Raw genomic sequence first — 54811 nt, forward strand, 5'->3', positions numbered from 1 at the left:
GGGCCGAAGCCCTCGGCGCGGGTCTTCTCGTACATCTCGACGATGCCGTCGCCGGCACCGAGCTTGGCGCGATAGCCATAGCGCACACCGTCATAGCGCGCGAGGTTCGACGAGGCCTCGGCCGGGGCGATCACGTAATAGGCAGGGAGCGCATATTTCGTGTGCGGCAGCGAGATGTCGACGATCTCGGCGCCCGCATCGCGCAGCATCGCGGTGCCCTCGTCCCAGAGCTTGCCGATTTCCTCGGGCATGCCCTCGATCCGGTATTCGCGCGGAATGCCGATCTTCTTGCCGCGGATGTCGCCGGTCAGCGCCGCCTCGAAATCGGGCACCGGGATCTCGGCCGAGGTCGAATCCTTCGGGTCGACCGAAGCCATCGCCTGCAGCATGATCGCCGCATCGCGCACGGTCTTGGTCATCGGCCCGGCCTGATCGAGGCTCGAGGCGAAGGCGACGACGCCCCAGCGGCTCACGCGGCCATAGGTCGGCTTGATCCCGACGATGCCGGTGAAGGCGGCCGGCTGGCGGATCGAGCCGCCGGTGTCGGTGCCGGTCGCGGCCAGGCACAGATCGGCGGCAACGGCCGCGGCCGACCCGCCCGAGGAGCCGCCCGGCGTCAGCTGCCGGTCGTCGATCTTCCAGGGGTTCACCGCGGGGCCGTAGCAGGCGGTCTCGGTCGAGGAGCCCATAGCGAACTCGTCCATCGACACCTTGCCCAGCATCACCGCGCCGGCATCCCACAGGTTCTGGGTGACGGTCGATTCATACTCGGGCTTGAAGCCCGCGAGAATGCGCGAGGCGGCCTGGGTGGCGACGCCCTTGGTGCAGAAGAGATCCTTGATGCCCAGCGGAATGCCGCACATGCCGGGCGCATCGCCCGCCTTGATCCGCGCATCCGCGGCCTTCGCCTGCGCCAGCGCGATCTCGGGGGTCTTGGCGCACCAGGCGTTCAGAGCATCGGCGTCGTCGATCGCGGCAAGGCAGCTTTCGGTGATCTCGACCGAGGTGACCTCGCCCTTGCGCAGCGCGTCGCGGGCGGCGGAAATCGTCAGCTGGTTCAGGCTCATTCGACCACCTTCGGCACGGCAAAGAAGCCCTCGCGGGCATCGGGGGCGTTTTTCAGGATCTTCTCGGCATAGCCACCGTCGGTGACCACGTCCTCGCGGCGCTTGAGCCGCATCGGTGTGACCGAGGTCATCGGCTCGATGCCCTCGACGTCGACCTCGTTCAGCTGTTCCATGAAGGTCAGGATGCCGCTCAGATCCTGCGCGAGCTTGGGCAGGTTTTCCTCGGCCACGGCAATGCGCGCCAGATGCGCCACCTTGCGGGCGGTATCGATGTCGATGGACATGAAACTCTCCGATTGTCTTGGCCCGGGTTTAGCGCCCATGCGCCCGGGCTGCAAGCGTGGCTTCCCTTCGCCGCCGGGCGCGCTAGACTCGCGTCAAACCGATGGAGGTGTCCCGATGAAACTGACCTGGCTTGGCCATTCCGGCTTCCGCATGGAGATCGAGAAGGCGGTGATCCTGATCGACCCCTGGATCACCGGCAACCCGATGTTCCCCGCCGCCCGCCGCGCCGAGGCGATCGCCGGGGCGACACATATCCTGCTCACCCACGGCCACGGCGATCATTCGGCCGACACGCTGGCGATTGCGAAGGAGCTGAACATCCCCGTCGTCGGGATCTACGACACCGTCGCCTGGTGGCAGGAAAGCGAGGGGATCGAGGGCATCGGCTTCAACAAGGGCGGCACGGTGGACCTCGGCGGCGCGCATGTGACGATGGTGCCCGCCTCGCATTCCTCCTCGCTGTCCGGGCCGCAGGGGCCGGTCTATGCCGGCACCGAGTCGGGCTACATGATCGCGGGCGAAGGCCATGTGATCTATGTCTCGGGCGACACCACGATCATGGCCGACATGCAATGGATGGCGGAATACCACCGCCCCGACATCGGCATCCTCTGCGCCGGCGGCCATTTTACCATGGACATGAAGGCCGCCGCCTGGGCCGCGCGGAAATACTTCGACTTCCGCACCGTCATCCCCTGCCATTACCGCACCTTCCCGCTGCTCGAGCAGAATGCCGCGGCGCTGAAGGCCGGGTTGCCGAAGGCCGAGGTGATCGAACCCGAGGTGCTGGAGCCGATCCTTTTGTGAGCAGACAAGGGGGCGCTGCCCCCTCTTTTGCCTGACGGCAAAATTCACCCCCGGGATATTTGAAGGCAATTGGAAGCAGGAAGCTCCTCGTCTTCCAATTGCCTCAAATATCCCGGGGGTGAGGGCGAAGCCCGAGGGGGCGGTGCCCCGCCCCGGCCGCCGCCCACGCCCCGCTCAGCAGTTCGGCACGTTCACCGCCAGCCCGCCGAGACTTGTCTCCTTGTAATGCTCGTGCATGTCGCGGCCGGTCTGGCGCATCGTCTCGATCGCGGCATCGAGCGGCACCAGATGCGTGCCGTCGCCACGCAGCGCCAGGCTTGCGGCCGAGATCGCCTTGATCGCGCCAAGGCCGTTCCGTTCGATGCAGGGCACCTGCACCAGCCCCTTCACCGGATCGCAGGTCATGCCCAGATGATGCTCGAGCGCGATCTCGGCGGCGTTCTCGATCTGCTCGGGGGTCCCGCCCAGAACCGCGGCGAGCCCCGCCGCGGCCATCGCGGCGGCCGAACCGACCTCGGCCTGGCAGCCGCATTCGGCGCCCGAGATCGAGGCATTGGTCTTGATCAGCCCCCCCACGGCCGCGGCGGTGAGGAGGAACTCGCCCACCCGCGCCGCGGTGGCGCCCGGCACATGGTCGAGCCAGTAGCGGATCACCGCCGGCACCACGCCCGCCGCGCCGTTCGTCGGCGCCGTGACCACCTGACCGCCCGCGGCGTTCTCCTCGTTCACCGCCATCGCGTAGCACGAGATCCAGTCGTTCACCGTATGCGGCGGGGCAAGGTTCAGGCCGCGCTCGGCGAGCAGCGCCTCGTGGATCGCCTTCGCGCGCCGTTTCACCTTCAGCCCGCCCGGCAGGATCCCCTCGCTCGCCAGCCCGCGCGCGAGGCACTCGGCCATCACCGACCAGATCCGCCCGAGCCCCGCCTCGATCGCCGCCTCGTCGCGAAAGCGCCGCTCGTTGCGCCGCTTCATCTGCGCGATCGTCAGCCCCGAGGCGCGCGCCATCGCCAGCATCTCCTCGGCGGTGCGGAAGGGAAAGGGCACGGGCGACGGCTCGGCGAGGGTCTTCGCGTCGACGGCGGCAAGTTCGGCCGCGGTGCGCACGAAGCCGCCCCCGATCGAATAGTAGGTCTCCTGCAGCAGCACATCCCCCTCGGCGTCGAGCGCCTCGATCACCATGCCGTTCGCGTGGCCGGCAAGCGCCGGGCCGAAGTCGAAGACCAGATCGCGCTCGGGATCGAAGACCAGCGGCGCAAGGCCCGGCGGGGTCAGCAGATGCGTCGCGCGGTTCGCGGCCAGGGCCGCCTCGGCGGCGTCGGCCGCGTAGCTTTCGGGCTCGAACCCGGCAAGGCCGAGGATCGTGGCGCGGTCGGTGGCGTGCCCCTTGCCGGTGAAGGCAAGCGAGCCATAGAGCCGCGCGCGCAGCCCCCGCGCCTCGAAGGGCGAGGCGCGCAGTCGGGCCAGAAACCGCGCCCCCGCGACCATCGGCCCCATCGTGTGCGAGGAGGACGGCCCGACCCCGACCTTGAAGATATCGAAAACGCTCAGAAACATCGCCCGGTCTCCCTGTTCGGCGCATCCTGCCACGGGTGGGCGCGGCAGACAGCGGGAAAGCGACACTTTGCGTCGCAAAGGCGCTGTGCCCGCGCCGGCGGGACGATTCGCCCTCGCGCAGGCGGGGGCGCTTGTCTATAAGCGGGCCGAGACGCTTTCAGGAGACCCGCCCCATGCCCGCCGAACTCTCCCCGATCGACAAGGCCAAATTCGCCGCCGCCCGCCGTGCCGTCGACTATGTCGAGGACGGGATGAAGGTCGGCCTCGGCACCGGCTCGACCGCGGCCTGGATGGTGCGCTGTCTGGGCGAGATGGTGCGCGAGGACGGGCTCAGGATCACCGGCGTGCCGACCTCGTCGCGCACCGCCGATCTGGCGCGCCAGGTAGGGATCGAGGTGATCGGCCTCGACGAGGCGAAATGGCTCGACCTGACGATCGACGGCGCGGACGAGTTCGACGCCCAGCTCAACCTGATCAAGGGCGGCGGCGGTGCCCTGCTTCAGGAGAAGATCGTCGCCACCGCCTCGGACCAGATGATCGTCATCGCCGATGCGGCGAAGGAAGTGGCAGCCCTTGGCGCCTTCCCGCTGCCGGTCGAGGTGGTGCCCTTCGGCTGGCAGACCACCCGCGCGCTGATCGAGGAGATGCTGATCTCGATGGAGGTGCTGGGCCGGCAGACCACGCTGCGGCTGAACGGCACGCAGCCCTTCGTCACCGACGAGGGCAATTACATCGTCGACCTGCACCTGAACCGCATCGCCAACGCCCGCCAGCTGAGCCTGGTGCTGAACCAGATCCCGGGCGTGGTCGAGAACGGCCTGTTCATCGACATCTGCGACCGCGTCATCATCGGCGGCGCCGATGGCAAGGTCGAGATCCGCGACATCAACGAGGGCACGGTGGCGCATGAGCGCATCGACTTCGCCGACGAGGCCAACATCTTCTCCGACCTCGACTGAGGCACCGCGCCTGACAGACCCCGAAGAGCCATCCCGGCCCGGCGCATGACGCCGGGCCGTTTTCGTTCCGGCAGACAGCTCCCGACGCCAATCCGCACCCCGCGGCTTGCCCCGCGGGGCCCGCGCCGCTAAGTCCTGTGCAACGGTGCCGCGATGCGGCAGGAAACGGAAGGGCGACAGATGAGCTTCGACTACGACCTCTTCGTGATCGGCGGTGGTTCGGGCGGGGTGCGCGCCGCGCGGATCGCAGCGGCCGAGCATGGCGCGAAGGTGGCGCTTGCCGAGGAATACCGGATGGGCGGCACCTGCGTGATCCGCGGTTGCGTGCCGAAGAAGCTGATGGTCTTTGCCTCGTCGATGCCGACGGCGGTGGAAGAGGCGCGCGCCTATGGCTGGCAGGCCGAGCTCGGCGCCTTCGACTGGACCGGCTTCCGCGCCAGGCTCGATGCCGAGCTCGACCGGCTCGAGGCGATCTATCGCCGCGGCCAGTCAGGCGCCGGCGTCACCGTCTTCGATCAGCGCGCCACTGTCGCCTCGGCCCATGAGGTGCGCCTTGCAGATGGCCAGGTGGTCAGCGCCAAGCACATCCTGATCGCCACCGGCGGCACCCCCTTCGTGCCCGACTTCGACGGCCGCGAGCACGTGATGACCTCGAACGAGATCTTCAAGATGGAGGCGCTGCCGAAGCGCATCCTGATCGTCGGCGGCGGCTATATCGCCTGCGAATTCGCCTGCATCCTCGAGGGGCTGGGCACCGGCGTGACGCTGTGGAACCGCTCGCCGCTGCTGCGCGGCTTCGACGCCGAATGCCGCGACCTGATCGTCGAGAAGATGGCGGCGCGCGGCATCGCGATCCACACCGGCCTTGTGGTGCAGCACATCAAGAAGACCGAGGCGGGGCTTGTCGTCACCGCCGGCGACGGCCGCAGCGAGACCTTCGACGCCGTACTTTACGCCACCGGCCGGGTGCCGAACACCGCGGGGCTGGGTCTGGCCGAGGCAGGCGTGACGCTCGCCCCGAACGGTGCCGTGACGGTCGATGCCTGGTCGCAGACCAACGTGCCCTCGATCTATGCCGTGGGCGACGTCACCGACCGCATCGCCCTGACCCCGGTCGCGATCCGCGAAGGTCATGCCTTTGCCGACACCGTCTTCGGCGCCACGCCGCGCCAGGCCGACCACGAGCTTGTCGCCTCGGCCGTCTTCACCCGGCCCGAGTTCGGCACCTGCGGCCTGAGCGAGGAAGCGGCGCGCGAGATCGAGCCGGTCGAGGTCTATGTCTCGGCCTTCCGCCCGATGCGCTCGGCCTTTGCCGGCGGCGACGAGAAGGTGCTGATGAAGCTTGTCGTGTCGAAGGCGACGCGGCGGGTTCTGGGCTGTCATATCGTCGCACCGGAGGCGGGCGAGATGATCCAGCTGGCGGCGATCGCGATGAAGATGGGCGCCACCAAGGAGCAGTTCGACGCGACCTGCGCGGTGCACCCGACGATGGCGGAAGAGCTGGTGACGATGCGCAAGCCCGTCCGGCACGCTTGACATCGACCAATCAGTCCCCACCTCGGACGGGACAACAATGAAAGGCGAGGGAAAATGAGCAACGGAGGTCCCTGGGGGACGGGCGGCGGCAACGGCGACGACCGCGACGACAATCGACGGCCCGGACAGCGGCGGCCAGGCGAGCCGCCCGCGATCCCCGAGATCGAAGATCTCATGAAGAAAGGCTCGGAACACCTGAAGGTGCTGATGGGTGGACGTGGCGGCTCGGGCGGCGGACGGCCGGGCGGCGGGCTGCCCAAGGGGCCGGCGATGACCGGCGGCACGATCGGCCTCGTGGCGCTGGCCGCGGCGGCACTCTGGGCCTGGGGGTCGTTCTACACGGTGCAGCAGAACGAGCGCTCGATCGAGCTGATGTTCGGCAAGTATTACGCGACCGGCAACCCGGGGCTCAATTTCGCGCCCTGGCCGGTGGTGACGGCCGAGGTGATCCCGGTCACTGACGAACGCACCACGGAACTGGGCACCGGGCGCGGCGGTTCGATGGATTCCGGTCTGATGCTGACCCGCGACCAGAACATCGTCGACATCGAGTTCCAGGTGGTCTGGAACATCTCGGACCCGACGAAATACCTGTTCAACCTCGCCGATCCGGAAGACACGATCCGCGCCGTCTCGGAATCCGCGATGCGCGACATCATCGCGCGTTCGGAACTCGCACCGATCCTGAACCGCGACCGCGGCGCGATCGGCGCCGATCTGCGCGCGGCGGTGCAGGCGACGCTCGACAGCTATGACGTGGGCATCAACATCGTGCGGGTGAACTTCAACCGCGCCGACCCGCCGAAGGAGGTCATCGACAGCTTCCGCGACGTGCAGGCCGCGCAACAGGAGCGCGACAAGCTCGAGAAGGAAGCCGACGCCTATGCGAACAAGGTGACCGCCGGTGCCCGCGGTCAGGCCGCGCAGCTGCAGGAGCAGGCCGAGGCCTATCGCGCCCAGGTGGTGAACGACTCCCAGGGCGAGGCGGCGCGCTTCACCTCGGTCTACGAGGAATACCGCAAGGCGCCCGAGGTGACGAAGCGACGGATGTTCTACGAAACCATGGGCCGCATCCTGGGCGATGTCGACAAGGTGGTGGTCGACGGGCAGTCGGGCGTCCAGCCGTATCTGCCGCTTGACCAGCTTCGCAAGACCACGCCTGCGACGAACGGGGGGGCCAACTGATGCGCGCACAATTCCTGATCCCGGTGGCGGTGATCGCCGTCGCCGTCGGCCTGTCCTCGGTCTACACGGTGGACGAGCGCGAAAAGGCGCTGGTGCTGCAGTTCGGCGAGGTCAAGCAGGTCCGCACCGAGCCCGGTCTCGGCTTCAAGATCCCGCTGATCCAGCAGGTTGTGAAGTATGACGACCGCATCCTCAGCCTGATGACCCAGCCGCTCGAGGTGACGCCGCTCGACGATCGTCGTCTGGTGGTCGATGCCTTCGCGCGTTGGCGCATCACCAGCCCGGTGAAGTTCCGCGAGGCGGTGTCGACCGGCGGCGAGACCTTCGCCAAGAGCCGGCTTGACGGCATCCTGAACAACGCCATCCGCGAGGTCATGGGCTCGGTTCCCTCCACCGCGGTGCTGTCGGACGACCGCACCCCGCTGATGAACCAGATCCGCGACATCGCCCGGCGCGAGGCGGCGGCGCTTGGCGTCGACGTGATCGACGTGCGGCTGACCCGCACCGACCTGCCCGACCAGAACCTGGCCGCGACCTATGCCCGGATGCGGGCCGAGCGCGAGCGCGAGGCGGCGGACGAGCGGGCGCGCGGCGGCGAGGCCGCACAGCGCGTGCGGGCGGCGGCCGACCGCACCGTGATCGAGCTGACCTCGGAAGCGCGCAAGCAATCCGAGATCATCCGCGGCGAGGCCGATGCGGCGCGCAACGCGATCTATGCCGAGGCCTATGGCAAGGACCCGTCCTTCTTCGCCTTCACCCGCTCGCTGCAGTTCTATGCGGAAAGCCTGAAGCCGGGCTCGTCCTCGCTGGTGACCGAACCCTCGAGCCTCTACTTCGACTATGACCGCTTCGTCAAAAGCCTCGGTCCGGTCGAGGCGGTGCCGACGGGCGAGAGCCCTGCGCCCACCGCAGGTCAGTGATGGCGATGCTTCTGACGGGCCTTGCGCTCGTCCTGGTGATCGAGGGGCTGGCGCTTGCGCTGGCCCCTTCCCGTATCGAGGAGGCGCTCGCCCTGCTTGCGGCGATGGGACGCGAGCGCCGGCGGCAGCTCGGCCTTGCCGCGATCGCCGCCGGCGTCGCGCTTTTGTGGCTCTTGCGACATTTCAGCCATTGACCCCGGCGCCCGGAGCGGGCGAGATCCTCTCGCCCCTCTCACACCGAATTGAGACGGCGCGACGGTCTTTCATTTGAACGTCCCGTCCCCTGGGGTTTTAACAAGGGAGACGCCGGCAGGCCCGGCTCGAGGATTTTCGGGAGCGACGCATGACGAAACACGACCTTACCCCGTTCACCCCCAAAGCGCTGATCCGCGCGCCCCGGCTCGTGAAGGGGGTTCTGGGGGCCGCGATGATCTCGACGGCGCTGGCTTTCGCGCCGATCGCGCCGGCCTATGCCCGCGCCGCCCCGGACAGCTTCGCCGATCTGGCCGAGAAGGTGAGCCCGGCGGTGGTGATGATCACCACCACCACCACCGTCGCCGTGCCGAACGATCAGGGCCCGGTCTTCCCCGACGGCTCGCCGTTCTCGGACCTGTTCAAGGACTTCCCGTTCCAGCAGATGCCGAACGGTCCGAACGGCCCGACCCATCCGCAGCGCTCGAACGCGCTCGGCTCGGGCTTCGTGATCTCGGAAGACGGCTACATCGTCACCAACAACCACGTCATCGAGGGTGCCGACGAGATCCAGATCGAGTTCTATGGCGGCAAGACGATGGACGCGAAGCTGGTCGGCACCGACCCGAAGACCGATATCGCGCTGCTCAAGGTCGAAAGCGACAAGCCGTTGCCTTTCGTCACCTTCGCCGACAGCGACCAGACCCGGGTGGGCGATTGGGTGATGGCCATGGGCAACCCGCTCGGCCAGGGCTTCTCGGTCTCGGCCGGCATCGTCTCGGCGCGCAACCGCGAGCTTTCGGGCACCTATGACGACTACCTGCAGACCGACGCGGCGATCAACCGCGGCAACTCGGGCGGGCCGCTGTTCAACATGGACGGCCAGGTCGTCGGCGTGAACACCGCGATCCTGTCGCCGAACGGCGGCTCGATCGGCATCGGCTTCTCGATGGCCTCGAACGTGGTGAAGAAGGTCGTCGACCAGCTCAAGCAGTTCGGCGAGACCCGCCGCGGCTGGCTTGGCGTGAAGATCCAGGAGATCACCCCGGACATGGCCGACGCCATGGGCCTGGCGAAACCCGAGGGCGCGCTTGTCTCCGAGGTGCCCGAGGGCCCGGCGAAGGCCGCGGGCATGCAGGCGGGCGATGTCATCGTCAACTTCGACGGCGGCGAGGTGAAGAACAGCCGTGACCTCGTGCGCCGCGTCGCCGATGCGCCGGTGGGCCAGGCGGTGCGGGTCACCGTGGTGCGCGGCGGCAAGGAACAGACCCTGCTCGTCACGCTCGGCCGGCGCGAGACCGCCGAGGGCGATGCCGTCCCCGCCGCGGCGCAGGACCAGACCGGCACCGCGAGCGAGGCGCAGGTTCTCGGCATGACGGTGATGCCGCTCACCGACGCGCTGATCCAGGAGATGGGCCTGCAGCCCGGCACCCAGGGCCTTGTCATCAAGTCGATCGACGAGAACTCGGCCGCCTATGACCAGGGCCTGCGCGAGGGCGACCTGATCACCGAGGCCGGCCAGCAGCCGGTGGCGCAGCTGAGCGACCTCGAGGACCGGGTGAAGGAAGCCAAGGACGCCGGGCGCAAGTCGGTGCTGCTGCTGATCCGCCGCGGCGGCGAACCGCGCTTCGTGGCGCTGCCGGTGAACGGCTAAGCCGCACCCCGCTGCCGCGCGAGCGGCGCGGACAGGAACGACGAGGGGCCCGGAGCGCGATCACCGCTCCGGGCCCTTTGCGTCGGCCCGGCATCCGGGCTATCCCGACGGCACAGGTTCAGGGAGTGCCGTGCGTGAGAGCCCTCGTCATCATCGACATGCAGATGGAAATGCAGCATCGCATCGCGGCTGGCCGCGACTGCGTGAACGCCGGGGCGCCCGAGCGGATCGCGGCGCTTGCGGCGGGCTTCCGCCAAAACGGGTGGCCCGTGCTGCATGTCCGCCACCGGGACGACGCCGCGCACTCGCCCCTGCATCCGGCGGCCGCGGGCTATCCGCCGATGGCTTGCGCCGAAGCGCTGGAGGGCGAGGCGATTTTCGTGAAACGGACCTCATCGGCCTTCGCCTCGACCGATCTGGCGGCGCATCTGCAGGCGCGCGGCATCACCGAACTGGTGGTGACGGGTGCCGTGGCCGGGTTCTGTGTCAACAGCACGGTCCGGCATGGCGCGGATCTGGGCTTTGACATGACCGTCGTCCGCGATGCGGTGATCGGCTTCGACCTGCCGGCGGCAGGCCTCTGCGCGCAGGTGATCTTCGATGTCACCCTCGCACATCTCGAGGCCGATTTCGCGCGGGTCATCGACAGCGCGTCGGTGCTGGCCGCCGCGGACTGACCGGCGCCGCCGTTCGGCCACGGCCTCACTTCACGTCTTCGAGCCAGGGCAACAGCCCCATCTCCTGCGCCGCGCGGATCGAGAGCGTCGCCGAGACAAGCCCGCGCGGCGCCTGATAGGCGCGGATCGCGGCATGGGTCGGGATGTCGAGCACGCCGTTGACCGGCCCGGCATAAAGCCCGCGCACCTGCAGCGCGCGCTGCAGCGAGGCGACGAACTCCGCGCTCATCGCCTCGGGACAGGGCGCGGGGAACCACATCTCGGCCCGGCCCTCGACGATGCGCTGATGCGTGGCACTGCGATAGGTCGCGGGCCGCGTCACCTGCCCGGTCGCTCGGTCGCGGACCTCGGGCGAGACCAGCTCCTGCTCGGTCACTGTCTCGATCACCGCAGGCCGGGTCTGACGGGCGAAGCAGCCCGCCTCGCCCGGCTGCGGCGGCGTGTCGCGCCATTCGCCGGCCAGGCTCTGCTCGACCGGTTCGGCCCCGGCCGCGTCGGCGGCACGGGCCACGGCCGGGCCGAGGCCGAGGGCACAGCACAGCAGGATCAGTCGCGCAGAAATGGTCATCGCCGGGGCTCTTTGCCGAATTCCTGCGCGACCCTAGCCGATTGCGGCAGGCGCGAAAAGGGATGCGGCACCGCGGCTCTGGTCAAGGCCTGCGGCATGTCCTACATCGGTTCGGACGGCCGCGCGGGCGGCCAGCGGATGGGATACAGACGATGGCGAAGATCACCTATATCGAATTCAACGGCACCGAGCATGTGGTGGATGTGAAGCCGGGCATGACGGTCATGGAAGGCGCGCGCGACAACGGCATCCCGGGCATCGACGCCGATTGCGGCGGCGCCTGCGCCTGCTCGACCTGCCATGTCTACATCGACGAGGCCTGGGTCGACCGGCTGCCGGCGAAGGAGTCGATGGAAGAGGACATGCTCGATTTCGCCTGGCATCCCGATCCGGTGAAATCGCGCCTGACCTGCCAGATCAAGGTCACCCCCGAGATCGACGGGCTGGTGGTTCATATCCCCGAAAAGCAGATCTGAGCGCGTCTCCGCGTTCCCAGAAGGGCCGCCCGTCGGGGCGGCCCTTCGGCATTTCAGGGCATCAGCGCCGGCGCACAGACGAGCGCCCCGGCGGGGGCCGGGCCGGCGAGCGGCTTCACCAGCACATAGCGCGCCGGCACCCCCGCCAGCACCACCGCCGGATCGGCGACAAAGCCGAAGCGGCCGTAATAGGCGGGCTCGCCCACCAGCACCGCACCCGCCGCACCGAGCGCCGCAAGCCGGTCCAGCGTCGCGCGCATCAAGGCGCTGCCGATGCCGCGCCCCTGCGCCTCGGGCGCGACGGCAAGCGGGCCGAGACAGACCCAGCCCCCCGCCCCGCCGATCGTCGCGGGCGAGGCGGCGATCTGGCCGATCAGCTGCCCCGTCTCCTCGGCGACCAGCGACAGGCTCAACGCGCCGCTTGCGCGCAGCCGCGCCAGCACCTCGGCCTCGGTGCCCGAGGCGACGGGGGCGGTGGCGAAGGCCCGGGTGACGAGCGTGGCAAGGGCGGCGCTCTCGGCCGCGGTTCCGGTTTCGGATCGGATGATCATGGCAGACCTCACTGGTTGTCGAGCTGGCCGCGCACGGCGGCAAGGCCGCGGCGCGAGATCCGGTAGGGCGCACCGCCGCCCGAGGCGATCAGCCGCCGCGCCCTGAGGCGCCGGAACAGCGTCAGATCGCAATCGGACAGCACCAGCCCGTCGCGGGTGTAGCAGGTGACGGCGGAAATCTTGCGGCCCTCGCCGCGTTCATGGCGGATCAGCCCGCCCTGAGCCAGCACGTGCAGCACGCGCTGTTCGAGTTTCGAGATCTTCATGGGAATCCTGAGACTGGATGTGAGACTTCAGGGCCGTGCCTTCAGGCCGCCCTGCTTCGTGTCACGGCCCCCCGACAGGGAGCCTCTCACACAATCTCCGACATCCACACTCCATCGCGGTCCATACACCGCGTCTCGAGGAAGGTAGGCAGCACGGCCCCCGGGCGCAAGGGGGCGCCGCCGCGACAGGCCGCCGCGCTCCACTATCGGAAACCCGCGTCTCGTTTGCGACACCGCCCGCGCCGCTTTTCGCGCCCTTCGCGTCGTATCCCGGCTGGCCCTCGGTCGCGCGGCAGGAGAGATTGCCCCCAACACGCCCGCAAGGGCCCAGCGAAGGACCCGAGAATGACTTCCTACGTGCTTACGGTGACCTGCAAGACGACCCGCGGCATCGTCGCCGCGATCGCCAGCTATCTGGCCGAGAACGGCTGCAACATCTCCGACTCGCACCAGTATGACGACGCGCAGAACCACCGCTTCTTCATGCGCGTCAGCATCGAATCGCAGACCGGCGCCAGCCGTGAGGCACTCGAGGCGGGCTTCGCCCCGATCGCCGAGGCCTTCGGCATGGACTGGGCGCTGCACGATCAGGCGTGCAAGATGAAGGTGCTGCTGATGGTGTCGAACTTCGGCCATTGCCTGAACGACCTGCTCTACCGGACCCGCATCGGCGCGCTGCCGATCGAGATCGTCGGCGTGATCTCGAACCACCTGACCTATCAGAAGGTGGTGGTGAACCACGATATCCCCTTCTACCACATCCGCGTCACGAAGGAGAACAAGCCCCAGGCCGAGGCCGAGCTGCTGCGCGTGGTCGACGAGACCGGGGCCGAACTCGTGGTGCTGGCGCGCTACATGCAAATCCTGTCGGATGCGCTGTGCGAGAAGATGTCGGGGCGGATCATCAACATCCATCACTCGTTCCTGCCGAGCTTCAAGGGCGCAAACCCCTACAAGCAGGCCTATGAGCGCGGTGTGAAGCTCATTGGCGCGACGGCGCATTACGTCACCGCCGATCTCGACGAGGGCCCGATCATCGAGCAGGACACGGTGCGCGTGACGCATGCGCAGTCGCCCGAGGATTACGTGAGCCTTGGCCGCGATGTCGAGGCGCAGGTGCTCGCCCGCGCGATCCACGCCCATATCCACCACCGCGCCTTCATCAACGGCAGCAAGACCGTGGTCTTCCCGGCCAGCCCCGGCTCCTACGCCTCCGAACGGATGGGGTGAGCCGCGGTCCCGGCGCATCGCGCCGGGATTGAACGCTCCAGTGGAGCGTTCAAAGCGGCGAACGCCCGAAGCGCAAGCGCAGGGCCGGGTGCCTTTGGCGAACGCCCGAAGCGCAAGCGCAGGGCCGGGTGCCTTTGGCGAACGCCCGAAGCGCAAGCGCAGGGCCGGGTGCCTTTGGCGAACGCCCGAAGCGCAAGCGAGGGCCGGGTGCCCTTGGCGCACGCCGGGCAAGCAACCAGCCTTCTCCGCTTCCAATTGCCTCAAATATCCCGGGGGTGAATGGCCGCAGGCCAGAGGGGGCAGCGCCCCCCTGCCCCGGCCGGGCACCGATCCCTCGGGCCAAAAGGGGGCGCTGCCCCCTCGGCCCTGACGGGCCTCACCCCCGAGGTATTTCGGGCAAGGAGAAAGACGGGCGGCCATCTTCGGCACCGGGCAGCGTGGCGCGGCTCAGATGCGGCGGATGCCCGGTCTCGCGGGTGAACATCGCGGTGAAGGCCGAGGGGCTGGCATAGCCGAGATCATAGGCAATCTGCGTCACCGGGCGGCCGGCGGCCAGCGCCTCGACCGCGCGGGCGATCTGCAGCCGGGTGCGCCAGCGCGCGAAGGAGAGCCCGGTCTCGCGCAGGAACAGCCGCGCCAGCGTGCGCTCGGCCACCGAAGCGGTCGCCGCCCAGTCCGGCAGGCTGCGCCGGTCAGAGGGATCGGCGACGAGCGCCTCGGTCACCCGCCGCAGCCGCGCGTCGCGACCAAGCGCGAGGCCGGGCGCCCGATCGCGCGCACGGCAGATCTCGTCGGCCAGAACCTGCATCGCGCGCATCTCGGCCGGGCTCCAGCACGCCATGGGGTCGAGCGCGATCGCGCGCAGGACCAGTTCGCGCAGCAGCCCGCCAAGCGGCAGCACCGCGGTCTCGCGCGGCAGATCGGGAAAGGCCGCGGGGTCGAGATAGGCCATGCGCACCGCGCTGCGCTCGGTGTAATCGGCGGCATGCGGCACGCCGTGCGGCAGGAAGGCCGCCTGCCCCGGCGGCACCGAGAACACCCGGTCATCAAGCACGATCCGCATCGCCCCGGTCAGCAGGAAGATCAGCTGCGCGCGGGTATGCGCATGGCGCCCGACACGGGCGCCTCGGGCATGGTCGCGCGACAGCGCAAGGACCGGGTTCGGCGTGGGAGCGTCTTCGGGCAGCATGGCCGTTCCTCCGCAGCATTTGGCTGCTTCACGAAAGCGGATAGCACATCTTTCGATATATAGCCATCCGCAGGGCCGCTTCGGGCGGCCGAAGACAAGGACCGGACCGACCATGACCACCCCCTTCCGCCTGCTGGGCATCCCCGGAAGCCTGCGCAAGGCCTCCTATTGCGCCGCCGTGCTTGAGGCAATCGCTGCCGAGATCGCGCCGCGCGCCGAGACCGCCATCGCCCCGATCGGCGCCCTGCCGCTCTACAATCAGGATCTCGACATCGAGCCCCGCCCCGCCCCCGTCGCGGCGCTGCGCGGCGCGATCGAGGCGGCCGAGGGGCTGATCGTCGTCTCGACCGAATACAACCACGGCACCCCCGGCGTGCTGAAGAACGCCATCGACTGGGCCTCGCGTCCGGCCTTCGCCTCGCCGCTGAAGGACAAGCCGGTGCTGATCGTCACCTGCTCGATGGCCTCGACCGGCGGCGTGCGGGCGCAATACCAGCTGCGCGAAGCCTTTGCCTCGACGCTCTCGCGCCCGGTCGCGACGCCCGAGGTGGTGATCGGCGGCGTGCATCAGCGCATGACCGACGGCCGCTTCACCGATCGCGCCGTCCTTGATTACGCCGCCGCCGCCTGCGAGCGGCTCCTTGCCGAGATCGCGCGCGACCGCCGCGGCTGAGCCCGCGGGCGGGCGTCGTCACTTTCAGGATGGACGGCGCCCGCGCGGGGCGATAGCGATTCCGGATGACACGCCCGGACCGCATCTTTCCCGGCATCGCCCTGATGCTCACCTTCTGCGCGCTGGCGCCGCTGATCGACGTGGCCTCGAAACTGGCCTCGCAGGCGGTGCCGGTGGGCACCGTCACGCTTGGCCGCTATGTCGTGCAGGGGCTGCTGATGGCACCGCTGGTTGTCGCGCTGCGGCTGCCGCTGCGGATCGGCGGGCGGGTGCTCGCGCTGAGCGTGGCGCGCGCCTTCGTCTCGATGACGGCGACCTATTGCTTCGTCGCCGCGGTGCAGGTGATGCCGATCGCCGATGCGCTGGCCATCGCCTTCGTCGAGCCCTTCGTGATCCTGTTCATCGGCCGCTTCGTGCTGCATGAGGAGGTCGGGCCGCGGCGCCTTGCGGCCTCGGTCGTGGGTTTCATCGGCGCGCTCTTCGTGATCCAGCCGTCCTTCAGCCATTTCGGCGCGGTGGCCTTCTTTCCGCTCGGCACCGCGGTCAGCTTCGCGCTCTACATCCTGCTGACCCGGGCGCTCTCGCGCGATGTCGACCCGGTGGCGATGCAGTTCCACACCGCGGTCTTCGCCACGCTGCTGTGCCTGCCGCTGCTGGCGCTTGGCACCAGCGCGGGGCTGAGCGAGGTGAGCTTCGGCCGGCCCGAGGGGATCTTCTGGCTCTGGTGCGCCTGCGTCGGCCTCGCCTCGACGGTCAGCCACATGGCGATGAGCTATGCGCTGTCCTTCGCGCCCTCCTCGACACTGGCACCCCTGCATTACTTCGAAATGCTGACCGCCACGCTGTGCGGCTATGTCTTCTTCGGCGATTTCCCGAATCTGCTGACCTGGGTCGGCATCGCGATCATCACCGGCTCGGGGCTCTACATCATCCACCGCGAGCGCATCACCGCAACCCGAGCGCGGCAAGCACGCCGGCCAGATGCCGTTTCGGCAGCAGCACCAGCATCTCTCCCGCCAGGCAAAGCCGCACCGGGCCGCTGACCTCGTTCGAGGTGCCGACGCGGCCGGCGGGGGTGAAATTCAGCCCCTCGATCGGCCAGCGCAGCCCCTCTGCCGTGCCCGAGGCCGGACCGAAGGGGAACAGCGACAGCCGCTCCCCCAGCGGCAGGTCGAGCGCGATCTCGGGCGGGGCGCGAAAGATCAGCTCGTCTTCCGAGATCAGCACCACGGCGCGGTCGGGCCGCTGCGCCAGATCGCTGAGCGCGGCAAGGGTATGGTCGAGCCGCAGCCCGGTGAAGCCCAGCCCGATGAAGAAGCGCGCCCCGACATGGGTCAGGCATTTGCCGAAATCGGTGCTGTCCTGCTCGGCGATCCGGTGCAGGCGCGCGGGACCGATCGCCGCCGCACCGGCCGGGCTCAGACTGTCCATGTCGCCGATCACCGCCTCGGGCATCAGCCCGAAGGCCAGCGCCCGGTCACCACCGCCATCGGCCGCGACGAGCGCCGGTGCAAGTGCCAGCGCGGCGTGCAGATCCGCCGCCTCGACCGCGCCGCCGCCAAGCAGGGTCACCCCGCCTTGATACTGGACAATGTGCCGTTCCATGCCATGATTGATGGCGATTAAGGCAGGAAAGCACAACCACGACCGGAAAAATTCCCTGCATTTGCCTTTTTCCGTTCACGGGAAAGCACCAGTTCAACAGGATCGTGGACGGAACCGGGTCTAGTAGAAAGCGAGCGTTCCATGGTTGGTGCAAGCAAGATTCTGACCGTCTCCTACGGCACCTTCTCCTGCACGCTGGAGGGGTTCGACGAGCCGTTCAACACGATGAAGGCGATCGCGGAATATTTCCGGGATCTGGCCGCCGACGACCGCTATTTCGGCGCCGAGCCACCGCAGCCCGACGCCGAGATGCTGCACCGCATCGCCGAGCGCGAGATCCAGCGCCGCGTCGAGGCGAAGATCCAGCGCAACGGCGTGATCCTGCGGCAGGCCGAGGAGACCGCGCCTGCCCCCGCCGAGATCCGCGCCCCCGAACCCGCGCCGACCGCCGCGCCCTCTCCCGAGGTTTCCGCCCCCGTAGCAGAGGAACCAGAGGTCGCGGCCCCCGCCGCCGAGGCGCCCGAGCCGGTCCTCTCCGAACCCGAAGCCCCGGTCGCGCCGGAGCCTGTTCCCTTCGTGGTCCCGCAAAGCGCCGACCCGGTGAGCGAATCGGTCGCGGCCAAGCTGCAGCGCATCCGCGCGGCCGTGGCCTCGGCGAAGGCCGCAGCCGCCGCGACGCCCGCAGCGGCGCCAATCGAAGAGGCTGTCGAGGCCCCGGCCGAAGCACCGGTCGCGGTGAGCGAGTCGATGCCCGAGGCCGAGCCGGTGGCCGAAATCGCCGAGGAGACGGTCGCCGAGGAACCGGTTGCCGAGGCCCCCGCCGCGTTCGAGGAGCCCCTCGCCGCCGACCTCGAAGAGATCGCGCCCGCGGCCGAAGCCCCGGTCGAGGAACCCGCAGAGCCGGAACCCGCCATCGAGGCCCCCGTCGCGGCGGAGACCGTCGTCGAGGAGGCCATCGTCGAGGAGCCCGTCGTCGAAGAGGCGGATTTCGCCGCCATGTTCCTGCCGGAAGCGAGCGTCGAACTGCCCGAAGCGGACCAGCCTGAGACCGAGGCGGAGACCCCGGCCGAGCCGAGCGCGGCGGTGGCTCAGACCGCCCCCGAGGCAGTCGCCGAGGCGCAGACGCCCGAAGCCGCGCCGCAGTCGGGCTGGGCCGAACGCCGTGCCGCCCGCCGTGCGGCGCGTCATGCCGCCGGAGAGACCGAGGCGAGCGTGACCGCCGAGGAAGCCGCCGCCCCTGCCCCCGAGGTCGAGGCGCCGCGCCCGCCGCTGCGCGCCCGGGTCATCAAGGTGCGCCGGATCGAGCCTGCGCCGGCCGCCGCGGCGCCCGTCGAGACGCCGCTTGCGGCGCCGGTGGCCGAGGCAGCCGCCACCGATGCGACGCCGGCCGAGGAGGATGTCGCGGCCCTGGTCGCGGCGCGCCTTGCCGCCGAAACCGCGCCGGCCGCGGAGGACGGCCCGGCGCTGACGCCCGAGCAGGAAGCCGAGCTGATGGCCGAGCTTGCCGCGCTCGAGGAAGATTTCGACGAGGATGAGGGCGAGGCGCTGACCGGCGCCGACACCGATGCGGCGCTGGCCGCCGCAGCGGAGGACTGGGATTTCCCCGAGGCGTTCGAAGCGCTGCGCGAGGAACCCGCCGAAGAGCCCACCGCGGACGCGCGTGCGGCCGAGACCCTCGCCCCCGAGGAGATGGCCGAGGACACGATCGCTGCGGCCCTTGCCGCCCATCTCGGCGAGACCGCGCCGGCGCCCGAAGAGGCGCCCCTGCCGGAGGTTGCCCTCGCACCCGAGGCCGAGGCGCCTGCCGGGATCGAACCCGAGGAGATGGCCGCGCAGATCGCCGCGATGCTGCCGGACGAGGCTGCCGAGGCTGCTGCGGTCGAGCCTGCCGCCCCCGTCATCCCGCGCCGGATCGCGCAAAAACCTGCCGCGGCCTCGCGCGACGATGACGTGACGCGGCTGATGGAAGAGGCCGACGCCCAGCTTTCGGGCCACGAGAACCGCCGCCGTCTTTCCGCGATCGCGCATCTCAAGGCGGCGGTCGCGGCGACGGTGGCCGAACGGCTGGCCCGCGGTGGCCGCAAGGAAGAGGCGGCAGACGAGACCCGCCCCTATCGCGACGACCTGACCCATGCCGTGCGGCCGCGCCGCCCGGTGCTGCACGGCGTGGCGAGCGCCCGCCCCGAGCCGGTCGAGCCGCGTCAGGCGCCGCTCGTGCTGGTTTCCGAGCAGCGCGTCGACCAGATCCAGACGGCGCCCGCGGTGCAGCCGGCAATGCCGGTGCGCCCGCGCCGGGTCAGCACCGCGCAGCTTCTGGCCGAGGACGTCGTCGCCCCGCAGGGCGGCGCCGAAAGCTTTGCCGACTTCGCACAGGCGCGCGGCACGCAGGGCCTGTCGGATCTGCTCGAGGCCGCCGCCGCCTATACCGCGCAGGTCGAGGGCCGGCCGCATTTCTCGCCGCCGCAGATCATGAGCAAGGTGACCGCGATCGGCGAGGGCAGCTTCAGCCGCGAGGACCGGCTGCGCAGCTTCGGCCAGCTGCTGCGCCAGGGCAAGATCGCCAAGGTGAAGCGCGGCCAATACGCGATCACCGAACAGTCGCAATATTTCGAAAAGCGCGCCTGAGCTCAGGCACCGATGAAAGAAAAACGGAGGGGCAAGCCCCTCCGTTTTGCGTTTCAGTCGCGTTTGGCGTCCGGGTCGGGCTGGCCCACGCCGGTGAAGACCGGCTTCAGCGGCAGCGCCCAGAGGACGCCGAGCCCGACATAGACGGCGAGCGATCCCCACCAGGGCATCATCCCCCAGCGGGCCTCGGCCATGTTCACCACGCTCACCGCGACGATGATATAGGCCGGCAGCCCGACCAGAAGCGCAAGCAGCGCCAGCCGCTTGCGGGTCTTGTAGCCGAGCGCCATCTCAGTCCGCGAAGGGGTCGGTGACGAGGATGGTGTCGTCGCGCTCGGGGCTCGTCGAGAGCATCGCGACCGGGCACTGGATCAGCTCCTCGATCCGGCGCACGTATTTCACCGCGGCGCCGGGCAGGTCGTTCCACGACCGCGCCCCCTCGGTCGATTCCTTCCAGCCCTCGACCTCTTCATAGATCGGCGTGCAGCGCGCCTGCGCCTCGGCCGCGGTCGGAAGATAGTCGAGCAGCTCGCCGTCAAGCGAATAGCCGGTGCAGATCTTGATCGTGTCGAAGCCGTCGAGCACGTCGAGCTTGGTCAGCGCGATGCCGTTGATGCCCGAGATCGCGCAGGTCTGGCGCACCAGGGCCGCATCGAACCAGCCGCAGCGACGCTTGCGCCCGGTGACCGTGCCGAACTCGCGGCCACGCTCGCCCAGACGGTCGCCGTCGGCGTCGAGCAGCTCGGTCGGGAACGGGCCGGCGCCGACGCGGGTGGTGTAGGCCTTGACGATGCCGAGCACGAAGTCGATCGCATTCGGCCCGAGGCCGACACCCGTCGCCGCCTGCCCGGCGATCACGTTCGACGAGGTCACATAGGGATAGGTGCCGAAGTCGATGTCGAGAAGCGAGCCCTGCGCGCCCTCGAAGAGGATGCGTTTGCCGGCGCGGCGCATCTCGTTCATCACCTTCCAGACGGGCTTGGCGTATTGCAGCACCGCCGCCGAGATCGCGTTCAGCTCCTTCAGCAGCGCGGCACGGTCGATCGGTTCGAGGCCGAGACCGGCGCGCAGCGCGTTGTGGTGGACAAGCGCGCGGTCGACGCGCTGCTCGAGCGTCGCCGGATCGGCGAGGTCGGCGACGCGGATCACGCGACGGCCCACCTTGTCTTCATAGCACGGGCCGATGCCGCGGCCGGTGGTGCCGATCTTCGCGTTCGAGCCCGCCGCCTGCGCCTCGCGGGCGCGGTCGAGCTCGCCGTGGAACGGCATGATGAGCGGCGTGTTCTCGGCCACCATCAGGTTGTCGGGGGTGATCTCGACCCCCTGTTCACCGATCTTCTTGATCTCGTTCAGCAGGTGCCACGGATCGAGCACGACACCGTTGCCGATCACGCTGAGCTTGCCGCCGCGCACCACGCCCGAGGGCAGCGCGTTCAGCTTGTAGACGACACCGTTCACGACCAGCGTGTGGCCCGCGTTGTGACCGCCCTGGAACCGCGCGATGACGTCGGCGCGCTCGCTCAGCCAGTCGACGATCTTGCCCTTGCCCTCGTCGCCCCATTGGGCTCCGACAACCACGACGTTGGCCATATCCCACTCCTGCAGGGTTGTGAAAACCGCGTGACATATAGCGGGCGTGGTCCCGGGGGGAAACCGTTTTTCGGGCTATCCGGTCAAGTTTGCGGCACGGCAGCGACGGACGGTCGCGGTTTCGCCGGGAAACGGCTTGCGCGGCGGCCCTCATCCGCCTAGATAGGCGCGTCGGTTGAAAGAAGGCCCCGCACCCCTCATGGAAAACGTCGTCCTCTCCATCCACCTGATCCTTGCGCTGCTCCTGATCGGCGTCGTGCTTCTGCAGCGCTCCGAAGGCGGCGGGCTCGGCATGGGGAGCACCGGCGGCGTGATGACCGGCCGGCAGGCGGCGAACGCGCTGACCCGGCTGACCTGGATCTTCGCGGCGGGCTTCATCATCACCTCGGTCACGCTGACCATCCTGGCCGCACGTGCGGCCTCGGACGCCTCGGTCGTCGACCAGCTCACCACCCCGGCGCCCGCGACCACTGCGCCCGCCACCCCGGCCGCGCCGCCGATCGAGCTGCCTCCGGCCGCGACCGACGCGCCGGTGACGCCGCCGCCCGCCAACTGAGCGGGCCGCGGCCTTCGCCCCTGACACCAGTCTTGGGGCAAAGCGTCACAGTTTACCCAATGTCTTGCGGTCCGGTTGCGGGCAGGCCGCGAATCGTGTAGATATTAAGCCCCGTGATCCCGGAGCATCGCTTCGGGATATTAAACAGGTTTTGGCTGATCACGGGGGCTTCCATGGCACGTTACGTCTTCATTACCGGCGGTGTGGTTTCATCGCTCGGCAAGGGCCTTGCCTCCGCGGCACTGGGCGCGCTGCTGCAGGCGCGCGGCTTCTCGGTGCGGCTGCGCAAGCTCGATCCCTATCTGAACGTCGACCCGGGCACGATGTCGCCCTTCGAGCATGGCGAGGTCTTCGTCACCGATGACGGCGCCGAGACCGACCTCGACCTCGGCCATTACGAACGCTTCACCGGGGTGAGCGCGCGCAAGACCGATTCCGTCTCCTCCGGCCGGATCTATTCGAACGTGCTCGAGAAGGAGCGCAAGGGCGCCTATCTCGGCAAGACGATCCAGGTGATCCCGCACGTCACCAACGAGATCAAGGACTTCATCGCCGTCGGCGACGAGGAAGTCGATTTCATGCTGTGCGAGATCGGCGGCACGGTCGGCGACATCGAGGGCCTGCCCTTCTTCGAGGCGATCCGGCAATTCGCCCAGGAACGGCCGCGCGGGCAGTGCATCTTCATGCACCTCACCCTGCTGCCCTATCTGGCGGCGAGCGGCGAGCTGAAGACGAAGCCGACGCAGCATTCGGTGAAGGAGCTGCGCTCGATCGGGCTGCAGCCCGACGTGCTGGTATGCCGCTCGGAACACCCGATCCCGGACAAGGAACGCGCGAAGATCGCGCTGTTCTGCAACGTGCGGCCCGACTCGGTGATCCCGGCCTATGACCTGAAGTCGATCTACGAGGCGCCGCTCGCCTATCACCGCGTCGGCCTCGATCAGGCGGTGCTTGATGCCTTCGGCATCTCGCCCGCGCCGAAGCCCGACATGAGCCGCTGGGAAGACGTGATGGACCGGCTGACCCATGCCGAGGGCACGGTGAAGGTGGCGATCGTCGGCAAGTATGTGCAGCTCGAGGACGCCTACAAGTCGATCGCCGAGGCACTGACCCATGGCGGCATGGCGAACCGGGTCAAGGTCAAGGCCGAATGGATCGACGCCGAGATCTTCGAGCGCGAAGACCCCGGCCCGCATCTCGAACAGTTCAACGCGATCCTGGTGCCCGGCGGCTTCGGCGAGCGCGGCACCGAGGGCAAGATCCGCGCTGCGCAATATGCGCGAGAGAAGGGCATCCCCTACCTGGGCATCTGCCTGGGCATGCAGATGGCGGTGATCGAGGCGGCGCGCAACCTTGCCGGCGTGACCAACGCGGGCTCCGAGGAATTCGACCACGAGGCCGGCAAGAAGCGCTTCACCCCGGTCGTCTACCACCTGAAGGAATGGGTGCAGGGCAACCACCGGGTCGAGCGCAAGCTCGACGACGACAAGGGTGGCACGATGCGGCTTGGCGCCTATACCGCGATCCTGAAGGAAGGCTCGAAGGTCGCCGAGGTCTATGGCACGACGCAGATCGAAGAACGCCACCGCCACCGCTACGAGGTCGACATCAAGTATCGCGACAAGCTCGAGGCTTGCGGGCTGGTGTTCTCGGGCATGTCGCCCGATGGCCGTCTGCCCGAGATCGTCGAGGTCAAGGATCACCCCTGGTTCATCGGCGTGCAGTTCCACCCGGAACTGAAGTCGAAACCCTTCTCGCCGCATCCGCTTTTCGCCGGGCTGGTGAAGGCCGCCAAGGAACAGAGCCGCCTCGTCTGAGCGGCGCAAGACAGCACAGGTTGCGCCCCTGACGGGGCGCCCGAAGGAGGGGGCGCTGCCCCCTCTTTTGCCATTCGGCAAAATTCACCCCCGGGATATTTCAGGCAATTGGAAGCAACGGGGCCCGCATGGGGCCCTGCCGGGTCCCCTGCCCTCTCAGCTTCCAATTGCTCCAAATATCCCGGGGGTGAGCGCCGAGGGCGCGAGGGGGCAGCGCCCCCTGCTCCGGCTCCCGCAAGCGGCGGGCTCCGCGGTCAGAGCCCTTCGACCCGCAGCGCCCCTTCAAGCCAGGGCGCCTCGGCCAGTGCCGGGGCGACGATGCGGGCGGCAAGCAGGTCGCGCAGCCGGCCCGCCACCCGCGCCGGCAGGTCCGCCATCGTGCCTGCCCGCGCGCTCAGCACGATCTTGCGTGCGAGCGGGGCGACCGGCAGCGGCGCAAGCGTCACTCCCGCCCGTGCGCCGTGGTGCACGCCCGAGGGGGTCAGGATCGACCAGCCCTGCCCCGCCGCCACCATCGCGAGGATGGCGGGGTAGCTGTCGATCTCGAAGCGATGCGTCGGGGCCGCGTCCTCGCGCGCGAGATGGGCGGCGATCTGGCGGCCCATCAGCGTGCGCGGGCTGTAGTGCAGGAAAGGCAATGTCGCGCCCACCTGCCCCTCGGGCCAGACCGCGACGAAGGGTTCGGTCAGGAGCGGCAGCACCGTCAGCCCCTCGCGGCTGCCGTCGATCTCGGCCGCGACGGTCATGTCGAGCGCCCGTGCCTCGAGCTGCGCCGCCAGCCGGTGGCTCGGTCCGGTCTCGAGCAGGAAGCGGCAGGAGGTGAGCTCGGCCCCCATGCCGGCCAGCAAAAGCGGCGTCACCTCGGCCTCGAAATCCTCGATCATGCCGAGGCGAAAGCTGCGCAGCCCCGAGGGATCGGCAAGTCCAACGCCCGCCCGGCCGCGCGCAAGCTCGTCAAGCATCGCCTCGGCATGGGGCAGGAAGGCGCGGCCGGCCGGGGTCAGGGCGAAGGGGCGTGCGCTGCGGTCGACGAGCTCGGCGCCAAGCGCCGCCTCGAGCGCGGCGATCTGCTGGCTGACGGTCGAGGCCGAGACCGCAAGCCGGCGCGCGGCGGCGGTGATCGCGCCCTCCTCGGCCAGCGCCACCAGCACCTCCACCGCCCAGAGGCTGATCCGCTCCCGCTGCCCTGCCATTCGCCGCCTCCTGCACGTCGCGCGCAGAATGCGCGGGCCCCGCCCGCTTTGGCAAGCCGCGATGCACGCCCCGCGTGCATTCTGCCCCGTGGGGGCGGCGGCGCGCCCCATTGACGTCGGCCGCGGCGCGGATAGCCTGTGGCCGGATCGCGAAAGGAGAGCAACATGCGTGACAACAGCTGGGAGTCGAAGGCCGACGAATTCTCGCTCTACGGCTTTACCGACCTGCCCTCGGTGCACGAGCGCGGCACGGTCGTGGTGACGCACGGCAAGGGCCCCTACATCTACGACACCCATGGGCGGCAGTATCTCGATGCCAATTCGGGGCTGTGGAACATGGTCGCGGGCTTCGACCACCCCGGGCTGATCAAGGCGGCGCAGGACCAGTATGCGCGCTTTCCGGGCTATCACGCCTTCTTCGGCCGGATGTCCGACCAGACCGTGATGCTGAGCGAGAAGCTCGTCGAGGTCTCGCCCTTCGCAAGCGGCAAGGTGTTCTACACCAACTCCGGTTCCGAGGCGAATGACACCATGGTCAAGATCCTGTGGTTCCTGCATGGCGCCGAGGGCAAGCCGCAGAAACGCAAGATCCTGACCCGGATCAACTCCTATCACGGCGTCACCGCGGTCTCGGCCTCGATGACCGGCAAGCCCTACAACTCGGTCTTCGGCCTGCCGCTGCCGGGCTTTTTGCATCTGGGCTGCCCGCATTACTGGCGTTTCGGCCGCCCGGGCGAGACCGAGGAGCAGTTCACCGCACGCCTTGCGGCCGAGCTCGAGGCGACGATCATCACCGAAGGCGCCGACACCATCGCCGGCTTCTTCGCCGAGCCGGTGATGGGCGCGGGCGGGGTGATTCCGCCCTCGAAGGGCTATTTCCAGGCAGTGGCGCCGATCCTGAAGAAATACGGCATCCCGCTGATCGCCGACGAGGTGATCTGCGGCTTCGGGCGTACCGGCGCGACCTGGGGCAGCGAGACCTATGACTTCATGCCCGACGCGATCATCTCGTCGAAGAACCTGACCGCGGGCTATTTCCCGATGGGCGCGGTGATTCTCGGGCCGGACCTCGCGAACCGGGTGCAGGCGGCCTCGGAGGCGATCGAGGAGTTTCCGCACGGCTTCACCGCCTCGGGTCATCCGGTCGGCTGCGCGATCGCGCTGAAGGCGATCGACGTGATCATGAACGAGGGGCTGGCCGACAACGTCAAGCGGCTGTCGGGCCGGATGGAGGCGGGGCTCGCGCAGATCGCGCAGAACCCGAACATCGGCGAGCTGCGCGGCGTGGGCTACATGTGGGCACTCGAGGCGGTGGCCGACCGCGCCACCAAGACCCCCTTCGATGGCGAGCTGAGCGTGTCGGAGCGGATCGCCAACACCTGCACCGACATGGGGCTGATCTGCCGCCCGCTTGGTCAGTCGATCGTGCTCTGCCCGCCGTTCATCCTGACCGAGGCGCAGATGGACGAGATGTTCGACAAGCTCGACAAGGCGTTGAAGAAGGTCTTTGCCGAAGTCGCCTGACGTCGACCGGGTCAGAGGGGGCGCTGCCCCCTCGGCCCTGCCGGGCCTCACCCCCGAGGTATTTCCGGCAAGGAGAAAGCCGGAAGCCTTTTCGCGGCGAGGCCTTTTCCTGGCACAAAGTCCCCGGGGGAATGACGAAGGGGGCCGCGAGGCCCCCTTTGGCATGGGGGCAGCGCCCCCTCCTCGTCCGGATCAGAGTTTCGACAGCTTCGATTGCAGGTCCGCGAGCTGCTTCTTGATCGTGCTCAGTTCCTCGCGGTCCTTCGCGGCGTCGCTTGCCGCCGTGTCGTCGTCGGGCCCCGTCGAACCGGCCGTGCTCCAGCCCGCCATCATCGACTTCAGGAACGCCTGCTGCTGACGCTGCAGCGCCTCGAAACCGGGCATCGAGGCCATCGGATTCGGGAAGGAGGAGAAGTTCTCCATCATCTTCGACTGCCCCTCGCGCAGCATCTCGAAGGAGGCGGCGAGGAATTGCGGCACCACCGACTGCGCCGAGGTGGTGTAGCTGCGCACGAGATCGGTCAGCACATCGACCGGCAGCACGTTCTCGCCGCGGCTCTCGTGCTCGGCGATGATCTGCAGCAGGTATTGCCGGGTCAGGTCGTCGCCGGTCTTCAGATCGACAATCTGCACCTCGCGCCCCTCGCGGATGAAGCTCGCGATGTCCTCGAGCGTGACATAGTCGCTGGTCTCGGTGTTGTAGAGCCTGCGGCTGGCATAGCGCTTGATCAGCAAGGGCTTTGCATCTTCGGCCATCGTGTCCTCCCGGGCGTATTCCTGCATTGCAGCAAGATTATTCGGTGCCCGGGCAAAAGCAACAAAAGAAAAGGGCAGGCCAAGGCCTGCCCTTTAGGTCCGGTCCCGGCTGGGAGGAGGAAGCCGGGTCGCGGGAGGTTCTCTTACTTCGTGGCCGCGGCCGTGGTGGCCTTCTTCGCGGCGGCGGTCACTTCCTCGGTGGCTTTCTTCACCGCGGCGGTCGCATCTTCCGAGAAGTCCTTGCCGGCAGCCAGCATCAGCTCGACGGTTTCCATCTGCACCTTCTTCGCGATCTCGGCGAAGGCGGCGAGGTTTTCGGCGGCCATTTCGGCCGAGGCCGACGCGAAGTCGCTCATCGCCTTGGCGTATTCCGCGGGCTCTTCCTTCGACTTGGCGAGCGAACCGACCTTGGCGATCGTGTCCTTGGCCCACTTGGAAGTCACTTCGGTCGACTTCTCGGCGGCGTCGAGGGCAACCTTCGCGATCTTCTCGCCAAGCGCGGTCTGCGCCTTGAAGCTGTCCTGGAATTTGGTCGCGTCGATCGGCATCGACGACATCATGTCCTGCATGATCTTGGTGAAGTCCTGGGTCTTGGCCATTTTCTTGCTCCGATCTGCGGGCCCGGGTGTGGGATGGGCGAGGGCCCCTTCGCTTACTGACAGTTATAAATGCTGCGGCGCAGCATTTCAAGAGAAATATGCTGCGCCGCAGAAAATTTTCAACCTTTGGGTGAATCAGTGCTGCCCGATCAGGCAGTCACCACCTCGCTCACATAGGTGCCCGGCGCCGGACACAGTTCGGGGTGCTTCGCATCCCCCGGAACCCGCGCCGCGACCATCGCGCCAGAACGTTCGGCCAGCCACGCGCCCCAGGTCGGCCACCAGCTGCCCTCGTGATAGGTCGCCTTCGCCTTCCACTCGTTCGGGTCCTCGATCGGCGCCTCGGAGGTGTAATGGCCGTATTTCTTCTTCGTCGGCGGGTTCACCACCCCGGCGACATGGCCCGATTCCGACAGGATGAAGGTCTTGTCGGCCGATCCCATCTGCGCCATGCCGTTGAACGAGGCGATCCAGGGCGCGATGTGGTCGGTCTCGCAGGCGAGCGCGCAAAGCGGCACCTTGACCTCGGAGATCTTCACCGTCTCGCCCAGAAGCGGGAAGCCCTTGGTGGTGAATCGGTCCTCCTGGCACAGCCCACGCAGATACTCGACCGCCATCCGCCCGGGCAGATTCGTCGAATCACCGTTCCAGTAGAGCAGGTCGAAGGCCGGCGGCGCCTCGCCCATCATGTAGGAGCGGATCGCCGGCGCATAGATCAGGTCGTTCGCGCGCAGGAAGGAGAAGGTGCGCTGCATGAAGCTTGCAGCCAGCACGCCCTGCTGCTTGATCAGATGCTCGATGCCGCCGACGAAATCGTCCTGCAGATAGGCGGTGAATTCGCCCTGGTCCGAGAAGTCGGTCAGCGTGGTCAGGAAGGTGGCCGAGTTGACCGACTTGTCCTTGCGCTTCTCGAGCAGGGCAAGCGTCAGGCTGAGCGTGGTGCCGGCGATGCAATAGCCGACCGCGTTCACCTTCTTCTCGCCGGTGATCTCCTTCACCTGCTCGATCGCGGTCAGATAGCCCTCGCTCACATAGGTGTCCATGCCGACATCGGCATAGCTTGCGTCGGGGTTCTTCCAGCTGACCACGAACAGGGTGAAGCCCTGATCGACGATCCAGCGAATGAGCGAATTCGCCGGCTTCAGGTCGAGGATGTAGAACTTGTTGATCCACGGCGGGAAGATGATCAGCGGCGTGCGGTGCACCTTCTCGGTGGTCGGCTTGTACTGGATCAGCTCGAACATCCGGTTGCGGAACACCACCGAGCCCTCGGCGGTGCCGATGTTCTTGCCGACCGCGAAGGCGTTCTTGTCGGACAACGTGACGATCAGCTCGCCCTTGTTCTCCTCGACGTCGCGCACCAGGTTCTCGAGCCCCTGCACCAGGCTCGCCCCCTCGGTCGCCACCGCCTTCTCCAGCGCGTCGGGATTGGTGGCGAGGAAGTTCGTCGGCGCCATCATGTCGACGATCTGCTTGGTGAAATAGGTCAGCCGGCGGCGGTCGACCGGGTCGAGCCCCTCGATGCGATCGACCGCATCCTCCATCGCCTTCGCCGAAATCAGATACTGCTGCTTGACGAAGTTGAAATAGGGGTGGGTGTCCCACAGCGGGTTGGTGAAGCGGCGGTCCTTCGGGCCCGGATCGGGCGGCGCCTTGAACGCGCCCTGCGCCAGCGCATGCGTCGCCTCGACGTAATGCTTCATCGCCTGGCCCCAGTAGTTCACCTGGGCCTCGAGGATCTTCGAGGGGTTCTCGGCGAGTTCCTTGAGGAGGGCCGCACTGGTGTTCAGATAAAGGTCGAGGCCGGGCCCGTCGATCGCCGGATTCGGCGGACGTTTCTTCGCCAGGGCATCAACCAGGCGTTGAGTCAGGGCTTCGATCTTCGCGAGATTATCCTTCATTTGCTGCGATGCAGCAACGGGGACCTCGTCTCTTGTTGTCATAACGATCAATCCTCCCTAATCTAATCAAGGGGAGCATAACGTCGCCTTCGGGGAAGCGTAAAGCGGCGTTTTGAGGGATTTTTCACTCGGACGAGGGCGTTACGATGAAGGGCATGATGAGCTACGACCTGATGGAGACCATCAGGAACACGAACGAGTGGATGGGTGCTTCGGCGCGCGCCATGGCCTCCTACCCGGTCTGGGGTCTGACGCCGCATCCGATGTTCAAACTGCTCTCGGCCTGGGGCCGGGTGACCGAGCGCAGCTTTGCGCGCATGGTCATCAAGCCCGACTGGGGGATCCGCTCGATCCCCGGCGCCGATGGCCGCGACCACACCGTCGAGGTCGAGACGCTGCTCGACAAGCCCTTCGGGTCGCTCGTGCATTTCAAGGTGCAGGGCCGCGCGCCGATGGCGCGCCGGGTGCTCCTCGTTGCCCCGATGTCGGGCCATTATGCGACTCTCCTCCGCTCCACGGTGGCGAGCCTGCTGCCCGACTGTGAAGTCTACGTGACGGACTGGCACAACGCCCGCGACATTCCGGTGAGCGAGGGCAAGTTCGACATCGAGGATTACACCCTCTACCTCGTCGATTTCATGCGCTTCCTCGGGCCCGACATCAACGTCATCGCGGTGTGCCAGCCGGCGCCGCTGACGCTCGCCGCGACCGCCTATCTGGCCGAGGAAGACCCCGCCGCGCAGCCGCGCACGCTGACGCTCATCGGCGGCCCGATCGACCCCGACGCCGCCGCGACCGAGGTCACCGATTTCGGCCGCCGCGTCACCATGGGCCAGCTCGAGCAGCTGGTGATCCAGCGCGTCGGCTTCAAGTACAAGGGCGCCGGGCGGATGGTCTATCCCGGGCTGATGCAGCTCGCCTCCTTCATCTCGATGAACATGGAAAAGCACGCCGATGCCTTCCAGAAGAAGATCGTCGCCGAGGCCAAGGGCGAGGGCAGCGAGCACGATCACCACAACATCTTCTACGATGAATACCTCTCGGTGATGGACATGACGGCCGAGTTCTATCTCTCGACCGTGGACCGCATCTTCAAGGGGCTGGAGATCGCGCAGAACCGCTTCACCATCGAGGGCAAGCGCGTCGACATCGGCAAGATCACCTCGGTCGCGGTGCACACCGTCGAGGGCGCGAATGACGACATCTCGGCCCCCGGGCAATGCGTCGCGGCGCTCGGCCTGTGCACCGGCCTGCCCGAGGCGAAGAAGGCCCAGCACCTCGAACCGGGCGCGGGCCATTACGGCATCTTCGCGGGCTCGAGCTGGCGCAAGAACATCCGCCCGCTGGTGCTGCAGTTCATCGACGACAACGCCCCCGAGGCGCCGAAGGGCAGCCGCAAGCCGCCGGTCCGCGCCGCCTGAGGCCCCTGCCCCGTCCGGAAACGAAAACGCGCCCCAAAAGGGGCGCGTTTTGCATTTCCAAGGGCGATCCGGATCAGCCGCCGAACCAGGCGATGAAATAGCCCGCGACCACCGCCGTGCCGATCACGCCGGCCACGTTCGGCCCCATCGCGTGCATCAGCAGATAGTTGTTCGGGTCGGCGCGCTGGCCCTCGTTGTGGCTCACCCGCGCCGCCATCGGCACCGCCGAGACCCCGGCCGAGCCGATCAGCGGGTTGATCTTGGTCTTCGAGACGAGGTTCATCAGCTTCGCCATCAGCACCCCCGCCGCCGTCGACACGCCGAAGGCCACGACGCCAAGCGCCAGGATCTTCAGCGTCGAGGGCTCGAGGAAGCGCTCGCCGGTCATGGTGATGCCGACCGAGGTGCCGAGCAGGATGGTGGTGACGTTGATCACCTCGTTCTGCGCGGCCTTGGTCAGCCGCTCGGTCACCAGGCTCTCGCGCAGGAAGTTGCCGAGCATCAGCATCCCGATCAGCGCCGAGGCGGCGGGGACGAGCAGGATCACCACCACCGTCACCAGCCCGGCGAAGATCAGCTTCTCCAGACGCGACACCGGGCGCAGCGACTTCATCCGGATCTTGCGCTCGGCCTCGGTGGTCAGCGCGCGCATGATCGGCGGCTGGATCATCGGCACCAGCGCCATGTAGCTGTAGGCGGCAACCGCGATCGGGGCGAGCAGATGCGGCGCCAGCTTGTTCGCCAGGAAGATCGAGGTCGGACCGTCCGCCCCGCCGATGATGCCGATGGCCGAGGCCTCCTGCGGGGTGAAGCCGATCATCGTCGCCCCGAAGAAGGTGGCGAAGACGCCGAACTGTGCCGCCGCGCCCAGCAGAAGGGTGCGGGGGTTGGCGATCAGCGGGCCGAAATCGGTGAGCGCCCCAACGCCGAGGAAGATCAGCGGCGGGAAGATCTCGAGCCGCACGCCCTGCGAGATGTAGTAGAAAAGCCCGCCGGCCTCGCCGTTCGCGGGCAGGTTCACCAGCCCCTCGGTCGGCAGGTTGGCCAGAAGCGCGCCGAAGGCGATCGGGATCAGCAGCAGCGGTTCGAACTGGCGCCAGACCGCAAGGTAGAAAAGCACCGCGACCACCGCCCACATCACCACCATCTGCCAGGTGACGTCGGGGATCGCAGTGAGCGACCAGAGCTGTTCGAGCTTCGAGCCCTCCATCTCGGTCTCCCGTCAGGCCAGGGTGACGAGGATCTGCCCCTCGGTCACGGTGGCGCCGGGGACGACGTTCACCGCGCTCACCGTGCCGGCCTGCGGCGCGCCGATGTTGGTGTTCATCTTCATCGCCTCGAGGACAAGCAGCACCTCGCCCGCGGCGACGGTCTGGCCGACCGAGACGGCGACGCTGACCACGGTGCCGGCCAGCGGGCTGGGCACCGAACCGGGCCCGGCAGGCGCCGCGGGCGCCGCCACGACCGGGGCGGTCGCGGGCTTCGGTGCGGCGGGGGCTGCGGGCCGGGGCGCGGCAACCGGGGTCACGGGCGCCGCGGCGGGGGCCGCGTCCAGCTCCTCGACCGTCACCTCATAGGCGATGCCTTCGACAGTGATCCGCAAGCGTTTCATGGCTGATGTCCTCTCAGGATGTCGGGGGTTTCGCCGCCGAGCGTGGGCCGCGTCGGGCCCCAGTCGGTGCGGATGCGATGCGCGGTGAAGGTCTCGATCCGGCCTTCCATCGGCCAGCCCTCGACCTTGTGGCCGGGGGCCGCGACGCGGGTGATGCGCACCCCCGCCCCCAGCGTCTCGGCCACCGCCGCGGCGATCGCGACGAGGTGGTGGGGCGGCACGCCCGGCGCCACCACGGGCGCGGGCGCGGGCGCCGGGGTGGCGGGGCGGGGTGCAGCTTTCGGCGCGGCGGCGGCGCGGGTGAAGGCGCGCCCGACCAGCGCGCTCATCCCCCACAGCGACGCGAGCACCATCATCACCACCGTGAATCCCGTGCCGATCAGTTCAAGATTGTCGAGCATGGCCAGGTCCTTACAGCGGGATGTTGCCGTGCTTCTTCGGCGGCCGCGTCTCGCGTTTCGACATCAGCCCGCGCAGCGCCAGCGCGATCGCCGAGCGGGTCTGGCGCGGCTGGATCACGTCCGACACGAAGAGCATCCCGGCCGAGAGATAGGGCGAGGCGAATTCGGCGCGGTATTCATCGGCCAGCTCCTTGGCCCTGGCGCGCTTGTCCTCGGCCTCGGACAGCTCCTTGCGGTAGAGGATGTTCACCGCCCCCTCGGCGCCCATCACCGCGATCTCGGCCGAGGGCCAGGCGAGGACCCGATCCGCCCCCATGTCCTGGCTGCACATCGCGATATAGGCGCCGCCATAGGCCTTGCGCATGATGACGGTGATCTTCGGCACCGTCGAGGAGGCATAGGAGAACAGCATCTTCGCGCCGTGGCGGATGATGCCGCGCCGTTCCTCGTGCACGCCGGGCAGGAAGCCGGGTACATCGACCAGCGTCACCAGCGGGATGTTGAAGATGTTGCAGAACCGAACGAAACGCGCCGCCTTGTCCGAGGCGTCGATGTCGAGCGCCCCGGCCTTCACCATCGGCTGGTTCGCGACGAAGCCCACCACGATGCCGCCGATCCGGCCGAAGCCGATGACGATATTCGCGGCGAATTCCGCCATCACCTCGAGGAAATCGCCCTCGTCGGCCAGCCGCTCGATCACCTTGCGGCAGTCGAACGGGGTCTTCGGGTCCTCGGGCACCAGATCGTCGAGCACCGGGTCGTCGGCGATGGCGAGCTCGGGCTCGAACCGGTGCGGCGGGTCCATCATGTTGTTCGAGGGCAGGAAGGACAGCAGCCGGTGCACCAGCGCCACGGCATGGGCGTCATCCTCGGCGATGAAATGGATGTTGCCGGCAACCGAGGCCTGCACCTCGGCCGAACCGATCTCGTCCATGCTGGTCGCCTGGCCGGTGACGGCGCGGATCACCTCGGGGCCGCAGATGAACATCTGCGCGTGCTCGCGGGTCATGATGGTGAAATCGGTCAGCGCCGGTGAATAGGCGGCGCCGCCCGCGCAGGGCCCGGCGATCACCGAGATCTGCGGCACCACGCCCGAGAGCTGGACGTTGCGGTAGAACACCTGGCCATAGGCCGAGAGCGCGCCGACGCCTTCCTGGATCCGCGCCCCGCCCGAATCGTTGAAGCCGATGATCGGCACCCCGGCCTTGCCCGCGTGGTCGAGGGTGTGACAGATCTTCTTCGCGTGGATCTCGCCCAGCGAGCCGCCCGAGACGGTGAAGTCCTGGCTGAAGGCGGCGACGGGCCGGCCATCGACGAAGCCCGTGCCGGTGATCACGCCATCGCCCGGGATCTCGCGCGTTTCCATGCCGAAGTGGCGGGTGTTGTGGCGCGCGTGCAGGCCGAACTCCTGAAAGGTGCCCGGCGAGAACAGCGCCTCGATCCGCTCGCGCGCGGTCATCCGCCCCTCGGCGTGGCGATCCTCGGCCTTCTTCTTGCCGCCGCCTGCCAGCGCAACCGCGCGCCGCCGTTCCAACTCGTCCGCAAGTGCCTTGGAAATCGCCATGTTGAAACCGTCTTTGTCTCTGGCCGCACCGGGTCGGCGCGGCATCTGCCGAAGGGGACTGTTCGCGCCCAGACTGGCCGCGCCCCCTGCCCCGTGCAAGAGCTTGCCCCGAAGCGCGCGCCAGATAAAGGGTTGACGGCACGAATCTTGTGCAACCGCAGCGAGAATGTCGCGGCACTGCGGCGGGCGGGCGGCAAAACGAAAGCGGCGGCCCGAAGGCCGCCGCGTGGTCTCAGTTTCCGGTGATCGGGGCGCCGCCCAAGCCCATCGGGGCCGGCACGCCCGAGCTTGCACCCTCCTGCGGGGCCGGTGCCGGGGTCGCCGGCGCGGCGCCGCCAAGGCCGGGCGGCGGGCCGCCCAGCGTCGGCGTGCCCAGCGTCAGGCCACCGCCCGGGGCCGATCCCGGTGCCGCGCCCGGGGCGCCGATCGGCGGCAGGCCGAGCCCGCCCGGCGCGGGAATGCCGCCCGGGGCCGCACCCGGCGCGCCGAGGCCGCCAAGCCCCGGCATCGTCGGCAGCGTGTAGCTGACGTTCGAGGTATCGACCGGCTTGCCCTTGTAGTGCATCACCAGCCCCGGGAAGGCCACGACGATCCCGATCATCGCGATCTGGATCGCCACGAAGGGCACCGCCCCCCAGTAGATGTGCGAGGTCTTCACCGCCTCGATCTTCCGCCCCGTCAGCTTGTCGACATAGGCCTCCTTCGGCGCCACCGAGCGCAGGAAGAACAGCGCGAAGCCGAAGGGCGGGTGCATGAAGGAGGTCTGCATGTTCACGCCGAGGATCACGCCGAACCAGATCAGGTCGATCCCCATCGCGTCGGCGGCCGGCGCCAGCAGCGGCACGATGATGAAGGCGAGCTCGAAGAAGTCGAGGAAGAAGGCGAGGAAGAAGACCAGCAGCGAGACGACGACGAGGAAGCCCAGCTCGCCCCCCGGCAGCGAGGTCAGCAGATGCTCGACCCACAGATGCCCGTTCACGCCATAGAAGGTGAGCGAGAACACCCGCGCGCCCAGCAGGATGAACATCACGAAAGCCGAGAGCCGCGTGGTGGCGGCCAGCGCGTCGCGCACCACCGGGAAGGTCAGCCGGTTTTTCACCGCCGACAGCAGCAGCGCGCCGACCGCCCCCATGGCGCCGCCTTCGGTCGGCGTCGCGATGCCGAGGAAGATGGTGCCGAGCACGAGGAAGATCAGTGCGAGCGGCGGGATCAGCACGATCACCACCTGCTGCGCCAGCCGGCTCATCACGTTGATCTTCAGCGTCTTGTCGAGCAGCGCCAGCACATAGACGACGATCACCGCGACGGCGGCGGCCAGCATCTCGGCATTGGCGGCATTGGTGCCGGTGTCGAACCAGCGGAAGGTCCCGTAGAAGATCGCCCCGCCAAGGGCCAGCGCGACGACGAGCGACGTCACGCCCGAGCCCAGCGTGCGCGCCTCCTTCGGCAGCGCGGGCATCGACTGCGGCCGGATGATCGACATCAGGAGGACATAGCCCAGATAGATCGCCGTCAGCACGATCGAGGGGATCAGCGCGCCCTTGTACATGTCGCCCACCGAGCGGCCGAGCTGGTCGGCCAGCACGATCAGCACGAGCGAGGGCGGGATGATCTGGGCAAGCGTGCCCGAGGCGGCGATGACACCCGAGGCGATGCGCCGGTCATAGCCATAGCGCAGCATGATCGGCAGCGAGATCAGCCCCATCGCGATCACCGAGGCGGCGACGACGCCGGTGGTGGCGGCCAGCAGCGCGCCGACGATGATCACCGCATAGGCCAGACCGCCGCGGATCGGGCCGAAGAGCTGGCCGATGGTGTCGAGCAGATCCTCGGCCATGCCGGATTTCTCGAGCACGATCCCCATGAAGGTGAAGAAGGGAATGGCCAGCAATGTGTCATTGCTGAGCACCCCCCAGAACCGTTCCGGCATCGCGTTCAGAAGCGGCCAGCTGAGGTTGATCGAGCCCCCGGACAGCGGCGCCAGCTCGACCCCGATGATGAAGAACAAAAGCCCGTTCGCGGCCAGCGAGAACGCCACCGGATAGCCGAGCAGGAGGAAGAAGATCAGCGAGATGAACATGATCGGCGCCATGTTCTGGGCGATGAGCTCCATCATCAGAGCGCCTCCTCCTGCTCGATCGCATCATGGCCGTGATGGCCGGTCGCGGGGAAGGGATCGGCCAGATCGCCGCGGATCACCGCGATCTTCTTGATGATCTCGGACAGGCCCTGCGCGAACATCTGCGCGAAGCCGAACAGCAACAGGGCCTTCGCCGGCCACAGGATCAGCCCGCCGGCGTTGGTCGAGACCTCGCCCGAGATATAGGCGCGCATGACGTAGGGATAGAGCAGATAGATCATCAGCGTGACCATCGGCATCAGGAAGAAGACGTGGCCGAAGAGGTCGATCCAGTGCTGCACGCGGCGCGACCAGGCGCCATAGAGAATGTCGATGCGGATGTGCTCGTTCTGCTTCAGCGTATAGGCGGCAGCGAACAGGAAGGCCGCGCCATAGAGATACCATTGCAGCTCGAGCCAGGCGTTCGACGATACGTTGAAGACCTTGCGAACGGTCGCGTTGACCGCGCTGACCAGAACCGCGATCAGGATGAGCCACGACACGGATTTGCCGATGATCTCGTTGATGCGGTCGATCAGACGTGAAAGGGCCAGCAAAGCGCCCATCTCATCCTCCCCTTCCCTTTTTGCGCCCCCAGATCCGGGGCTTGCGATTTCCTTGGACGGGTTCTGGCCACAGGTCAAGAAATTTGGCCGATCTGGTCGTGTTTCCTGACCAGTTTGCCCTGGCATGCACAGAGTCGTCCGACAAGGGGTGCCGTTAACATTATCTTGCGCGAGAGGAAAGCTGGACGGAAGATCCGGGAAGCCGATCCCGGCATTTTCGCAACCCTTCCCCGGCGGCCCGCCACGCGCCCATCGGAGCGCGCCCCGAGCGCGCCTGCGTCCCCGGGGCGGCCGCCCGACCCTGTCCGGCTGCGGCCCCGGGCCCCGCTCGGTCCCACGGCCCCCCGCCAACGCCCGTCAGAGGCGCCTTCCGCGCCCCCGACTCACCGTTGCCGGTGCGCGAAATTGTCCCGGTGCCCCGCAGCCCTCCGCGCAACACCCCGGGAATTTTCGCTTTATTGCCCACATATCGCCAGATTGCGCAATTTTCGCAACGTTCGGAACGCCCGCGCGACACTTTCTTTGCGGATTTCCCGTTGACGCCCCGTTCCGGCCCTCCTAATGTCCGCCCCAACGCAATGGAAAGGATCAGCGATGCTCTCGCTTCTTATCGTCGTAGGGGACACGCGCATGGGCCGGTGACGGTTTGACCATGATGGTTCCCATGCGCCCTCGCCAGCAAAGCGAGGGCTTTTTGTTGCGAAACGGGTTGGGGGCTGCGCGCCCCGGTGAATGGAGAGAAAGATGTCACGGCAGATGACCGGCGCGGAAATGGTGGTGCAGGCGCTGAAGGATCAGGGGGTCGACACGATCTTCGGCTACCCGGGCGGCGCCGTCCTTCCGATCTATGACGCGATCTTCCAGCAAAACGACATCCGTCACATCCTGGTCCGCCACGAGCAGGCTGCGGTGCACATGGCCGAGGGCTATGCCCGCTCGACCGGCAAGCCGGGCTGCGTGCTGGTGACCTCGGGTCCGGGCGCGACGAATGCGGTGACCGGGCTCACCGACGCGCTGATGGACAGCATCCCGCTCGTCGTCTTCTCGGGCCAGGTGCCGACCTTCATGATCGGCACCGACGGCTTCCAGGAGGCCGACACCGTGGGCATCACCCGCCCCTGCACCAAGCACAACTGGCTGGTGAAGGACGCCGACAAGCTGGCCGAGGTGATCCATCAGGCCTTCCACGTGGCGACCTCGGGCCGGCCGGGCCCGGTGCTGATCGACCTGCCGAAGGACGTGCAGTTCGCCACCGGCACCTATACCGGGCCGAAACAGGCGCGCACCGAGAATTACCAGCCGAAGGTCAAGGGCGACATCGAGGCGATCACCAGGCTCGTCGAGCTGATGGAGACCGCCGAGCGGCCGATCTTCTATACCGGCGGCGGGGTGATCAACTCGGGGCCGGCGGCAAGCCAGCTGATGTGCGAGCTGGTCGATGCGACGGGCTTCCCGATCACCTCGACGCTGATGGGGCTCGGCGCCTATCCCGCCTCGGGCAAGAACTGGCTCGGGATGCTCGGCATGCACGGTCTCTACGAGGCCAACCTCGCGATGCATGACTGCGACCTGATGATCAACCTCGGCGCCCGCTTCGACGACCGCATCACCGGCCGCGTCTCGGACTTCTCGCCGAAGTCGACCAAGGTGCATGTCGATATCGACGCCTCCTCGATCAACAAGATCGTGCGTGTCGACCTGCCGATCATCGGCGATGTCGGCCATGTGCTCGAGGATGTGCTGAAGGTGTGGAAGGCGCGCGGGCGCAAGGTGAACCGCGAGGGGCTGGCGAAATGGTGGGGCCGGATCGAGGAGTGGAAGAAGGTCCGCTGTCTCGCCTATGCGGGCTCCGAGACCGTCATCAAGCCGCAGTATGCGCTCGAACGGCTCGAGGCGCTGACCAAGGGCCGCGATCGCTACATCACCACCGAAGTCGGCCAGCACCAGATGTGGGCGGCGCAGTTCCTGCATTTCGACGCGCCGAACCGCTGGATGACCTCGGGCGGGCTGGGCACCATGGGCTATGGCTTCCCGGCCTCGATCGGGGTGCAGATCGCCCATCCGGACGCGCTCGTCATCAACGTCGCCGGCGAGGCGAGCTGGCTGATGAACATGCAGGAAATGGGCACCTGCTCGCAGTTCCGCGTGCCGGTGAAGCAGTTCATCCTGAACAACGAGCGGCTCGGCATGGTGCGGCAATGGCAGGACCTGCTGCACGGCGGGCGCTATTCGCAGAGCTGGTCGGAAAGCCTGCCCGACTTCACCAAGCTGGCCGAGGCCTTCGGCTGGAAGGGCATCGTCTGCTCGGACCCGAAGGATCTCGACGATGCGATCATGGAGATGCTCGAACATGACGGGCCGGTGCTGTTCGACTGCCTGGTCGAGAAGCACGAGAACTGCTTCCCGATGATTCCCTCGGGCAAGCCGCACAACGAGATGCTGCTCTCGGCCGATGCCGAAGCCTTCACGTCGGGTGCGGCGCTGGTGTGACGCGAGGCCGGGGGCCCTGCCCCCGGACCCCCGAGGTATTTCGGGCAAGATGAAAGCAATTCTGCAAGAGGAGAGAGGCAATGGCCGCTCTGAACATCAAGAAGGGCGCGACCTCGCATTCCGCCTATGACCTGCGCGACTTCCATTCGGAAGTCGAAAGCTCGCACACGCTTGCGGTGATCGTCGACAACGAGGCGGGCGTGCTCGCGCGGGTGATCGGCCTGTTCTCTGGGCGCGGCTACAACATCGACAGCCTCACCGTGGCCGAGATCGACCACAAGGGGCACCGGTCGCGCATCACCATCGTGACGCGCGGCACGATGGCGGTGGTCGACCAGATCAAGGCGCAGCTTGGCCGCATCGTGCCGGTGCATGAGGTGATCGACCTGACCATCGAGGCGCAGCCGGTCGAGCGGGAACTGGCCCTGTTCAAGGTGCAGGGCACCGGCGAAAAGCGGGTCGAGGCGCTGCGTCTGGCCGATATCTTCCGCGCCAACGTGGTCGACAGCACGCTCGAGAGCTTCGTCTTCGAGGTCACCGGCACGCCCGAGAAGATCGACGCCTTCGCCGAGCTGATGCGGCCGCTGGGCCTGGTCGATGTGGCGCGCACCGGCGTGGCCGCGCTGTCGCGCGGGATCTGACCGACAGCGGCGGCGGCCTCAGCGGCCGCCGTCCGGCATTGCGAGGCCGGCCACGGCGCGCTCCGCGATGCGGCCAAGCGCGCTGCTGTGATGTGCCTCCGAGATGCGTCGCAGCAGATGCACCTCGCATTCGACGAGTGAAAATGCGGCCCGGGCGACGCAAAGCGCGCCCGCATTTGCCGAACCGCCGCTGACCAGAACCGGGCCGCGGCGGCGTGCCTTCCAGATACCAATCCGTTCCCTGCCGCTGCGCGCGACGCAGAGCTCAATTCCTTTCATCAATCATCCTCCCTGCCGGAGCCAAAATCGGCACCGGCGCCGCCAAAGGCAGCTCTCCCCTGCGGCCGATGTTAGCGCATGTCATCGGGTTTCGAAACATCAACTTGCCCTCAGCGCAACAGCAGCGGCGCGTCGAGCCAGTCGCGCAGCGCCCGGGTGACCTCGAGCGGGCGCTCGAGCGGGCTCAGATGCCCCGCGGCGGGGATCAGCCGGAACGCGGCATGCGGCATCAGCTCGGCCAGGAACTCGTGCCGGCGGGGCGGACAGATCGTGTCGTGCTCGCCGCAGATCAGCATTGCCCGGACGCGGGTATTGCGCAACGCGCGCTGCTGGTCGGGGCGGCGCATCAGGGCGCGGCTTTGCCGGGCGAACCCCTCGGGGCCGAAGGCGTCGGCCATCTCGAGCAGCAGCGCCTGCACCGCCTCGCGCCCCTCGCCGGGGGCAAGCGCGGTGGCGGGGATCTCCTCGAGCACCATCTCGTCGAGGCGTCCGGCGCGGGCCTTGACGATGCGCTGTTCGCGCATCGCGGCGGCCTGCGGGCTTTCGGAGAGCGGCGAGACGTCGATCAGCGCGATCTCTGCCACCCGGTCGGGGGCGCGGCGCAGGATCTCCATCGCCACGAGCCCGCCCAGCCAGTGCCCGACGAGCGAGAAGCGCGGCGGCAGCGTCGCGAGCACCGTCTCGGCCATCTCCTCGACCGAGGCGCCCAGAAGCGGCGCCGCAATCACCGTGCGATCGGCCGAGAAATCGAGGATCTGATGCCAGAACAGCCTTGCGTCACACAAGAATCCCGGAAGGAAGACCAGCGGGTCTGCCGTCATGCCTGCTCACCTCTGCCTGTGGCGCCTGTGGCGCTCTTGACGCCAGTGTGCCCCGGATCGGCGGCGGGGGAAACCCCATGCACGGCACGGCGGGCAAGGTTCCGCGGATCACAGGCGCGACAGCACCTCGCCCACCGTCGCCTCGATCAGGCGCAGATCGTCCGGGTCGGAGAAGCGGTGATCGGTGCCCTTGACCAGCGTCAGGCGGATATCGGCGCCCTCGGCATGTTCGAACAGCCGCAGCGCCACCGACACCGGCACCGCGGTATCGGCCGTGCCCTGCAGGAAACGCGCCGGAATGGCGAGCCGCAGCGGATCGCGCAGCACCAGCCGGCCGCGCGCCTCCTCGATCAGGCGGCGGGTGATGCGATAGGGCGCGCCATATTCCGAGGGCAGATCGACATAGCCCTGTGCCTCGAGCGCCGCGGCCTGCGCGGGGGTGAAGGAGGCGACATAGCCGTCCTCGGTGAAATCGGGGGCGCCGGCGATGGTGACGAGCCCCGCCACCAGATCGGGGCAGTCGCGGGCCAGCAGCAGCGCCAGCCAGCCGCCCATCGACGAGCCCACCACCACCTGCGGCCCGGTGCACAGCGCGCGGATCGCGGCGCGGGCATCCTCGAACCAGTCGCCGATCGCGCCGTCCTCGAAGACACCGCCCGAGGCGCCGTGCCCCGAGACGTCGAGCCGCAGGAAGGCGCGCCCCTGCGCCTGCGCCCAGGCCTCGAGCGCCAGCGCCTTGAACCCCTCCATGTCGGATTTCAGCCCGTGCAGGAAGACGATGCCCGGCCCCTCGCCGGCCGAGCGGTTATAGGCGATGCGGCGCCCCTCGGGCGTGGTGATGAAATCGGTCATGGTCTGCCTCCGGTCGCCGCCACCCTAGCGGCGCGCGGTCGCAGGCTCAAGCTGCGCCCCGCCCGGGCATCGACAAACGCCGCGCGCGCCCCTATCCCTGCGGGCAAAGGCGGAGGAGCGGGCGGATGGAAACGGGAACGGCACAGGGACTGTCGGTGATGGCGGGGGCCGAGCGGCTGCGCGGCGTGCTCGACCTTGGCGGGCCGGCGATGTGGGCGATCGCCGCGCTCTCGGTCGCGACGGTGGCGCTGATCCTGTGGAAGATCTGGCGGCTGATTGCCTTCGGCGCCTGGTCGGGCGGGGCGCAAAGCGCGGCCGCGGTCGCGCTGTGGCGGCAGGGCGAGCGGGCGACGGCGCTGGCGATGCTGTCGGGCCGGCGCAGCCTGCGCGCGCGGCTGGTCCGCGCCGCGATGACCACGGCGGGCGATCCGGCCATGGGCGACACCGAGGCGCGCGAGGAGACCGCACGCGAGGCCCGCGCACTGCTGGCACAAGCTCAGGCCGGGCTGCGCGGGCTGGAACTTGCCGCGACGATCGGGCCGCTTCTGGGCCTGCTCGGCACGGTGACGGGCATGATCGGCGCGTTTCAGGCGCTGCAGGAGGCGGGCAGCCACGCCGACCCGGCGACGCTGGCGGGCGGCATCTGGGAGGCGCTGCTGACCACCGCCGCCGGCATGAGCGTCGCGATCCCGGCGCAGGTCGCGCTGACCTGGTTCGAGTCGGTGATCGACCGGCTGCGCCACGACATGGAAGACCTTGCGACGCGGATCTTCGTCGCCGCCGGCCGCTCGGGCGCCGACCATCCCGGGGAGGCCGGCTGATGTTCGCCTTCGGCGCAAGACGCCCGCGCCGGCGCCCCGACCTGACGCCGATGATCGACGTGGTCTTTCTGCTGCTCGTCTTCTTCATGCTGGCCTCGCGGTTCTCGACCGAGACCGCGCTGCCCCTTGTCGCTGCCACCGGCACCGGCGGCAGCTGGCAGGGCCCGCCGCGGCTGGTCGAGGTCGGCCCCGCGGGGGAGGTGATGCTGAACGGCATCGCGACGCCGCTTGCGGAGCTGGGTGCCGCGCTTGCCCCCCTGACCACCGGGCCCGATGACCCGGTGGTGCTGCGCCCGCGCGCGGCCGGGGTGCAGGATCTGGTGACGGTGATGGACGCGCTGCGGGGCGCGGGCTTCACCCGGCTGATCGTGGTGGAGTGAGCGATGGATTTCTCGCCCCCGCCGCGCCGGCCGCCGAATGTCACGCTGCTGCCGATGATCAACGTGGTCTTCCTGCTGCTGATCTTCTTCCTGCTGGCGGCGAAGATCGCCCCGCCCGAGCCCTTCGCGACCGACCCGCCCGAGGCGCGGGCGGCCGAGGAGGCGGCAGGCGAGTTCACCCTGTTCCTCGGGCCGGAGGGGCAGCTTGGCTTTCAGGAGGCGACGGGCGACGCCGGCGCGGTGCTGCCGCCCCTCGCCTCGGCCCGCGCGGCCTTCTGTGACCGGACCGATTGCGCCACGGTGCCGCCTCGGCTGTCGCTGCGCGCCGACCGCGCCGCGCCGGCCGAGGCGCTGGCCGCGCTTCTGCCGCAGCTCGGTGCGCTTGGCTTTGCGCGCGTCGACCTGATCGCGACGGGGAGCTGAGCGATGCGCGCCCGCCCCGCCCTCGAAGCCCTGACCTGCCTCGCGCTTGCGCTCGGGCTGCATCTGGCGGTCTTCGGGATCGGGCTGCCCGAAGGCGGCGCGCCCTCGGCGGGGGACGGCGGCGACGCGATGATCACCCTTGCCGCGGCCGATGCCGACCTTCAGGCGCTCGTCGACAGCTGGGACCGGGTCGAGCTGCCCGAACCCGAACTGACCCTGCCGCCGAGCCCGCCCGTGATCGAGGCACCGCCCGAGATCGCCCTGCCCGAGCTTGCCACCGCGCCGCCCCTGCCGGCAGCGCCGAAGGCCCCTGCCCCGGCCGCCGCCGCCCCCGACAGCCCGCCCGCACCGCAGGCGGACCCGGCCCCGCCCAAACCCACCGCAAAACCCGCGCCGAAGCAAAGCCGCCGCGAGCCGGCCGAGACCCCGCGCAAGCCGGGCGGCGCCACCGCCTCGGTCGCCGGGCAGCGCGCCGCGGGCAGCGGCGGGCGCGGCGCGCAGGGCGTGAACGGCAGCGCCGACGTGCCTTCGCTGACCGAGGGGGTGATCCGCTCGGCCCGCGCCGAATGGGGCGCCGCGATCCGCGCCCGGATCGAGCGGCAGAAACGCTACCCCACCGCCGCGGGGCGCACGCAGGGCCGGGTGACGGTGTTCCTGACGGTGACGCGGGCGGGGGAACTCGCCGCGGCGCGCATCGCCACGGGGTCGGGCAGCGCCGCGCTCGATGCCGCGGCACTCGACGCCGTGCGCCGCGCCGGGCGCTTCCCGCCCGCCCCCGCCTCGCTGACCGAGGCAAGCTACAGCTTCACCCTGCCGATCAGCTTCCGCCGCTGAGCCGCCCCCGGCGCCGCGCCGCGGCATGTTGACTTGCCCCGGCTTCGGGCGCATACCCGCGCGATCATAACCCGCAACCGGGCGCTCCGTGGGCGCCAAACCGACGAGGAGGACCAACCGTGTCCCAGTCTCAGATCACCCTCACCTTTCCCGATGGCAGCAAGCGCGAATTCGCGGCCGGCGTGACCGCGGGCGAGGTTGCCGCCTCGATCTCGAAATCGCTCGCCAAGGCGGCGATCTCGGCGCAGGTGAACGGCGCGCATTTCGACCTGCAATGGCCGATCGACGCCGACGCGCGGATCTCGATCAACACGATGAAGGATCAGGTGCCGGCGCTGGAACTGATCCGCCACGACCTCGCCCATATCATGGCCCGCGCCGTGCAGGAGATCTGGCCGGATGTGAAGGTCACGATTGGGCCGGTGCGCGATTACGGCTGGTTCTACGACTTCGACCGGGCCGAGCCCTTCACCCCCGAGGACCTGGGCGCGATCGAGGCGAAGATGAAGCAGATCATCAACGCCCGCGAACCCGTCCGCACCGAGGTCTGGTCGCGCGAGGCGGCGATCCAGCACTATGTGGAGACCGGCGAGCCCTACAAGGTCGAGCTGGTGAACCGCATCCCCGAGGGCGAGAACATCCGCATGTACTGGCACGGCGACTGGCAGGACCTGTGCCGCGGCCCGCACCTGCAGTCGACCGGCCAGGTGCCCGCCGACGCCTTCAAGCTGACCCATGTCGCCGGCGCCTACTGGCTGGGCGACAGCACGCGGCCGATGCTGCAGCGCATCTACGGCATCGCCTTCCGCACCCGCGATGACCTGAAGGCGCACATGACCATGCTCGAGGAGGCCGCGAAACGCGACCACCGCAAGCTCGGCAAGGAGATGGACCTGTTCCACATGCAGGAAGAGGCGCCCGGTCAGGTGTTCTGGCACCCGAACGGCTGGTCGATCTACACCACGCTGCAGGACTACATGCGCCGCCGCCAGCGCAAGGACGGCTATGTCGAGGTGAACACGCCGCAGGTGGTAAACCGGAACCTGTGGGAAAAATCCGGCCACTGGGCGAACTATCGCGAGAACATGTTCATCGTCGAGGTCGACGAGGAAGGCGCGAAGGAAAAGGTCGTCAACGCGCTCAAGCCGATGAACTGCCCCTGCCACGTGCAGATCTTCAACCACGGCATCAAGTCCTATCGTGACCTGCCGCTGCGTCTGGCCGAATTCGGGTCCTGCGCCCGCTACGAGCCCTCGGGCGCGCTGCACGGCATCATGCGCGTGCGCGGCTTCACCCAAGACGACGCGCATATCTTCTGCATGGAAGACCAGATCGAGGCCGAGACGAAGAAGTTCATCGACTTCCTCGCCCAGGTCTATTCCGACCTCGGCTTCACCAACTGGCGCATCAAGCTGTCGACCCGCCCCGAGAAGCGCATCGGCAGCGAGGAAAGCTGGGACCACGCCGAGGCGTCGCTTGGCAATGCCTGCAAGGCGGCGGGCTATGACTTCGAGATCCAGGAGGGCGAAGGCGCCTTCTACGGGCCGAAGCTCGAATTCGTGCTGACCGACGCGATCGGCCGCGACTGGCAATGCGGCACGCTGCAGGTCGACCCGAACCTGCCCGAGCGGCTGGATGCGAGCTATATCGGCGTCGACGGCGCGAAGCACCGCCCGATCATGCTGCATCGCGCCTGCCTCGGCTCGTTCGAGCGCTTCATCGGCATCCTGATCGAAAGCCACGCCGGCAAGCTGCCGCTGTGGCTGGCGCCGCGCCAGGTCGTCGTCGCCTCGATCGTCTCGGATGCCGACGATTACGTCGAGGAGGTCGCCGCGAAACTGATCGAGGCCGGCATCCGTGCCGAATGCGACACCCGCAACGAGAAGATCAACTACAAGGTGCGCGAGCATTCGCTTGGCAAGGTGCCCTACATCTTCGCGATCGGGATGAAGGAGGTCGAGGAGCGCACCGTTTCCGTGCGCCATCTGGGCGAGACCCGGACCGAGACCGTCGGCCTTGACGAGATCGTCGCGCGGCTCACCGCCGAGGCCCTGGCCCCCGACCTGCGCTGAACGCTCGCGAAACAGGCAGTGCCGGATTTTCATGCCACAAGGTGCAGGGCTTCGGCCCTCACCTTTTTTTTCGTTGATTTTTTGTCCGCCTGTGGCAGGTTTTCTTACGCGTGACCGCAGACTTTCTACCGCTCCCTTCTCGGGGCAGCCGGACGACCTGAAAGACCTGGCTGCACGGCCCGGCGCAATATCGCACCGGGAACACTGATAGGAGATACGGTATGGCCACTGGCACCGTGAAATGGTTCAACACCACCAAGGGTTATGGTTTCATCGCCCCCGATGGTGGCGGCAAGGACGTCTTCGTCCACATCTCGGCTGTCGAGCGCGCTGGCCTCAAGTCCTTGGCCGACAACCAGAAAGTCAGCTTCGAGATGATCTCGGGCCGCGACGGCCGGTCCTCGGCCGGCGACCTCAAGCTGCTCTGATCGAAGCAGCCGGCGCACCGCCCCGAACCGGCGCGGGCCGACCGGCGCACCGCATTGCAGAACCGAACAGATTCGGGCAGCCGCTGCCCGGATCTTTTTTATGTGCTCTTTCCTTCCACATTGCCCAAGGGGCTTTTCGCCATGGCGATTCCCGACACGCTCGCCGCGCGGTTGATCGAAACGACTCGCCTCCACGGGCTTTCCGGGGCCTTCGTCATGCTGGGGCGACAACGCTGGGTCGGGGCGCGGCGCGGCGCCAGCTCGGACCTGCTCGACGAGACCCTTGCGCGGCATCTGCCCGGCACGCGAAGCGCCGATCTGGCCGATCCCGACTCGATCTATGCCGAGACCTTCTTCCGCCGTCTCGGCTTCGACACTGTCGACTCGATGGATTTCAGCGATTACGAGGGCGCGAGCCTGGTGCAGGACCTCTCCGCCCCCCTCGCCCCCGCGCTCGAGGGCCGCTTCGACGTCGTCTATGACGGCGGCACCTGTGAGCACGTCTTCGAACTGCCGACGGCGATGCGCAACATCGACCGGATGCTGAAGCCGGGCGGCGTGCTGATCGGCCATTCGCCGGCGAACAACTGGGTGAACCACGGCTTCTATCAGCTCACCCCGGAACTCGTCTTCGGTTTCTGGGAGAAGGCCATGGGCTACGAGGTGCTGCATTGCCGGCTGCAGCCGCTGCAGCCGCGCCTGGCCCGGGCGCAGGTCGAGATGACGAACCCGAACGTCACCGGCCTGCGGCCACGTTTCTCGCGCAAGATCGAGGAGCTCGGCGGGCTGATGCTCGATTATGCCGTGCGCAAGCCCGCAGCCCGGGCGGGCGACGGGCGCGCCTATCAGACCGATTACCTGACCCGCTGGGAAGAGCGGCGCCCGGGGATGAGCTAAAGCCAGGCCGCCTGTTCGGCCGCGCCCCAGCCAAGCGTCAGTTTCGCGCCGTCGCGGATCACCGGACGCTTCATCAGCGTCGGATGTTCGGCCAGAAGCTCGGCCGCGGGGCGGGCCCGCTCGGCCTCGCTCAGCCCCCGCCAGGTGGTCGAGGAGCGGTTCACCAGCTTCTCGCCAAAGGCCGCCAGGAAGGCGTCGATCTCGGCCGCGCTCAGCGGCGTGACCCGGACGTCGCGGAACACGACGTCGCGGCCCGCGGCGTCGAGCGCCTTCAGCGCCTTCTTCACCGTGTCACAGCTCTTGATGCCGTAAAGCTCCATCGCTCACTCCGTCAGCGCGCCGGCCTCGAGCCGCAGCACGCGGTCCATCCGCGCCGCAAGGTCGAGGTTGTGGGTGGCGATCAGCGCCGACATGCCGGTCTCGCGCACCAGATCCATCAGCACGCCGAAGACCGTGTCGGACGTCGCCGGGTCGAGGTTGCCGGTGGGCTCGTCGGCCAGCAAAAGGCTCGGCGCATTGGCCAGCGCCCGGCAGAAGGCAACGCGCTGCTGTTCACCGCCCGAAAGCGCCGAAGGCCGGTGGTCGATGCGGCCCGACAGCCCGACGCGGTCGAGCAGGGCCCCGGCCCGCGCCCGCGCCGCCGCCTTGCCCGCGCCATTCGCCAGCTGCGGCAGCATCACGTTCTCCTCGGCGGTGAACTCGGGCAGCAGGTGGTGGAACTGATAGACGAAGCCCAGCTCGTTACGCCGCGCCTCGGTCCGGCGCCGGTCGGAGGCGCCGCTCAGCTCCTGCCCGTTGATCGCCACCCGCCCGCTGTCGGGGGTGTCGAGCAGCCCCGCGATGTGCAGAAGCGTCGACTTGCCGGCGCCCGAGGGCGCGACAAGGGCCACGACCTGCCCGCGAGGGATCGACAAATTCACACCGCGCAGCACCGAAATCTCGCCGGGCTTGCCGCGGTTGTAGCATTTCTCCAGCTTCTCGAGCGTCAGCACGTCATTCATAGCGCAGCGCCTCCACGGGGTTCAGCCGCGCCGCACGGCGGGCGGGGAAGATCGTCACGACGAAGCTCAGGCCGAGCGACAGCGCCACCGCCTTGGTCACGTCCCAGGGCTGCAGCTTGGCCGGCAGGGCATAGATGCCGCGGATCGAAGGGTCCCAGGCGCCGCCGCCGTTCAGCCAGTTCACGAAGGCCATCACCTGGTCGATATACAGCGCGAAGACGACGCCGAGGGCGACGCCCGCCGCGGTGCCGATCACCCCGGTGAAGGCGCCGCACAGGAAGAAGACGCGCAGCACCGAGCCCTCGGTCAGCCCCATCGTGCGCAGGATGCCGATGTCGCGGCCCTTGTTCTTCACCAGCATGATGAGGCCCGAGGTGATGTTCATCGTCGCGATCAGCACCAGCACGGCAAGGATCACGAACATCACGTTGTCCTCGATGTCGAGCGCGCGCAGGAAGCTGCCCGAGGCGTCGCGCCAGCTCCACAGCATGGTGCCCGCCCCGCCGGCCGCGATCAGCTGCGGCGTCCAGTCGTCGACGCGCTCGGGATCGGTCACGTCGACCTCGATCTCGTCGGCGCCGGCCTCGCGGTTGAAATAGCTCTGCGCCTCGGCGAAGGGCATGTAGACGCGGGTGCGGTCGATGTCCCAGCGGCCCGCGGTGAAGATATAGTCGACCTCATAGGCGTTCACCCGCGGGCTGGTGCCGAAGGCGGTCTTGGCGCCGTTCGGCGAGATCAGCCGCACCCGGTCGCCGAGCGTCACACCGAGCTCGCGCGCGAGTTCCGCCCCCATCGCGATGCCCTCGCCGAAGCGGGACAGATCGCCTTGCGAGGTCTTCGGATTGGCGACGCGCGGGATGGTGGCCAGATCCTCGGCCGAAATGCCATAGACATCGGCGACGTTCGAGCGGTCGTCGAAGGTCGCCATCGCCTGGCCGCGGATCAGCGGCGCGGCGCGGGTCACCCCCGGCACCTTGCGGATCCGTTCGGCGCGGTCCTGATAGTCGGGCATCAGCGAGGAGAAGATGCCGGTGCCCGGAACCACCTCCTGCGGCGCGGAATAGACGGTGACATGGGCGTTCGAGCCGAGGATGGTGTCGACGAACTCGGCGCGGAAGCCCGCGCGCACGGCGAGCGTGATGATCAGCGCGGCGACGCCCAGCATGATGCCGATCAGGCTGATCCAGGTCATCACCGAGACCCCGCCCTCGGCACGGCGGGCGCGCAGATAGCGCCAGGCGATCAGGAATTCGAAGCCGGAGAAAGGTGCGGTGCGAGTGGCCATGACATGCGTCCCAAGGGTCGCCGGACCCTTGCCTTTCGGGGCGCAAAGGTCAAGCCCGCTGCCCCTCTGCGCGCTTCACGGATCGGTCAGCAGCGGTTCGTAGCGCGCATCCGTCAGCGTCTTGAGAAATGCCACCAGCGCGTCGATGCGCTGATCGTCGAGCGCCGGCCCGGTCTCGAGCTCGGTGCGCGAGAGGTTCTGCGCCACCTCGGGCGGATCGAAGGGCGCGCCGGTCTCGGGGTTGATGTGCCGCTCGGGGCGCCTGGTGTTGTAGCTGTTGTAGAACAGGATCACCGTGCGCAGATCGGCAAAGACGCCGTTGTGCATGTAGGGGCCGGTGACGGCGACATTGCGCAGCGTCGGCACCTTGATCTTGCCCGCCTCGGCGGGGTCGGAGACGGCGGGGTTTTCCAGCAGGCCACGGTCCACCCGGTCGGGCGCCGCGCCATTCGCCGCGCGCACCGCGCGGTTCGCCGGCACGCCGATGTTATGGAACTGATAGTTGGAAAAGGTCTCTTCTTCTGCCCCCGGAGTGCCGCGCAACTGATGGCAAAGGTTGCAATTGGTAAACTGGTTCGAGAAGAACAGCAGCCGGCCAAGCTCCTCCTGATCGGTCAGTTTCGCCTCGCCGCGCAGGAAGCGGTCGTATTTCGAGTCGAAGGGCGAGAAGGTGTCGCTTGCCTCGTAGGCCGCGATCGCCTCGGCCATGGCGTCGAAGGCGGCCGCGTCGTCGGCCCCGGGGCGCAGCGCGGCGAGCGTCGCGACATAGCGCGGGTTCTCGCGCAGCCGCGCGGCGACCGCGGCGACATCGGGTATCCCCATCTCGATCGGGTTCAGCGGCGGCCCCTTCGCCTGATCGGCCAAGGTCGCGGCGCGGCCGTCGTGGAACTGCCCACCCTGCCACTTGCCATCGGCGATGCGGCCGAAGGGCGGGGAAAAGCGCGCATAGCTCGCCGTCGGCGCGTTGCGGTCGCCCAGGCTTGCGCCATCATCGCCCAGGCTGACGGCGCGGCCCACGGCGGTCTCGCGCGGGTCACTGAACCCGGCGGCCGGGTCGTGACAGGTGGCGCAGGCCTCGGTGCGGTTCTTCGACAGGTTGGCGTCGGAAAACAGCGCCTCGCCCCAGGCCTCGAGCGAGGGATAGGCCCCCTCCCCGGCACGCAGCGGCGCAGCCAGCGCAGTGAACGCCATCGCGATCAGCACAGCCCGTTTCATCGACACCTCCAAATGATGGAGACGCGATTACCCGAGTTTTTTACTCAAGTCCAGCTTTTCCAGCGGCGCAGCAAAAAGGGGCGGCGGCCCGTGGCCCCGCCCCTTTCGCGAAACTGTCGCCCGGATCAGATCCCGGCGTAGATCTCGACGATCTTCGCCACGGCCGCTTCGGGGGTCATCTCCTCGCTCTCGCCGCTGCGGCGCGAGGTCAGCTCGACGAGGCCGTTCGCCAGGCCGCGCGGGCCGACGGTGATGCGCCAGGGCAGGCCGATCAGGTCCATGGTGGCGAACTTGGCGCCGGCACGTTCCTCGCGGTCGTCGTAAAGCGGGTCGAGCCCCTTCGCCTTCAGCGCGGCATAGAGCGCCTCGCAGGCGGCGTCGGTCGCGACATCGCCCTGCTTCAGGTTGACGAGGCCGACGTGGAAGGGCGTCACGCCCTCGGGCCAGATGATGCCCTTCTCGTCGTGGTTCGCCTCGATCAGCGCGCCGATCAGGCGGCTGACGCCGATGCCGTGGCTGCCCATCTCGACCGGCACCTTGGCGCCGTCGGGGGTGGTGACGGTGGCGCCCATCGGTTCCGAATATTTCGTGCCGAAGTAGAAGATCTGCCCGACCTCGATGCCGCGGCCGATGCAGCGCCGCTCTTCCGGGATCTGGTTGAAGAGCGCCTCGTCATGGGTCTCGTCGGTGCGGGCGTAGAGCGTGGTGAACTCCTTGCAGATCGCGGCGACCTCGTCACGGTTGTCGTAATCGACGGTGCGGTCGCCCAGCTTCAGCTCGGGCACCTTGGCGTCATAGAAGACTTCCGACTCGCCGGTCTTCGCCAGCACCAGGAATTCATGGGTGTTGTCGCCGCCGATCGGGCCAGAGTCGGCGCGCATCGGGATCGCGGTCAGGCCCATGCGCTCGTAGGTGCGCAGATAGCTGACCATGTGGCGGTTGTAGGCATGCAGCGCGTCTTCCTTCGTCAGATCGAAGGAATAGCCGTCCTTCATCAGGAACTCGCGGCCGCGCATCACGCCGAAGCGCGGGCGGACCTCGTCACGGAACTTCCACTGGATGTGGTAGAGCGTCAGCGGCAGCGACTTGTAGCTTTCGACATGCGAACGGAAGATGTCGGTGATCATCTCCTCGTTCGTGGGCCCATAGAGCATCTCGCGGTCGTGGCGGTCCTTGAAGCGCAGCATCTCGGGGCCGTAGGCGTCATAGCGCCCCGACTCGCGCCACAGGTCGGCCGATTGCAGCGTCGGCATCAGCAGCGGGATGTGCCCGGCACGGATCTGCTCCTCGTGCACGATCTGCTCGAGGCGCTTGAGCACCTTGAAGCCCATCGGCAGCCAGGAATAGATCCCCGCCGCCTGCTGCTTGATCATCCCCGCGCGCAGCATGTAGCGGTGCGAGACGATCTGCGCCTCGGCGGGGTTTTCCTTGAGGACGGGGAGGAAATAGCGGGTAAGACGCATGGCGTGTCCGACGGTTTGTTTCGCGTTGCGAAATGGCCTAGAGGAAATGCCCTCGCGGGGCAAGTGTCAGGGGGCCGCGGCGCGGACGGGGTTGCGCTTCGCCGGCGGGCCGTGTCGAATGCGCGCCGTCCCTGCCCTGCGTTCCCGGAGACAGAATGAAACTCGCGCTCTATCAGGCCCTGCCCACCGACGGCGACATCGCCGGTGCCTTCGACCGGCTGACCCAAGCGCTGCGCGCGGCTGCCGCAGCCGGGGCGCGGATGCTGGTCGCGCCCGAGCTTTACCTGCCCGGCTACAACCGCCCCGAGCTGCACGCCCGCGATGCCGAACCGATCGGCGGCGCGTGGCTCGCGCGGCTCGCCGAGATGGCCGCGGCCGAGGGCTGTGGCCTGACCCTTGGCTGGGCCGAGCGTGCCGAGGGCCGGGTGTGGAACAGTGCCGTCGCGCTGAGCCCGGAGGGGCGGCTGCTCGCGCATTACCGCAAGATCCAGCTTTACGGCGAGATGGAGAAGACGAGCTTCGTCCCGGGCGAGGCGCCGCCGCCGGTCTTCGACTTCGACGGGCGGCGCTGCGGTCTGCTGATCTGCTATGACATCGAGTTTCCGGGGCACGCCGCGGCGCTGGCCGCACGCGGGGTCGATCTGATCCTGGTGCCGACGGCGAACCCGGCCGGGGCCGAGCATGTGCAGAACGTGCTGGTGCCGGCCCGCGCGCATGAGAACCGTCAGGTCATCGCCTATGCGAATTACTGCGGTGTCGAGCGCGGGCTGGCGTTTTCGGGCCTGTCGGTGATCGCCGGGCCCGATGCCCGGCCGATCGCGATGGCCGGCACCCGCGAGACCCTGCTGATCGTCGATCTGCCAGGCCTTGCCGATCACCGGCCGGACCAGATCGCGCGGCTCGCCGAGGATTACCGCGCGATCTGAGCGCGGGCGGGCTCAGCCCGCCAGCAGCGCCGCGTTGCCGCCCGCCGCGGTGGTGTCGACGCACAGGTGCCGCTCGTGCAGCACATGGGCGCGGTCGGGCCGGCCGGTGACCAGCTGCACGATCGGGCCCGGACGCGCCGCCAGAACCCGCGCGATCGCCCGGCCGGTCTCGGCATCGCCCCACCACAGCACGGCGCCGAAGCCCTCGAGCGAGGCCAGCGCCGCCGGGTCAAGCCGCCCCTCGACGGCGAGCGCCACGCCGCCAAGCGCACGCACCGCCGCGACCTGCGCCGCGGTGGCCGCAGCCCCCGGGCCGAGGCAGAGCACCGGCGGACGGGTGTGCAG

At 68.4% G+C, this 54811-nt stretch carries 56 protein-coding genes (2 of these 56 running past the window's edge); 27 read left to right on the forward strand and 29 right to left on the reverse strand.

Going from position 1 to position 54811, the window contains the following annotated elements:
* On the reverse strand, positions 1 to 1067 hold the 5' portion of the coding sequence (gene gatA / locus AC0QTQ_RS13165; protein ID WP_480256948.1) for an Asp-tRNA(Asn)/Glu-tRNA(Gln) amidotransferase subunit GatA. 412 nt of this gene lie to the left of the window's left edge; only the first 1067 of its 1479 coding nucleotides appear in the window; its start codon is at positions 1065 to 1067; the stop codon falls past the left edge of the window.
* A complete protein-coding gene (gene gatC, locus AC0QTQ_RS13170) occupies positions 1064 to 1351 on the reverse strand; it encodes an Asp-tRNA(Asn)/Glu-tRNA(Gln) amidotransferase subunit GatC (RefSeq protein WP_121534392.1) in 288 nt (95 codons plus the stop codon). The genes gatA and gatC overlap by 4 nt, the downstream gene beginning before the upstream one ends.
* A 115-nt stretch (positions 1352 to 1466) precedes the next feature.
* On the opposite strand from gatC, the gene AC0QTQ_RS13175 reads away from it, so the two are divergent.
* Positions 1467 to 2159 (forward strand): metal-dependent hydrolase, encoded by a 693-nt coding sequence (locus AC0QTQ_RS13175; RefSeq protein ID WP_480256949.1) that lies wholly within the window; start codon positions 1467 to 1469, stop codon positions 2157 to 2159.
* Positions 2160 to 2333: 174 nt separating this feature from the next.
* Here the strand turns inward: AC0QTQ_RS13175 and AC0QTQ_RS13180 are convergent, their stop codons facing one another.
* Positions 2334 to 3713: an L-serine ammonia-lyase gene (locus AC0QTQ_RS13180; RefSeq protein ID WP_480256950.1), complete on the reverse strand. Its 1380-nt coding sequence runs from the start codon at positions 3711 to 3713 to the stop codon at positions 2334 to 2336.
* Positions 3714 to 3886: 173 nt separating this feature from the next.
* Between AC0QTQ_RS13180 and rpiA the strand changes: the two genes are divergently transcribed.
* From rpiA to AC0QTQ_RS13215, 7 genes are all read left to right on the forward strand, one after another.
* Positions 3887 to 4672, forward strand: a complete 786-nt coding sequence (gene rpiA / locus AC0QTQ_RS13185) for a ribose-5-phosphate isomerase RpiA (RefSeq protein ID WP_121534389.1) — start codon at positions 3887 to 3889, stop codon at positions 4670 to 4672.
* A 180-nt stretch (positions 4673 to 4852) separates the two neighbouring features.
* Positions 4853 to 6208: a glutathione-disulfide reductase gene (gene gorA, locus AC0QTQ_RS13190; protein ID WP_480256951.1), complete on the forward strand. Its 1356-nt coding sequence runs from the start codon at positions 4853 to 4855 to the stop codon at positions 6206 to 6208.
* Positions 6209 to 6262: 54 nt separating this feature from the next.
* Entirely contained in the window at positions 6263 to 7393 is a 1131-nt protein-coding gene (hflK, locus tag AC0QTQ_RS13195; RefSeq protein ID WP_480256952.1) for an FtsH protease activity modulator HflK, read from the forward strand.
* On the forward strand, positions 7393 to 8313 hold the full coding sequence (gene hflC / locus AC0QTQ_RS13200) for a protease modulator HflC (RefSeq protein ID WP_480256953.1): 921 nt from the start codon (positions 7393 to 7395) through the stop codon (positions 8311 to 8313). The genes hflK and hflC overlap by 1 nt, the downstream gene beginning before the upstream one ends.
* A complete protein-coding gene (locus AC0QTQ_RS13205) occupies positions 8313 to 8507 on the forward strand; it encodes a DUF2065 domain-containing protein (RefSeq protein ID WP_480256954.1) in 195 nt (64 codons plus the stop codon). Before hflC ends, AC0QTQ_RS13205 begins: the two co-directional genes overlap by 1 nt.
* Positions 8508 to 8656: 149 nt before the next feature.
* Entirely contained in the window at positions 8657 to 10159 is a 1503-nt protein-coding gene (locus tag AC0QTQ_RS13210) for a DegQ family serine endoprotease (RefSeq protein ID WP_480256955.1), read from the forward strand.
* A 134-nt stretch (positions 10160 to 10293) separates the two neighbouring features.
* The gene (locus AC0QTQ_RS13215) at positions 10294 to 10836 is read left to right on the forward strand and encodes an isochorismatase family protein (RefSeq protein ID WP_245965292.1); all 543 of its coding nucleotides are present in this window, start codon (positions 10294 to 10296) and stop codon (positions 10834 to 10836) included.
* Between the two features lie 25 nt (positions 10837 to 10861).
* Here AC0QTQ_RS13215 and AC0QTQ_RS13220 read toward each other — a convergent pair whose 3' ends face one another.
* Complete coding sequence (locus AC0QTQ_RS13220; RefSeq protein ID WP_480256956.1) at positions 10862 to 11404, reverse strand: peptidoglycan-binding domain-containing protein; 543 nt, start codon at positions 11402 to 11404, stop codon at positions 10862 to 10864.
* Between the two features lie 152 nt (positions 11405 to 11556).
* Between AC0QTQ_RS13220 and AC0QTQ_RS13225 the strand changes: the two genes are divergently transcribed.
* Positions 11557 to 11880 (forward strand): 2Fe-2S iron-sulfur cluster-binding protein, encoded by a 324-nt coding sequence (locus tag AC0QTQ_RS13225; RefSeq protein ID WP_480256957.1) that lies wholly within the window; start codon positions 11557 to 11559, stop codon positions 11878 to 11880.
* A gap of 53 nt (positions 11881 to 11933) precedes the next feature.
* Here the strand turns inward: AC0QTQ_RS13225 and AC0QTQ_RS13230 are convergent, their stop codons facing one another.
* Positions 11934 to 12431: a GNAT family N-acetyltransferase gene (locus tag AC0QTQ_RS13230; RefSeq protein ID WP_480256958.1), complete on the reverse strand. Its 498-nt coding sequence runs from the start codon at positions 12429 to 12431 to the stop codon at positions 11934 to 11936.
* Between the two features lie 8 nt (positions 12432 to 12439).
* Positions 12440 to 12697: a YjhX family toxin gene (locus AC0QTQ_RS13235; RefSeq protein ID WP_480256959.1), complete on the reverse strand. Its 258-nt coding sequence runs from the start codon at positions 12695 to 12697 to the stop codon at positions 12440 to 12442.
* Positions 12698 to 13042: 345 nt separating this feature from the next.
* Between AC0QTQ_RS13235 and purU the strand changes: the two genes are divergently transcribed.
* Positions 13043 to 13927: a formyltetrahydrofolate deformylase gene (purU, locus tag AC0QTQ_RS13240; RefSeq protein ID WP_480256960.1), complete on the forward strand. Its 885-nt coding sequence runs from the start codon at positions 13043 to 13045 to the stop codon at positions 13925 to 13927.
* Positions 13928 to 14303: 376 nt separating this feature from the next.
* Here purU and AC0QTQ_RS13245 read toward each other — a convergent pair whose 3' ends face one another.
* On the reverse strand, positions 14304 to 15116 hold the full coding sequence (locus AC0QTQ_RS13245; RefSeq protein ID WP_480256961.1) for an AraC family transcriptional regulator: 813 nt from the start codon (positions 15114 to 15116) through the stop codon (positions 14304 to 14306).
* Positions 15117 to 15228: 112 nt separating this feature from the next.
* Here AC0QTQ_RS13245 and AC0QTQ_RS13250 point away from each other — a divergent pair, with 112 nt between their 5' ends.
* Positions 15229 to 15789: an NADPH-dependent FMN reductase gene (locus AC0QTQ_RS13250; RefSeq protein ID WP_480256962.1), complete on the forward strand. Its 561-nt coding sequence runs from the start codon at positions 15229 to 15231 to the stop codon at positions 15787 to 15789.
* 65 nt (positions 15790 to 15854) lie between these two features.
* Positions 15855 to 16832 (forward strand): DMT family transporter, encoded by a 978-nt coding sequence (locus AC0QTQ_RS13255; protein ID WP_480256963.1) that lies wholly within the window; start codon positions 15855 to 15857, stop codon positions 16830 to 16832.
* On the opposite strand, the gene AC0QTQ_RS13260 is transcribed toward AC0QTQ_RS13255, so the two are convergent.
* Positions 16735 to 17394: a thiamine diphosphokinase gene (locus AC0QTQ_RS13260; RefSeq protein ID WP_480256964.1), complete on the reverse strand. Its 660-nt coding sequence runs from the start codon at positions 17392 to 17394 to the stop codon at positions 16735 to 16737. The two genes, AC0QTQ_RS13255 and AC0QTQ_RS13260, sit on opposite strands and share 98 nt — an antisense overlap.
* Positions 17395 to 17535: 141 nt before the next feature.
* On the opposite strand from AC0QTQ_RS13260, the gene AC0QTQ_RS13265 reads away from it, so the two are divergent.
* Entirely contained in the window at positions 17536 to 20019 is a 2484-nt protein-coding gene (locus AC0QTQ_RS13265) for a hypothetical protein (protein WP_480256965.1), read from the forward strand.
* A 53-nt stretch (positions 20020 to 20072) separates the two neighbouring features.
* Here AC0QTQ_RS13265 and AC0QTQ_RS13270 read toward each other — a convergent pair whose 3' ends face one another.
* Complete coding sequence (locus AC0QTQ_RS13270) at positions 20073 to 20309, reverse strand: DUF2842 domain-containing protein (protein WP_121534375.1); 237 nt, start codon at positions 20307 to 20309, stop codon at positions 20073 to 20075.
* Position 20310: 1 nt separating this feature from the next.
* Complete coding sequence (locus AC0QTQ_RS13275) at positions 20311 to 21609, reverse strand: adenylosuccinate synthase (protein ID WP_480256966.1); 1299 nt, start codon at positions 21607 to 21609, stop codon at positions 20311 to 20313.
* A gap of 199 nt (positions 21610 to 21808) precedes the next feature.
* On the opposite strand from AC0QTQ_RS13275, the gene secG reads away from it, so the two are divergent.
* Together secG and AC0QTQ_RS13285 are read left to right on the forward strand one after the other, a co-directional pair.
* Entirely contained in the window at positions 21809 to 22165 is a 357-nt protein-coding gene (gene secG / locus AC0QTQ_RS13280; RefSeq protein WP_121534373.1) for a preprotein translocase subunit SecG, read from the forward strand.
* A gap of 173 nt (positions 22166 to 22338) precedes the next feature.
* A complete protein-coding gene (locus AC0QTQ_RS13285) occupies positions 22339 to 23982 on the forward strand; it encodes a CTP synthase (protein WP_480256967.1) in 1644 nt (547 codons plus the stop codon).
* Positions 23983 to 24236: 254 nt separating this feature from the next.
* Here AC0QTQ_RS13285 and AC0QTQ_RS13290 read toward each other — a convergent pair whose 3' ends face one another.
* Complete coding sequence (locus tag AC0QTQ_RS13290; protein WP_480256968.1) at positions 24237 to 25175, reverse strand: LysR family transcriptional regulator; 939 nt, start codon at positions 25173 to 25175, stop codon at positions 24237 to 24239.
* Between the two features lie 165 nt (positions 25176 to 25340).
* Between AC0QTQ_RS13290 and AC0QTQ_RS13295 the strand changes: the two genes are divergently transcribed.
* Positions 25341 to 26699 carry an aminotransferase gene (locus AC0QTQ_RS13295; protein ID WP_480256969.1) on the forward strand — a complete coding sequence of 453 codons (1359 nt, stop codon included), beginning with the start codon at positions 25341 to 25343 and terminating at the stop codon, positions 26697 to 26699.
* 192 nt (positions 26700 to 26891) lie between these two features.
* Here the strand turns inward: AC0QTQ_RS13295 and phaR are convergent, their stop codons facing one another.
* The 3 genes from phaR to phaC all read right to left on the reverse strand — a co-directional run bounded on the left by phaR (position 26892) and on the right by phaC (position 29997).
* Positions 26892 to 27455, reverse strand: coding sequence for a polyhydroxyalkanoate synthesis repressor PhaR (gene phaR, locus AC0QTQ_RS13300; protein WP_480256970.1), 564 nt, complete (start codon positions 27453 to 27455; stop codon positions 26892 to 26894).
* A 143-nt stretch (positions 27456 to 27598) separates the two neighbouring features.
* Entirely contained in the window at positions 27599 to 28054 is a 456-nt protein-coding gene (locus AC0QTQ_RS13305; protein WP_480256971.1) for a phasin family protein, read from the reverse strand.
* A gap of 149 nt (positions 28055 to 28203) precedes the next feature.
* A complete protein-coding gene (gene phaC / locus AC0QTQ_RS13310; RefSeq protein WP_480256972.1) occupies positions 28204 to 29997 on the reverse strand; it encodes a class I poly(R)-hydroxyalkanoic acid synthase in 1794 nt (597 codons plus the stop codon).
* 104 nt (positions 29998 to 30101) lie between these two features.
* On the opposite strand from phaC, the gene phaZ reads away from it, so the two are divergent.
* On the forward strand, positions 30102 to 31376 hold the full coding sequence (gene phaZ / locus AC0QTQ_RS13315) for a polyhydroxyalkanoate depolymerase (RefSeq protein WP_480256973.1): 1275 nt from the start codon (positions 30102 to 30104) through the stop codon (positions 31374 to 31376).
* A gap of 73 nt (positions 31377 to 31449) precedes the next feature.
* Here the strand turns inward: phaZ and AC0QTQ_RS13320 are convergent, their stop codons facing one another.
* From AC0QTQ_RS13320 to AC0QTQ_RS13345, 6 genes are all read right to left on the reverse strand, one after another.
* A complete protein-coding gene (locus AC0QTQ_RS13320) occupies positions 31450 to 32586 on the reverse strand; it encodes a sodium ion-translocating decarboxylase subunit beta (protein ID WP_480256974.1) in 1137 nt (378 codons plus the stop codon).
* A 12-nt stretch (positions 32587 to 32598) separates the two neighbouring features.
* On the reverse strand, positions 32599 to 32988 hold the full coding sequence (locus tag AC0QTQ_RS13325) for a biotin/lipoyl-containing protein (RefSeq protein ID WP_480256975.1): 390 nt from the start codon (positions 32986 to 32988) through the stop codon (positions 32599 to 32601).
* Complete coding sequence (locus tag AC0QTQ_RS13330; protein WP_480256976.1) at positions 32985 to 33389, reverse strand: OadG family transporter subunit; 405 nt, start codon at positions 33387 to 33389, stop codon at positions 32985 to 32987. Before AC0QTQ_RS13330 ends, AC0QTQ_RS13325 begins: the two co-directional genes overlap by 4 nt.
* Before the next feature lie 10 nt (positions 33390 to 33399).
* Positions 33400 to 34953, reverse strand: coding sequence for an acyl-CoA carboxylase subunit beta (locus AC0QTQ_RS13335; protein ID WP_480256977.1), 1554 nt, complete (start codon positions 34951 to 34953; stop codon positions 33400 to 33402).
* 232 nt (positions 34954 to 35185) lie between these two features.
* Positions 35186 to 37069 (reverse strand): TRAP transporter large permease, encoded by a 1884-nt coding sequence (locus AC0QTQ_RS13340; protein WP_480256978.1) that lies wholly within the window; start codon positions 37067 to 37069, stop codon positions 35186 to 35188.
* On the reverse strand, positions 37069 to 37638 hold the full coding sequence (locus tag AC0QTQ_RS13345; RefSeq protein ID WP_480256979.1) for a TRAP transporter small permease subunit: 570 nt from the start codon (positions 37636 to 37638) through the stop codon (positions 37069 to 37071). Before AC0QTQ_RS13345 ends, AC0QTQ_RS13340 begins: the two co-directional genes overlap by 1 nt.
* Before the next feature lie 744 nt (positions 37639 to 38382).
* Between AC0QTQ_RS13345 and AC0QTQ_RS13350 the strand changes: the two genes are divergently transcribed.
* Positions 38383 to 40128 (forward strand): acetolactate synthase 3 large subunit, encoded by a 1746-nt coding sequence (locus AC0QTQ_RS13350; protein ID WP_480256980.1) that lies wholly within the window; start codon positions 38383 to 38385, stop codon positions 40126 to 40128.
* An 80-nt stretch (positions 40129 to 40208) separates the two neighbouring features.
* Positions 40209 to 40769 (forward strand): acetolactate synthase small subunit, encoded by a 561-nt coding sequence (gene ilvN, locus AC0QTQ_RS13355; RefSeq protein ID WP_480256981.1) that lies wholly within the window; start codon positions 40209 to 40211, stop codon positions 40767 to 40769.
* An 18-nt stretch (positions 40770 to 40787) separates the two neighbouring features.
* On the opposite strand, the gene AC0QTQ_RS13360 is transcribed toward ilvN, so the two are convergent.
* From AC0QTQ_RS13360 to AC0QTQ_RS13370, 3 genes are all read right to left on the reverse strand, one after another.
* Entirely contained in the window at positions 40788 to 41048 is a 261-nt protein-coding gene (locus tag AC0QTQ_RS13360; protein WP_480256982.1) for a hypothetical protein, read from the reverse strand.
* A 110-nt stretch (positions 41049 to 41158) separates the two neighbouring features.
* Positions 41159 to 41869, reverse strand: coding sequence for an alpha/beta fold hydrolase (locus AC0QTQ_RS13365; protein ID WP_121534356.1), 711 nt, complete (start codon positions 41867 to 41869; stop codon positions 41159 to 41161).
* A gap of 108 nt (positions 41870 to 41977) precedes the next feature.
* Complete coding sequence (locus AC0QTQ_RS13370; protein ID WP_480256983.1) at positions 41978 to 42721, reverse strand: alpha/beta hydrolase; 744 nt, start codon at positions 42719 to 42721, stop codon at positions 41978 to 41980.
* Between the two features lie 125 nt (positions 42722 to 42846).
* On the opposite strand from AC0QTQ_RS13370, the gene AC0QTQ_RS13375 reads away from it, so the two are divergent.
* The 7 genes from AC0QTQ_RS13375 to AC0QTQ_RS13405 all read left to right on the forward strand — a co-directional run bounded on the left by AC0QTQ_RS13375 (position 42847) and on the right by AC0QTQ_RS13405 (position 48576).
* A complete protein-coding gene (locus tag AC0QTQ_RS13375; RefSeq protein ID WP_480256984.1) occupies positions 42847 to 43542 on the forward strand; it encodes a MotA/TolQ/ExbB proton channel family protein in 696 nt (231 codons plus the stop codon).
* Positions 43542 to 43922, forward strand: a complete 381-nt coding sequence (locus AC0QTQ_RS13380) for an ExbD/TolR family protein (RefSeq protein ID WP_480256985.1) — start codon at positions 43542 to 43544, stop codon at positions 43920 to 43922. The genes AC0QTQ_RS13375 and AC0QTQ_RS13380 overlap by 1 nt, the downstream gene beginning before the upstream one ends.
* 3 nt (positions 43923 to 43925) lie before the next feature.
* The gene (locus tag AC0QTQ_RS13385) at positions 43926 to 44345 is read left to right on the forward strand and encodes a biopolymer transporter ExbD (protein WP_480256986.1); all 420 of its coding nucleotides are present in this window, start codon (positions 43926 to 43928) and stop codon (positions 44343 to 44345) included.
* Between the two features lie 3 nt (positions 44346 to 44348).
* The gene (locus AC0QTQ_RS13390; RefSeq protein ID WP_480256987.1) at positions 44349 to 45179 is read left to right on the forward strand and encodes a TonB family protein; all 831 of its coding nucleotides are present in this window, start codon (positions 44349 to 44351) and stop codon (positions 45177 to 45179) included.
* 119 nt (positions 45180 to 45298) lie between these two features.
* The gene (gene thrS, locus AC0QTQ_RS13395) at positions 45299 to 47251 is read left to right on the forward strand and encodes a threonine--tRNA ligase (RefSeq protein WP_121534350.1); all 1953 of its coding nucleotides are present in this window, start codon (positions 45299 to 45301) and stop codon (positions 47249 to 47251) included.
* A gap of 221 nt (positions 47252 to 47472) precedes the next feature.
* A complete protein-coding gene (locus AC0QTQ_RS13400) occupies positions 47473 to 47679 on the forward strand; it encodes a cold-shock protein (RefSeq protein ID WP_113900742.1) in 207 nt (68 codons plus the stop codon).
* Between the two features lie 141 nt (positions 47680 to 47820).
* Positions 47821 to 48576 carry a class I SAM-dependent methyltransferase gene (locus tag AC0QTQ_RS13405; protein WP_480256988.1) on the forward strand — a complete coding sequence of 252 codons (756 nt, stop codon included), beginning with the start codon at positions 47821 to 47823 and terminating at the stop codon, positions 48574 to 48576.
* Here the strand turns inward: AC0QTQ_RS13405 and AC0QTQ_RS13410 are convergent.
* The 5 genes from AC0QTQ_RS13410 to proS form a co-directional block, all read right to left on the reverse strand.
* On the reverse strand, positions 48573 to 48896 hold the full coding sequence (locus tag AC0QTQ_RS13410; protein WP_480256989.1) for an arsenate reductase family protein: 324 nt from the start codon (positions 48894 to 48896) through the stop codon (positions 48573 to 48575). The two genes, AC0QTQ_RS13405 and AC0QTQ_RS13410, sit on opposite strands and share 4 nt — an antisense overlap.
* A gap of 3 nt (positions 48897 to 48899) precedes the next feature.
* On the reverse strand, positions 48900 to 49577 hold the full coding sequence (locus AC0QTQ_RS13415; protein WP_480256990.1) for an ABC transporter ATP-binding protein: 678 nt from the start codon (positions 49575 to 49577) through the stop codon (positions 48900 to 48902).
* Complete coding sequence (locus AC0QTQ_RS13420; protein ID WP_480256991.1) at positions 49570 to 50862, reverse strand: lipoprotein-releasing ABC transporter permease subunit; 1293 nt, start codon at positions 50860 to 50862, stop codon at positions 49570 to 49572. Before AC0QTQ_RS13420 ends, AC0QTQ_RS13415 begins: the two co-directional genes overlap by 8 nt.
* Before the next feature lie 75 nt (positions 50863 to 50937).
* Positions 50938 to 52077 carry a cytochrome-c peroxidase gene (locus tag AC0QTQ_RS13425; protein WP_480256992.1) on the reverse strand — a complete coding sequence of 380 codons (1140 nt, stop codon included), beginning with the start codon at positions 52075 to 52077 and terminating at the stop codon, positions 50938 to 50940.
* 125 nt (positions 52078 to 52202) lie between these two features.
* Entirely contained in the window at positions 52203 to 53540 is a 1338-nt protein-coding gene (gene proS, locus AC0QTQ_RS13430) for a proline--tRNA ligase (protein ID WP_121534346.1), read from the reverse strand.
* Positions 53541 to 53695: 155 nt separating this feature from the next.
* Between proS and AC0QTQ_RS13435 the strand changes: the two genes are divergently transcribed.
* The gene (locus AC0QTQ_RS13435) at positions 53696 to 54466 is read left to right on the forward strand and encodes a carbon-nitrogen hydrolase family protein (RefSeq protein ID WP_480256993.1); all 771 of its coding nucleotides are present in this window, start codon (positions 53696 to 53698) and stop codon (positions 54464 to 54466) included.
* Between the two features lie 12 nt (positions 54467 to 54478).
* Here the strand turns inward: AC0QTQ_RS13435 and putA are convergent, their stop codons facing one another.
* A protein-coding gene (putA, locus tag AC0QTQ_RS13440) for a bifunctional proline dehydrogenase/L-glutamate gamma-semialdehyde dehydrogenase PutA (protein ID WP_480256994.1) crosses the window boundary here: on the reverse strand, positions 54479 to 54811 show its final stretch. The gene runs 3087 nt beyond the window's last position; the window shows 333 of its 3420 coding nt (coding positions 3088-3420); the start codon falls outside the window, past its right edge; the stop codon is at positions 54479 to 54481.

It is taken from the genome of Paenirhodobacter sp. YD-8, assembly GCF_056590935.1.

Bases quoted from the DNA above. Each gene is read 5' to 3' on its own strand.
- AC0QTQ_RS13390 (WP_480256987.1), top strand. From the start codon at position 44,349: ATGCGCGCCCGCCCCGCCCTCGAAGCCCTGACCTGCCTCGCGCTTGCG.
- AC0QTQ_RS13380 (WP_480256985.1), top strand. From the start codon at position 43,542: ATGTTCGCCTTCGGCGCAAGACGCCCGCGCCGGCGCCCCGACCTGACG.
- AC0QTQ_RS13320 (WP_480256974.1), bottom strand. From the start codon at position 32,586: ATGGAGGGCTCGAAGCTCGAACAGCTCTGGTCGCTCACTGCGATCCCC.
- AC0QTQ_RS13410 (WP_480256989.1), bottom strand. From the start codon at position 48,896: ATGGAGCTTTACGGCATCAAGAGCTGTGACACGGTGAAGAAGGCGCTG.
- AC0QTQ_RS13290 (WP_480256968.1), bottom strand. From the start codon at position 25,175: ATGGCAGGGCAGCGGGAGCGGATCAGCCTCTGGGCGGTGGAGGTGCTG.
- AC0QTQ_RS13345 (WP_480256979.1), bottom strand. From the start codon at position 37,638: ATGGGCGCTTTGCTGGCCCTTTCACGTCTGATCGACCGCATCAACGAG.
- AC0QTQ_RS13260 (WP_480256964.1), bottom strand. From the start codon at position 17,394: ATGGAACGGCACATTGTCCAGTATCAAGGCGGGGTGACCCTGCTTGGC.
- phaZ (WP_480256973.1), top strand. From the start codon at position 30,102: ATGAAGGGCATGATGAGCTACGACCTGATGGAGACCATCAGGAACACG.
- AC0QTQ_RS13225 (WP_480256957.1), top strand. From the start codon at position 11,557: ATGGCGAAGATCACCTATATCGAATTCAACGGCACCGAGCATGTGGTG.
- AC0QTQ_RS13385 (WP_480256986.1), top strand. From the start codon at position 43,926: ATGGATTTCTCGCCCCCGCCGCGCCGGCCGCCGAATGTCACGCTGCTG.
- AC0QTQ_RS13235 (WP_480256959.1), bottom strand. From the start codon at position 12,697: ATGAAGATCTCGAAACTCGAACAGCGCGTGCTGCACGTGCTGGCTCAG.
- hflK (WP_480256952.1), top strand. From the start codon at position 6,263: ATGAGCAACGGAGGTCCCTGGGGGACGGGCGGCGGCAACGGCGACGAC.
- hflC (WP_480256953.1), top strand. From the start codon at position 7,393: ATGCGCGCACAATTCCTGATCCCGGTGGCGGTGATCGCCGTCGCCGTC.
- AC0QTQ_RS13180 (WP_480256950.1), bottom strand. From the start codon at position 3,713: ATGTTTCTGAGCGTTTTCGATATCTTCAAGGTCGGGGTCGGGCCGTCC.
- AC0QTQ_RS13325 (WP_480256975.1), bottom strand. From the start codon at position 32,988: ATGAAACGCTTGCGGATCACTGTCGAAGGCATCGCCTATGAGGTGACG.
- AC0QTQ_RS13435 (WP_480256993.1), top strand. From the start codon at position 53,696: ATGAAACTCGCGCTCTATCAGGCCCTGCCCACCGACGGCGACATCGCC.
- AC0QTQ_RS13255 (WP_480256963.1), top strand. From the start codon at position 15,855: ATGACACGCCCGGACCGCATCTTTCCCGGCATCGCCCTGATGCTCACC.
- purU (WP_480256960.1), top strand. From the start codon at position 13,043: ATGACTTCCTACGTGCTTACGGTGACCTGCAAGACGACCCGCGGCATC.
- AC0QTQ_RS13250 (WP_480256962.1), top strand. From the start codon at position 15,229: ATGACCACCCCCTTCCGCCTGCTGGGCATCCCCGGAAGCCTGCGCAAG.
- gorA (WP_480256951.1), top strand. From the start codon at position 4,853: ATGAGCTTCGACTACGACCTCTTCGTGATCGGCGGTGGTTCGGGCGGG.
- AC0QTQ_RS13210 (WP_480256955.1), top strand. From the start codon at position 8,657: ATGACGAAACACGACCTTACCCCGTTCACCCCCAAAGCGCTGATCCGC.
- secG (WP_121534373.1), top strand. From the start codon at position 21,809: ATGGAAAACGTCGTCCTCTCCATCCACCTGATCCTTGCGCTGCTCCTG.
- AC0QTQ_RS13295 (WP_480256969.1), top strand. From the start codon at position 25,341: ATGCGTGACAACAGCTGGGAGTCGAAGGCCGACGAATTCTCGCTCTAC.
- AC0QTQ_RS13245 (WP_480256961.1), bottom strand. From the start codon at position 15,116: ATGCTGCCCGAAGACGCTCCCACGCCGAACCCGGTCCTTGCGCTGTCG.
- AC0QTQ_RS13360 (WP_480256982.1), bottom strand. From the start codon at position 41,048: ATGAAAGGAATTGAGCTCTGCGTCGCGCGCAGCGGCAGGGAACGGATT.
- rpiA (WP_121534389.1), top strand. From the start codon at position 3,887: ATGCCCGCCGAACTCTCCCCGATCGACAAGGCCAAATTCGCCGCCGCC.
- AC0QTQ_RS13305 (WP_480256971.1), bottom strand. From the start codon at position 28,054: ATGGCCAAGACCCAGGACTTCACCAAGATCATGCAGGACATGATGTCG.
- ilvN (WP_480256981.1), top strand. From the start codon at position 40,209: ATGGCCGCTCTGAACATCAAGAAGGGCGCGACCTCGCATTCCGCCTAT.
- AC0QTQ_RS13365 (WP_121534356.1), bottom strand. From the start codon at position 41,869: ATGACGGCAGACCCGCTGGTCTTCCTTCCGGGATTCTTGTGTGACGCA.
- AC0QTQ_RS13230 (WP_480256958.1), bottom strand. From the start codon at position 12,431: ATGATCATCCGATCCGAAACCGGAACCGCGGCCGAGAGCGCCGCCCTT.
- AC0QTQ_RS13270 (WP_121534375.1), bottom strand. From the start codon at position 20,309: ATGGCGCTCGGCTACAAGACCCGCAAGCGGCTGGCGCTGCTTGCGCTT.
- AC0QTQ_RS13285 (WP_480256967.1), top strand. From the start codon at position 22,339: ATGGCACGTTACGTCTTCATTACCGGCGGTGTGGTTTCATCGCTCGGC.
- AC0QTQ_RS13275 (WP_480256966.1), bottom strand. From the start codon at position 21,609: ATGGCCAACGTCGTGGTTGTCGGAGCCCAATGGGGCGACGAGGGCAAG.
- phaC (WP_480256972.1), bottom strand. From the start codon at position 29,997: ATGACAACAAGAGACGAGGTCCCCGTTGCTGCATCGCAGCAAATGAAG.
- AC0QTQ_RS13335 (WP_480256977.1), bottom strand. From the start codon at position 34,953: ATGGCGATTTCCAAGGCACTTGCGGACGAGTTGGAACGGCGGCGCGCG.
- phaR (WP_480256970.1), bottom strand. From the start codon at position 27,455: ATGGCCGAAGATGCAAAGCCCTTGCTGATCAAGCGCTATGCCAGCCGC.
- AC0QTQ_RS13405 (WP_480256988.1), top strand. From the start codon at position 47,821: ATGGCGATTCCCGACACGCTCGCCGCGCGGTTGATCGAAACGACTCGC.
- AC0QTQ_RS13220 (WP_480256956.1), bottom strand. From the start codon at position 11,404: ATGACCATTTCTGCGCGACTGATCCTGCTGTGCTGTGCCCTCGGCCTC.
- AC0QTQ_RS13265 (WP_480256965.1), top strand. From the start codon at position 17,536: ATGGTTGGTGCAAGCAAGATTCTGACCGTCTCCTACGGCACCTTCTCC.
- AC0QTQ_RS13340 (WP_480256978.1), bottom strand. From the start codon at position 37,069: ATGATGGAGCTCATCGCCCAGAACATGGCGCCGATCATGTTCATCTCG.
- gatC (WP_121534392.1), bottom strand. From the start codon at position 1,351: ATGTCCATCGACATCGATACCGCCCGCAAGGTGGCGCATCTGGCGCGC.
- AC0QTQ_RS13330 (WP_480256976.1), bottom strand. From the start codon at position 33,389: ATGCTCGACAATCTTGAACTGATCGGCACGGGATTCACGGTGGTGATG.
- AC0QTQ_RS13175 (WP_480256949.1), top strand. From the start codon at position 1,467: ATGAAACTGACCTGGCTTGGCCATTCCGGCTTCCGCATGGAGATCGAG.
- AC0QTQ_RS13370 (WP_480256983.1), bottom strand. From the start codon at position 42,721: ATGACCGATTTCATCACCACGCCCGAGGGGCGCCGCATCGCCTATAAC.
- AC0QTQ_RS13425 (WP_480256992.1), bottom strand. From the start codon at position 52,077: ATGAAACGGGCTGTGCTGATCGCGATGGCGTTCACTGCGCTGGCTGCG.
- AC0QTQ_RS13420 (WP_480256991.1), bottom strand. From the start codon at position 50,862: ATGGCCACTCGCACCGCACCTTTCTCCGGCTTCGAATTCCTGATCGCC.
- AC0QTQ_RS13350 (WP_480256980.1), top strand. From the start codon at position 38,383: ATGTCACGGCAGATGACCGGCGCGGAAATGGTGGTGCAGGCGCTGAAG.
- AC0QTQ_RS13375 (WP_480256984.1), top strand. From the start codon at position 42,847: ATGGAAACGGGAACGGCACAGGGACTGTCGGTGATGGCGGGGGCCGAG.
- AC0QTQ_RS13415 (WP_480256990.1), bottom strand. From the start codon at position 49,577: ATGAATGACGTGCTGACGCTCGAGAAGCTGGAGAAATGCTACAACCGC.
- AC0QTQ_RS13400 (WP_113900742.1), top strand. From the start codon at position 47,473: ATGGCCACTGGCACCGTGAAATGGTTCAACACCACCAAGGGTTATGGT.
- AC0QTQ_RS13205 (WP_480256954.1), top strand. From the start codon at position 8,313: ATGGCGATGCTTCTGACGGGCCTTGCGCTCGTCCTGGTGATCGAGGGG.
- proS (WP_121534346.1), bottom strand. From the start codon at position 53,540: ATGCGTCTTACCCGCTATTTCCTCCCCGTCCTCAAGGAAAACCCCGCC.